This is a genomic window from Herbaspirillum sp. AP02 (assembly GCF_015767275.1).
Taxonomy (GTDB): Bacteria; Pseudomonadota; Gammaproteobacteria; order Burkholderiales; family Burkholderiaceae_D; genus Herbaspirillum.
In genome coordinates this window covers 57,672-115,342 of the sequence record NZ_JADWMY010000003.1, presented here as the reverse complement: position 1 = coordinate 115,342, position 57,671 = coordinate 57,672, and the positions used below count along the sequence as shown (strand labels likewise).

At 64.7% G+C, this 57,671-nt stretch carries 41 protein-coding genes and 3 pseudogenes (2 of these 44 cut by a window edge); 13 read left to right on the top strand and 31 right to left on the bottom strand.

All coding sequences use genetic code 11. The features are described 5' to 3' along the window. The 3 genes from I5R65_RS09010 to I5R65_RS09000 all read right to left on the bottom strand — a co-directional run. Positions 1-940, bottom strand: partial view of a Rieske 2Fe-2S domain-containing protein gene (locus tag I5R65_RS09010; protein ID WP_180670127.1) — the 5' portion only. The gene continues 449 nt to the left of window position 1, outside the view; 940 of the gene's 1,389 nt are visible here — the first part of the coding sequence; the start codon lies at positions 938-940; the stop codon falls past the left edge of the window. 97 nt (positions 941-1,037) lie between these two features. Next, entirely contained in the window at positions 1,038-1,973 is a 936-nt protein-coding gene (gene catA, locus I5R65_RS09005; RefSeq protein ID WP_180670125.1) for a catechol 1,2-dioxygenase, read from the bottom strand. A gap of 50 nt (positions 1,974-2,023) precedes the next feature. Further along, on the bottom strand, positions 2,024-3,229 hold the full coding sequence (locus I5R65_RS09000) for a muconate/chloromuconate family cycloisomerase (RefSeq protein ID WP_180670123.1): 1,206 nt from the start codon (positions 3,227-3,229) through the stop codon (positions 2,024-2,026). Positions 3,230-3,373: 144 nt separating this feature from the next. Between I5R65_RS09000 and I5R65_RS08995 the strand changes: the two genes are divergently transcribed. From I5R65_RS08995 to pcaD, 3 genes are all read left to right on the top strand, one after another. Then, positions 3,374-4,327, top strand: a complete 954-nt coding sequence (locus I5R65_RS08995; protein ID WP_180670121.1) for a LysR family transcriptional regulator — start codon at positions 3,374-3,376, stop codon at positions 4,325-4,327. A gap of 204 nt (positions 4,328-4,531) precedes the next feature. Further along, positions 4,532-4,819 (top strand): muconolactone Delta-isomerase, encoded by a 288-nt coding sequence (gene catC, locus I5R65_RS08990; RefSeq protein WP_006465079.1) that lies wholly within the window; start codon positions 4,532-4,534, stop codon positions 4,817-4,819. A 71-nt stretch (positions 4,820-4,890) separates the two neighbouring features. Continuing rightward, positions 4,891-5,670 (top strand): 3-oxoadipate enol-lactonase, encoded by a 780-nt coding sequence (gene pcaD / locus I5R65_RS08985; RefSeq protein WP_180670119.1) that lies wholly within the window; start codon positions 4,891-4,893, stop codon positions 5,668-5,670. A gap of 37 nt (positions 5,671-5,707) precedes the next feature. Here the strand turns inward: pcaD and I5R65_RS08980 are convergent, their stop codons facing one another. The 6 genes from I5R65_RS08980 to I5R65_RS08955 are packed head-to-tail and all read right to left on the bottom strand — an operon-like array spanning position 5,708 to position 11,814. Continuing rightward, the gene (locus tag I5R65_RS08980; RefSeq protein WP_231395123.1) at positions 5,708-7,285 is read right to left on the bottom strand and encodes a response regulator; all 1,578 of its coding nucleotides are present in this window, start codon (positions 7,283-7,285) and stop codon (positions 5,708-5,710) included. 22 nt (positions 7,286-7,307) lie between these two features. Beyond that, complete coding sequence (locus I5R65_RS08975) at positions 7,308-9,113, bottom strand: ATP-binding protein (protein ID WP_180670117.1); 1,806 nt, start codon at positions 9,111-9,113, stop codon at positions 7,308-7,310. After that, positions 9,110-10,159 (bottom strand): ATP-binding protein, encoded by a 1,050-nt coding sequence (locus I5R65_RS08970; RefSeq protein ID WP_180670115.1) that lies wholly within the window; start codon positions 10,157-10,159, stop codon positions 9,110-9,112. Before I5R65_RS08970 ends, I5R65_RS08975 begins: the two co-directional genes overlap by 4 nt. Continuing rightward, on the bottom strand, positions 10,144-10,554 hold the full coding sequence (locus I5R65_RS08965; RefSeq protein ID WP_180670113.1) for an ATP-binding protein: 411 nt from the start codon (positions 10,552-10,554) through the stop codon (positions 10,144-10,146). Before I5R65_RS08965 ends, I5R65_RS08970 begins: the two co-directional genes overlap by 16 nt. Before the next feature lie 33 nt (positions 10,555-10,587). Next, positions 10,588-10,944 (bottom strand): STAS domain-containing protein, encoded by a 357-nt coding sequence (locus I5R65_RS08960; protein ID WP_180670111.1) that lies wholly within the window; start codon positions 10,942-10,944, stop codon positions 10,588-10,590. A 3-nt stretch (positions 10,945-10,947) separates the two neighbouring features. Continuing rightward, on the bottom strand, positions 10,948-11,814 hold the full coding sequence (locus I5R65_RS08955) for an STAS domain-containing protein (RefSeq protein ID WP_180670110.1): 867 nt from the start codon (positions 11,812-11,814) through the stop codon (positions 10,948-10,950). Positions 11,815-12,144: 330 nt separating this feature from the next. On the opposite strand from I5R65_RS08955, the gene I5R65_RS08950 reads away from it, so the two are divergent. Continuing rightward, positions 12,145-12,435 (top strand): hypothetical protein, encoded by a 291-nt coding sequence (locus tag I5R65_RS08950; protein ID WP_180670108.1) that lies wholly within the window; start codon positions 12,145-12,147, stop codon positions 12,433-12,435. A 32-nt stretch (positions 12,436-12,467) separates the two neighbouring features. Here the strand turns inward: I5R65_RS08950 and I5R65_RS08945 are convergent, their stop codons facing one another. The 17 genes and pseudogenes from I5R65_RS08945 to I5R65_RS08865 all read right to left on the bottom strand — a co-directional run bounded on the left by I5R65_RS08945 (position 12,468) and on the right by I5R65_RS08865 (position 39,882). After that, on the bottom strand, positions 12,468-13,694 hold the full coding sequence (locus tag I5R65_RS08945) for a DUF2399 domain-containing protein (protein WP_180670106.1): 1,227 nt from the start codon (positions 13,692-13,694) through the stop codon (positions 12,468-12,470). Between the two features lie 11 nt (positions 13,695-13,705). Continuing rightward, positions 13,706-16,519 carry an ATP-binding protein gene (locus I5R65_RS08940; RefSeq protein WP_180670104.1) on the bottom strand — a complete coding sequence of 938 codons (2,814 nt, stop codon included), beginning with the start codon at positions 16,517-16,519 and terminating at the stop codon, positions 13,706-13,708. Then, positions 16,519-17,328: a hypothetical protein gene (locus I5R65_RS08935; RefSeq protein WP_231395122.1), complete on the bottom strand. Its 810-nt coding sequence runs from the start codon at positions 17,326-17,328 to the stop codon at positions 16,519-16,521. Before I5R65_RS08935 ends, I5R65_RS08940 begins: the two co-directional genes overlap by 1 nt. After that, positions 17,321-18,691: a hypothetical protein gene (locus tag I5R65_RS08930; protein WP_180670102.1), complete on the bottom strand. Its 1,371-nt coding sequence runs from the start codon at positions 18,689-18,691 to the stop codon at positions 17,321-17,323. The genes I5R65_RS08935 and I5R65_RS08930 overlap by 8 nt, the downstream gene beginning before the upstream one ends. Before the next feature lie 404 nt (positions 18,692-19,095). Then, the gene (locus tag I5R65_RS08925) at positions 19,096-20,274 is read right to left on the bottom strand and encodes a cell division protein FtsQ (RefSeq protein ID WP_180670100.1); all 1,179 of its coding nucleotides are present in this window, start codon (positions 20,272-20,274) and stop codon (positions 19,096-19,098) included. A 15-nt stretch (positions 20,275-20,289) separates the two neighbouring features. Beyond that, entirely contained in the window at positions 20,290-21,705 is a 1,416-nt protein-coding gene (locus tag I5R65_RS08920; RefSeq protein ID WP_180670098.1) for an MBOAT family protein, read from the bottom strand. A gap of 25 nt (positions 21,706-21,730) precedes the next feature. Further along, entirely contained in the window at positions 21,731-22,399 is a 669-nt protein-coding gene (locus I5R65_RS08915; protein ID WP_180670096.1) for an alginate O-acetyltransferase AlgF, read from the bottom strand. Further along, positions 22,396-23,067, bottom strand: a complete 672-nt coding sequence (locus I5R65_RS08910; protein ID WP_180670094.1) for an SGNH/GDSL hydrolase family protein — start codon at positions 23,065-23,067, stop codon at positions 22,396-22,398. The genes I5R65_RS08915 and I5R65_RS08910 overlap by 4 nt, the downstream gene beginning before the upstream one ends. Before the next feature lie 21 nt (positions 23,068-23,088). Beyond that, positions 23,089-27,162: a cellulose biosynthesis protein BcsC gene (locus tag I5R65_RS24415; protein ID WP_180670092.1), complete on the bottom strand. Its 4,074-nt coding sequence runs from the start codon at positions 27,160-27,162 to the stop codon at positions 23,089-23,091. Next, the gene (gene bcsZ, locus I5R65_RS08900) at positions 27,138-28,385 is read right to left on the bottom strand and encodes a cellulose synthase complex periplasmic endoglucanase BcsZ (RefSeq protein ID WP_180670090.1); all 1,248 of its coding nucleotides are present in this window, start codon (positions 28,383-28,385) and stop codon (positions 27,138-27,140) included. Before bcsZ ends, I5R65_RS24415 begins: the two co-directional genes overlap by 25 nt. Beyond that, entirely contained in the window at positions 28,378-30,669 is a 2,292-nt protein-coding gene (gene bcsB / locus I5R65_RS08895) for a cellulose biosynthesis cyclic di-GMP-binding regulatory protein BcsB (RefSeq protein WP_180670088.1), read from the bottom strand. Before bcsB ends, bcsZ begins: the two co-directional genes overlap by 8 nt. Beyond that, a complete protein-coding gene (bcsA, locus tag I5R65_RS08890; protein ID WP_180670086.1) occupies positions 30,666-33,083 on the bottom strand; it encodes a UDP-forming cellulose synthase catalytic subunit in 2,418 nt (805 codons plus the stop codon). The genes bcsB and bcsA overlap by 4 nt, the downstream gene beginning before the upstream one ends. Further along, a complete protein-coding gene (gene bcsQ / locus I5R65_RS08885) occupies positions 33,080-34,585 on the bottom strand; it encodes a cellulose biosynthesis protein BcsQ (protein WP_180670084.1) in 1,506 nt (501 codons plus the stop codon). Before bcsQ ends, bcsA begins: the two co-directional genes overlap by 4 nt. Before the next feature lie 762 nt (positions 34,586-35,347). Continuing rightward, positions 35,348-36,562, bottom strand: a pseudogene (locus I5R65_RS08880) (ATP-dependent DNA helicase); the annotation flags it as partial. Between the two features lie 272 nt (positions 36,563-36,834). After that, positions 36,835-37,599 (bottom strand): annotated as a pseudogene (locus I5R65_RS08875) (DEAD/DEAH box helicase); the annotation flags it as partial. 266 nt (positions 37,600-37,865) lie between these two features. Beyond that, positions 37,866-38,110: pseudogene (locus I5R65_RS08870) on the bottom strand (ATP-dependent DNA helicase); the annotation flags it as partial. 98 nt (positions 38,111-38,208) lie between these two features. Beyond that, positions 38,209-39,882 (bottom strand): VRR-NUC domain-containing protein, encoded by a 1,674-nt coding sequence (locus tag I5R65_RS08865; protein WP_180670082.1) that lies wholly within the window; start codon positions 39,880-39,882, stop codon positions 38,209-38,211. Positions 39,883-40,143: 261 nt separating this feature from the next. Between I5R65_RS08865 and I5R65_RS08860 the strand changes: the two genes are divergently transcribed. Next, positions 40,144-41,691: a lyase family protein gene (locus I5R65_RS08860; protein WP_180670080.1), complete on the top strand. Its 1,548-nt coding sequence runs from the start codon at positions 40,144-40,146 to the stop codon at positions 41,689-41,691. Between the two features lie 39 nt (positions 41,692-41,730). Here the strand turns inward: I5R65_RS08860 and copD are convergent, their stop codons facing one another. From copD to I5R65_RS08845, 3 genes are all read right to left on the bottom strand, one after another. Then, entirely contained in the window at positions 41,731-42,624 is an 894-nt protein-coding gene (gene copD, locus I5R65_RS08855) for a copper homeostasis membrane protein CopD (RefSeq protein ID WP_180670078.1), read from the bottom strand. Then, positions 42,621-42,995 (bottom strand): copper homeostasis periplasmic binding protein CopC, encoded by a 375-nt coding sequence (gene copC / locus I5R65_RS08850; protein WP_180670076.1) that lies wholly within the window; start codon positions 42,993-42,995, stop codon positions 42,621-42,623. The genes copD and copC overlap by 4 nt, the downstream gene beginning before the upstream one ends. A gap of 125 nt (positions 42,996-43,120) precedes the next feature. Beyond that, positions 43,121-44,110, bottom strand: coding sequence for a LysR family transcriptional regulator (locus I5R65_RS08845; protein ID WP_370460993.1), 990 nt, complete (start codon positions 44,108-44,110; stop codon positions 43,121-43,123). An 802-nt stretch (positions 44,111-44,912) separates the two neighbouring features. On the opposite strand from I5R65_RS08845, the gene I5R65_RS08840 reads away from it, so the two are divergent. Then, positions 44,913-46,634: a methyl-accepting chemotaxis protein gene (locus I5R65_RS08840; protein ID WP_180670074.1), complete on the top strand. Its 1,722-nt coding sequence runs from the start codon at positions 44,913-44,915 to the stop codon at positions 46,632-46,634. Between the two features lie 65 nt (positions 46,635-46,699). Here I5R65_RS08840 and I5R65_RS08835 read toward each other — a convergent pair whose 3' ends face one another. Then, positions 46,700-47,623 carry a LysR family transcriptional regulator gene (locus I5R65_RS08835; protein ID WP_180670072.1) on the bottom strand — a complete coding sequence of 308 codons (924 nt, stop codon included), beginning with the start codon at positions 47,621-47,623 and terminating at the stop codon, positions 46,700-46,702. Between the two features lie 184 nt (positions 47,624-47,807). Between I5R65_RS08835 and I5R65_RS08830 the strand changes: the two genes are divergently transcribed. From I5R65_RS08830 to I5R65_RS08800, 7 genes are all read left to right on the top strand, one after another. Next, a complete protein-coding gene (locus I5R65_RS08830) occupies positions 47,808-49,136 on the top strand; it encodes an amidohydrolase family protein (RefSeq protein ID WP_180670070.1) in 1,329 nt (442 codons plus the stop codon). Positions 49,137-49,226: 90 nt separating this feature from the next. After that, entirely contained in the window at positions 49,227-50,426 is a 1,200-nt protein-coding gene (locus tag I5R65_RS08825; RefSeq protein WP_180670068.1) for an arabinose transporter, read from the top strand. Positions 50,427-50,483: 57 nt separating this feature from the next. Beyond that, on the top strand, positions 50,484-51,254 hold the full coding sequence (locus I5R65_RS08820; protein WP_180670066.1) for an SDR family NAD(P)-dependent oxidoreductase: 771 nt from the start codon (positions 50,484-50,486) through the stop codon (positions 51,252-51,254). A gap of 430 nt (positions 51,255-51,684) precedes the next feature. Then, positions 51,685-52,431, top strand: a complete 747-nt coding sequence (locus tag I5R65_RS08815) for a glucose 1-dehydrogenase (protein WP_180670064.1) — start codon at positions 51,685-51,687, stop codon at positions 52,429-52,431. Positions 52,432-52,812: 381 nt separating this feature from the next. Beyond that, the gene (locus tag I5R65_RS08810; protein WP_006464992.1) at positions 52,813-53,658 is read left to right on the top strand and encodes an ureidoglycolate lyase; all 846 of its coding nucleotides are present in this window, start codon (positions 52,813-52,815) and stop codon (positions 53,656-53,658) included. Positions 53,659-53,805: 147 nt separating this feature from the next. Further along, the gene (locus tag I5R65_RS08805) at positions 53,806-54,558 is read left to right on the top strand and encodes an SDR family NAD(P)-dependent oxidoreductase (RefSeq protein ID WP_180670062.1); all 753 of its coding nucleotides are present in this window, start codon (positions 53,806-53,808) and stop codon (positions 54,556-54,558) included. Positions 54,559-54,743: 185 nt separating this feature from the next. After that, complete coding sequence (locus I5R65_RS08800; RefSeq protein ID WP_180670060.1) at positions 54,744-56,063, top strand: MFS transporter; 1,320 nt, start codon at positions 54,744-54,746, stop codon at positions 56,061-56,063. 116 nt (positions 56,064-56,179) lie between these two features. Here I5R65_RS08800 and I5R65_RS08795 read toward each other — a convergent pair whose 3' ends face one another. After that, positions 56,180-57,671 carry the 3' portion of a methyl-accepting chemotaxis protein gene (locus I5R65_RS08795; protein ID WP_180670058.1) on the bottom strand. 134 nt of this gene lie beyond the right edge of the window, so 1,492 of the gene's 1,626 nt are visible here — the last part of the coding sequence; the start codon falls outside the window, past its right edge; the stop codon is at positions 56,180-56,182.

The window sequence follows — 57,671 nt, the reverse complement described above, 5'->3', positions numbered from 1 at the left end:
TGGGATACAGGCACAGGTTGCGGGTCTGGGCCACGATGGTGTCGGCGCGGGCCTGGCCGACGCGGGCGGCCAGCTCTTCGCGCTGGTTCCAGATCGGGCGCACTTCCGGGTTGAGGGTATTGGTCCACAACAGGATGTGGCCGTTCTCGAAGCCATAGACACCGGCCACGGCCTTGCTCCAGTTGTTGGCATCGGTGGCCTTGGTGCCACCTTCCTTGCGGCGGCCCATGGTGGCCGCGTAGTTCCAGTGCACGGTACTGACGTGATAACCGTCGCAGCCGTTTTCCATCTGCATCTTCCAGTTGCCATCGTAGATATAGCTGGAGTTGCCACGCAGGACTTCCAGTCCGTTGGGCGCCTGGTCGACGATCTGGTCGATGATCACGCGGGTCTCGCCCAGGTACTCTTCCAGCGGCAGCACGTCCTCCGACAGGCTGCCGAAGAGGAAGCCGCGATAGCTCTGGAAGCGCGCCACCCTGGTCAGGTCGTGCGAGCCGTCCTTGTTGAAGGAGACCGGGTATTCGGTGGTCTTCTCGTCCTTCACCTTGAGCAGCTTGCCGTTGTTGCTGAAGGTCCAGCCGTGGAAGGGGCAGGTGAAACTGCTCTTGTTGCCATGCTTGCGACGGCACAGCAGGGCCCCCTTGTGGGCGCAGGCATTGATGACGGCGGTCAACTGGCCGGTCTTGTCGCGGGTGATGACCACCGGCTGACGACCGATCCAGGTGGTGTAGTAGTCGTTGTTCTCGGGAATCTGGCTCTCGTGGGCCAGATAGACCCAGTTCGATTCGAACAGGTGCTTCATCTCCAGCTCGAACAACTCAGGGTTGGTGAAGATGTCACGACGGCAGCGGAAGAGGCCATTGGCCGGGTCTTCCTGCAGGGCGCTGTCGAGCAGGCTGTCGACGGCTTGGTACTTGTCAGCGGCGGCGAGGGTGTTCATGGTGCGGTTTCTCCAGGGTGCAAGCCGCCCCCCGCGATGGTGGCCATCGCGGCTTCACTGCGGCGGGGGGCGGGCGAGGTGGCGCCGAAGTGGCGCGTCAGGCGGCCAGACGCGGGCGGTCGACGATCTGGTTGTCGGCACCGTTGACCAGGGCGGTCAGCGAGATGTCGAAGACGATCTCGGCAAACGGTCCCTCCAGACCTTCGGCCTTGATGCTGGCGGCATCGGTACGCTCGACCAGCGGCGGCACCAGGCCTTCGCGGGTGGCGTAGGCGAAATCGTCATAGATCAGCGGATCGCCGTCGATATTGATCTGCGTGGTCAGCTTGCGATGACCTTCGGCGGTGACGAAGAAGTGGATGTGCGCCGGGCGGTTGCCGTGACGACCCAGTTCGTTGAGCAAGCCCTGGGTGGGACCGGCCGGCGGGCAGCCGTAGGCAGCCGGCATGATGCTGCGGAATTTGTAGCGGCCCTGGGCGTCGGTGATGATGGTGCGACGCATGTTGAACGGCTTTTGCTCGCCGGTCGGGTCGAAGTGCGAATAGAAGCCCTTGGTATTGGCATGCCAGACTTCGACCTGCACGCCCGGCATGGGCTTGCCGTCGGCACCGTAGACGGTACCGTGCATGATGATGGTCTGGCCGGCCTGGTCGCTGCCGTCATCCAGGCGGGCAAAGCCCTGCGTCACCGGTGCACCGGCCACGTAGAGCGGGCCTTCGATGGTGCGCGGGGTACCACCGGTGATGCCCAGGGCGGCGTCTTCGGCATCCATGCGCATGTCCAAGAAGCGGTCCAGACCCAGGCCCGGCGACAGCAGACCGGCCTCGCTGGCGGCGCCCAGGCGGTTGATGTAGGCCACGCCGGCCCAGTATTCGTCGGAGGTGATTTCCAGGTCTTCGATGGTCTTGAACAGGTCCGAGAGGATGCGATGCACGATCTGCTTGGTGCGCGGGCTGCCGCCTTCGGTGTCCAGGCCGCTGGCCAGACGCAGGAAATCTTGTACTTCGGGGGTGCTGAAAATCTTGGCTGCCATGGTTGAGTCTCCTATTAGATTTATCGATCGGGGAAAGTGATTTTTTTGTTTTATCCGACCAGAGCGGTCGGCCTCGCTGCTGTCACTGCGGTCACGGTGGCGCCTTGCCTGCGGTCGCGACGGAAGTATTGCACACGCTCTTCATCGAGCACGATGCCAAGGCCGGGGCCTTGCGGAATGGTCAGATGGAAGTCCTGGTACTGCAGGGGCGTGGCCAGGATTTCCTCGGTCAGCAACAGCGGCCCGAACAGTTCGGTCCCCCACTGCAGTTCGCGGAAGGTAGCGAAGGCGTGCGCCGAGGCAATGGTGCCGATGGCACCCTCCAGCATGGTGCCGCCGTAGAGTTCGATGCCGGCGGCGTCGCCAATGGCGGCCACCTGCTGGGCCGCGCGCAGACCACCGGATTGTTCGATCTTGATGGCAAAGACGTCGGCGCCGCCGATGCGCGCCAGGGCGAAGGCCGAGGCCGGGCCGGTCAGCGATTCATCGGCCATCACGGCGATGGCATGCTTGCCTTTCAGCCGGGCCAGCGCCTGCGGCGAGGCCACGGGCTGCTCCACCAGCTCGCAGCCGGCATCGACCAGGCCGGCCAGGCCGCGCTGGGCTTCCAGTTCGCTCCAGGCCATGTTCACGTCCACCCGCACCGTGCCACGGTCGCCCAGGGCCTTCTTGATGGCGGCCACGTGGGCGACGTCGGCGTCGACCTCGCGCCGGCCGATCTTGAGCTTGAAGATATTGTGACGACGCTGGGCCAGCATGCGCTCGGCTTCGTCGATGTCCTTGGCGGTGTCGCCCGAGGCCAGGGTCCAGGCCACCGGCAGGCTGTCGCGGGCTGGTCCGCCCAGCAACTGCGAGACCGGCAGGCCGGTGCGCTGGCCCAGGGCATCGAACAGCGCGGTCTCGATGGCGCACTTGGCGAAGCGGTTGTCCTGGATGGCCTTGTTCAGGCGTGCCATCAGGGCCGGGATGGCGCTGGCGTTGGCCCCCAGCAGCAGCGGCGCGAAATAGGTATCGATGGCCAGCTTCATGCCCTCGGGCGACTCCGCGCCGTAGGCCAGGCCACCGATGGTGGTGCCCTCGCCCACACCGACGCTGCCGTCGGAGCAATACAGGCGTACCAGCATCAGGGTCTGCCCGTTCATGGTCGCCATCGACAATTGATGGGGGCGGATGGTGGGCAGATCGACCAGGAAGGTCTCGACCCGCTCGATGCTCGCCGGGGCTGCCGCAGTGTGAAGGTGTTGTTGGGTATCCATGGCTTGCATTGAACACCCGAACGCCCTGCCATTGCCAACACCAAATACATCTAGTTTCATACCTTTTCTATATAGTTTTGCAGTGCACCCAAAGAAATCAAAGAATTAGACATCTTTTGTTCCCGTGCGATATGATTTTTAGCCATGGACATCAGACAACTGAAATACTTCGTCGCCGTCGCCAATACGCGCAACTTCACGCGGGCCTCGGAGCAGCTGCATATTGCGCAGCCCCCCTTGAGCCGCCAGATCCAGCTGCTGGAAGAAGAGCTGGGCGTGCAGCTGCTCCTGCGCAACAGCCGCCCGCTGCGCCTGACCGAGGCCGGCCGGGTGTTCTACGAGCAGGCGCTGCAGATCCTCAACCGCCTGGAGCAGTTGAAGAATGCCACCCAGCAGATCGGCCTGAACCAGCGCCAGACGCTGTCCATCGGCTTTGTCGCCTCGACCCTCTATGGCGGCCTGCCGGTGCTGGTGCGCAAGCTGCGCCAGCACTACCCGGAGGTGGATATCCAGTTGCTGGAACTGACCTCGATGCAGCAGTTCGCCGCCCTCAAGTCGGGCCGCATCGACATCGGCTTCGGCCGCATCCGCAGCAACGACGCCACGGTGGCGCGCATCGTCCTGCGTGAGGAAAAACTGGTGCTGGCGATCCCGCCCTCCTTCCCGCTGGCCGCCAGCCACCAGCGCGTGAGCCTGAAGGAAGTGCATGGGCAGAAGCTGATCGTCTATCCCAAGGAACCGCGCCCCAGCTTTGCCGACCACATCCTGAGTCTGCTCAACGACCAGGACATCCACCCCGCCGAAGTACATGAGGTGCGCGAAATCCAGACCGCGCTAGGCCTGGTGGCGGCGGAGTCGGGTCTGTGCCTGATCCCGGCCTCGGCGCGTTTGCGCAATGACCTGCATTACCGCCTGATCGACGATCCACGCGCCACCTCGCCCATCATCCTGACCCATCGCATCAACGACAACGCCTGGTACATCGAGGCCGTCAAGCAACTGGTGGCCGACATGTACGCCGAGCGCCCGGCCTGGCTGGATATCGAAACCAACTCCTTCCCGGCCACGGGTTTCCCGATTCCCGAGCGGCGCGACTGAGGACTGCGCTGGTGCCGCATTGGTGCAGCGCGCTACTGTCTCGCGCCATCTTCTCGCGCTGTCTTCTCGTGTTGACATCCTCACCGGCACGCGCCTAAACTCGGTTGTGCGAATAAAGGATTAATGTTCGTTAATCGAACATCACATCTGAAGCTTCAGGCCTCGCCCCCACCATAATCACAATGCGATAACGGAGAAAACATCATGCTGTTCATGGTCCAAATGCAAGTCAACATCCCCGCCACCCTGGACAAGGCGGTCGCCGACCAGTTGAAGAAGGACGAAAAGGAGATGGCGCAGAAGCTGCAGCGCGAAGGCAAGTGGCGCGACCTGTGGCGTGTGGTGGGTCAGTATGCGAATGTGAGCATCTTCAATGTCTCGGGCAATGACGAGCTGCACAACATCCTCTCGGCGCTGCCGCTGTATCCCTTCATGAGCATCTCGGTCACTCCGCTGACCCAGCACCCCTCGGCGATCGCACAGATCGGCTGAGCCCCCCTTCCCTGCTGACCACCATCGCGCGCCCCCGGTCTGATGCCGGCCGGCGCGACAAGGATCGATCCATGCCATTCGCAACACTGAACGGAATCAAGCTGCACTATCAACTCGACGGCGATGCCTCGCTGCCGGTGCTGGTGTTTTCCAATTCGCTGGGGACGTCGCTGGCGATGTGGGAGCCGCAGATGGCCGAACTAAGCCAGCACTTCCGCGTGCTGCGCTACGACACGCGCGGCCACGGCCAGTCGGAGGTCACGCCCGCCCCCTACAGCATCGCCCAGTTGGGCGGCGACGTCATCGCACTGCTCGACCATCTGCAGATCGCCCAGGCGCATTTCTGCGGGCTATCCATGGGGGGCAGCACCTTCATGTGGCTGGCGGTGCATCATCCGGAGCGGGTCAGGAAACTCATCCTCTGCAATACCGGAGCCAAGATCGGCACGCCCGAGGCATGGAACAGCCGTATCGAGACCGTGCAGCGCGAGGGCCTGTCCGCCATTGCGGCGGCAGTAGTGTCGCGCTGGCTGACGCCGGAGTATGCGGCCCAGCATCCACAACAGGTGCAAGCGCTGACCACGATGCTATTGGCCACCCCGGCCGAAGGCTATGCCGGCGCCTGCGCGGCGGTACGTGACAACGACCTGCGCGCCGCCATCGCCGGCATCACTGCCCCGACCCTGGTGATCGCCGGCACGGGCGATGTACCCACCCCACCGACCGATGGACAATTCATGCGCGCCACCATCCCCGGCGCCCTGTATGTGGAATTCGATGCCGCCCACATCTCCAACCAGCAACAGCCCAAGGCCTTCACCCAGGCCGTGCTGCAGTTCCTGACGCATTAAGCCGCCGCGCCGTCCCCGGCACCGCGACCCGCATGCTTCAGGCGCGGGCGCGTGGCGGCGGACGGCGCAACTCCAGTTGCGCCAGGGTATCGAGGTCGACCGGCTTGACCAGGTAGTCGTCAACGCCGGCATCGTAGGCTTCGCGCTTGTCTTCATCGCTGCTGAAGCCCGAGCAGGCCAGCAGATAGATTTCACGGGTGGCCGGTTCGGCACGCAGGGCGCGGATCAGGTCGTGACCGGTCATGTCCTTGAGTCCGATGTCCAGCAGCACCGCGTCGGGAACCCATTCCTTGGCACGGGCAATGGCGCGCGTGCCGCTATAGACCGCCTGCACATCGTGGCCCAGCAACTCCATCAATTCCTTCATGGTGTCGGCGATGTCGATGTTGTCGTCCACCACCAGCACGCGCATGCCGGCACGCGGTGCGCCGTCGGTTGACGCTGCTGCGTTTGTGGCATTCGTGGCAGTCGTCTCGGTCGTCGCATTTGCCAGGTCAGAACCGCTGGCGGTCTTGTCCGGCATGGTCCGCGGCAGTTCGATGCGGAACACGCTGCCCTGGCCGATGCCGGCACTCTGCACGGTCAATTCGCCCCCATGCAGCTGGACCAGGCTACGCGCCAGCGAGAGGCCGATTCCCAGCCCATCCTGACGATCATGACCCAGCGCATTGGCCTGGGCGAACATGCCGAAGATATCGTCCAGCCGCTCGGCGGCGATGCCGATGCCTTCATCCCGGACTGTCAAGACCACCTTGTCGGCCTCAGCCTGCGCCGCCAGGTAGATATGACCGCCCTCCGGGCTGAACTTGGCAGCATTGTGCAGCAGGTTGATCAGCACCTGGGCCAGCCGGACCTCGTCACCGTCCACCGCCAGGCTGGCATCGGCCATGTCCAGCTGCAGCTGTTGACGCTTGCGCTCCATCAGTTGCTGGGTCGATTCCAGCGCATTGTGGATGACCTCGGCCACCAGCGTGCGACGCAACTGCAGCGCCAGCTTGTTATGCGACAGGCGCGACACGTCCAGCAGGTCGTCCACCAGCCGCACCATGTGGTCAAGATGATTGGAAATGGTGTTGCGGGCGCGCAGTTCCCAGTCCGGCGCATCCGGCGCCCGGGTATTGAGAATGCCGATGGCATTGCGCATGGGGACCAGCGGATTGCGCAGTTCATGCGCCAGGATCGCCAGGAACTCGTCCTTGCGGCGGTCGATCTCGCGTAGCGCGTTCTCCACCTTGGCCAGGCGCAGCAGCGCATGCACGTTGGCCACCAGCTCGGCCGGTTCGATCGGTTCGAACAGGTAGTTGTCGGCGCCGCCTTCGAGGGCGCGGATCTTGTCGGCCAGACCGATGTAGGACGCCGAGGTCTGCAGCACCAGGCAGGAGGCGGTGGCCGGATCGGCCTTGAGGCGGGAGCAGACTTCCATGCCGTGGATGTCGGGCAGCTTCACGTCCAGCAGGATCAGCGCCGGCTTCAGTTCGCGTGCCAGCGCCAGTGCCTCGGTGCCGCTGGCAGCCTCCACCACGCGCAGCCCGGCCTTGGTCAGGATACGGGTACGCGCATAACGGGCGGCATCGGTATCGTCGACGTTGAGGATCAGTTGTTGAGGTTGGCTCATGGCAGGCATGGATAACATGGGTTTAGGCATTGACCTCGCCGACGGCGATTTCGTTTCGCAGCATGGGTGCGTTCACTGGTACCAGCGAACGCAAGGCCGCCAGTAATTCGTCGCGCCCCACCGGCTTGAGGAAATAGGCGTCCGCACCCAGTCCCATGGCCTTGCTCTTGTCGTCCACATCGGAGGCGATGATGACTGGCACATCGCAACGCGAGGGGTCGTTCTTGAGCTGCACCAGCCAGTGCCAGGAATCCTTGCCGTCCAGCAGGATGTCCAGCACCACGGCGCAAGGCTCGCCGTTGCGCCACAGGGCTTCGGCCTCGGCCACCGAAGAGGCCGGCACCACGCGGAACTCCGACTGGTGCAGGTAGCGCTGGTACAGCAGGCGCAATTCAGGCCGGTCTTCCACCACCAGCACCGGCAGGCTGGCAGCCGATGGCTCGGGTCGCTCGTGCAAGGCCAGCGGCTGCCCATCGAGCCTGCCCTCGGTACCAGCATGGATGACCGGGATCACCGCGCTGAAGGTGGAGCCCTGGCCCTGCTGGCTGCTCACTGCCACTTCGCCGCCCAGCAGCATGGCCAGCTGGCGGCACAGCGGCAGGCCCAGGCCGGTGCCCTTGACGTGGCGTTGCAGGTGGTTTTCCACCTGCGAGAATTCCTCGAAGATGATGCCCAGATGTTGGGGCGGGATGCCGATGCCGGTATCAGTCACCGAGAAGCGGACCGTACCGTCGCGCAGCGGCTCGGCGGTCACCGTGATGCTGCCCTGCTCGGTGAACTTGATGGCGTTGGAGATGAAGTTGCGCAGGATCTGCGAAAGCTTGCCTTCATCGGTGAACATCTCGCACTCGTCCGGGGCGACGAAACTCAGGCGCAACCGGTCTGACACCAGCAAGGGACGCAACATACCGCGCAGGGCGCTGAAGAGTTCGGCCACCTGGAAGCGGCTGGGCTGGATCTCGACCTTGCCGGCCTCGATCTTGGCCAGGTCCAGCAGGTCGTTGACCAGTTCCGACAAGGCCCCGGCGCTGTCCAGGATGTACCGTACCTGGCGTTCCTGCTCGGTGCCGAGTTCGCCATCGACGCGGTCCAGCAGCAGCTTGGCCAGCGCCCGGATGGAGGACAGCGGAGTGCGGAATTCATGGCTCATGTTGGAGAGGAAGCGCGACTTGGCCTCGTCGGCGCGGCGCAGGTGGTCAGCCTTTTCATCCAGCTCGGCATAGAGCGCCACCACGCCCCGGTTGGTGTCTTCCAGCTCGCGGGTCAGTTGCAGCAATTCTTCCTGGCGCCCCTTGAGCTCGGCCAGGGTGGTGAGCAATTCCTGGTTCTGCTGCTGGGTTTCGAACAGGGCCAAGCCGGCCGGCGCAGCCGCCAGCGCGCTGCCGATCTCACCGGCCACGCGCGGCGTGATCAGGCGCGCCGCCGCCGGCAGCAGCTTGCGCATCCACACGGTCGTGCCCTTTCCAGGAGCGGTCTCGATAGCGAAGGCATCCATCAGCTTGCGCGCGCCCATCAGCCCCAGGCCCATGCCGGTGCTGGAACGATAACGTCCGGACAGCACCAGTTCCAGGTCGGCAATGCCAGGTCCCTGATCGCGCACGCACACGAGCAAGGTCTGCGGGGCGGTGCTGCCTTCGATGGAAAATTCCACCTGACCGCGCCCGGCGTAGCGGAAGGCATTGCGCGCCAGTTCCGAAATGCTGGTGGCGATGCGCACCTGGTCCTGCTGGGCGAAGCCGCACAATTCAGCGATCTGGCGCGCCCGCTGGCGGGCGCCGACCACATCGATTTCATTGCCGATGGCCACGGTGAGCAAACGCAAGGTCATCCCGCCTCTCCCTGACGCAGGACCATGACGCTGACATCGTCACGACCCCGATAGAAATCACGATAGAGCACTGCTGCAATCACGGCCGCATGCGTGTGCTCCAGGCCCGGATAACCGTCCAGCGACCAGCGGCTGGTCAGCCCGTCCGAATGCAGGATCAGCACCATGCCATCCTGCCAGGGCGTCTCGAACTGCTGTACCTTGCGCAGGTTGTGGCCGACGATGCCATTGACCGACACCAGGTGACGGCGTTGGCCGTCCAGGCTGGTACAGCAGGCGATATTGCCGACCCCGGCAAAGCGCACCTTGTCGGCCTGCACATCGATGCTGGCGATGGCCACCGCTGCGCCCCGCGTCTTCTGCAAGGCGGCATGCATCTGCTGGACCAGCTCGGCGGGTGGTCGCACACGGCTGACCGCCGCCATGTCGGCCAGCACCTGCACGGCGCCATCGGCGGCATCGGCAGCGGCATCGCCGTGGCCCAGGCCATCGGCCAGCATCAGCAACAGGCCATCATCGACGGCAGCCGCCCAGCCAGCGTCGCCGCATCGTTGCTCGCCCGCCAGGGGCAGGCAGACCAGACCACATTGCCACGGCTGCCGCGCGCCCGGCGCCTCCCACAGCACGGCGCGCAGGATCGTGCCGCGCTCGGGCCAGGAATAGAGGTCGAACTCATCGGACTGGCGCCGGATCGCGCCCAGTCCCACGCCATAGGTGCCGGCCGTCGAATTGCCATCGGCCATGGCGGCATGGGCATCGTGCATGCCAGGGCCACTGTCGATGGCCAGCATCTCGATGCCACGTACCACGGCGCCCGCTGCGGTATTGCCCATGACCGAGCGCAACACGATTTCTCCATGCCCGGCATGCTTGAGGATATTGGTCGCCGCTTCGGTCAGCACCAGCGCCAGCCGGGCCGCCGGTTCCTGGGCAAAATCCAGTCGCCGCGCCAGGTCGACCGCCGCCCGTCGCGCTGCTGCGACATCGACGGTTTCATTGACGGCGACGCATTCCTCGCTGCGCGAGGCCGTCAGAACAGTTTCCATTTGATGATGCTTACCTGGGTTCCCGCGCCCGGCGCGGTATCGATCTCAAATTCATCGGCCAGCCGCTTGGCGCCGGACAGTCCCAGCCCGAGGCCGCCGCCGGTGGTGTAGCCATCGGTGAGTGCCAGCCCGATATCGGCGATGCCCGGTCCCTGGTCGGCAAATACCAGCCGCAGGCCACGTTTGCTGCCGTTATTGAGCTCGTCCACGCGGGCCTCGCCGCCACCGCCGTAGCGCAGGGTATTGCGTGCCAGTTCGCTGGCCGCCGTCACCATCTTGGTCTGTTCCACCAGCGAAAATCCCAGTCGCACCAGATGGTCGCGCACCAGCTTGCGCAGGCGCACTACGTCTTCGTCGGTCTGCAGGGCTTGGGTCAGGAGTTGCTGTTCATCCACCGTGTACCTCGCACGGCATGTGGGGCGCGCCCATCAGTCTCGCTCCGACTCAAGCAGCTTGACGCCGCGTTCCACATTGAGCGCGGTGCGCACGCCATCCAGCGTCAGGCCCAGCTCAACCAGGGTGATCGCCACGGCCGGCTGCATGCCCACCACGACGGTGCGGGCGTCCAGCACCCGCGCCATGGAGGCGGTATTGCTGATCATGCGACCGATGAAGGAATCCACCACGTCCAGCGCGGAAATGTCGATGAGCACGCCGCGCGCGCGGTCCTTGACGATGCGCTCGGTCAGGTCGTCCTGCAGCGCCATGGCCAGGCGATCATGCATGTCGACCTGGATGGTCACCAGCAACAACCGCCCCATGCGCAGGATAGGGATGCGTTCCATGGATTACTGCTCCGTATTCTGGACGGTAACCCGCGAGCCGGTCTTCTTGAGCGCGATCATGAACGCGTCGGCCAGGGTGGCCTTGGTGGTCACGTCTTCCAGGTTCACGCCCAGGTGCACGATGGTCTGCGCAATCTGCGGGCGGATGCCGCTGATGATGCAGTCCGCGCCCATCAGGCGCGCAGCGGCGATGGTCTTGAGCAGATGCTGGGCCACCAGGGTATCGACGGTGGGTACGCCGGTGATGTCGATGATGGCGATCATGGCGCCGGTCTCGACGATCTTCTGCAGCAGGCTCTCCATCACCACCTGGGTGCGTGCACTGTCGAGGGTGCCGATCAGCGGCAGCGCCAGCACGTTCTGCCACAGCTGCACCACCGGGGTGGACAGCTCCAGCAGTTCCTGTTGCTGGCGCAGGATCACCTGCTCGCGCGCCTTCTGGTGGACTTCGATGGTGTACAGGCCCAGCTTGTCGAACAGCGAACTGGTGGCCGCAATCTCCTGCGCCAGCTGGGCCGGCTGCTCGCCCAGGGTGCTGCGCAGATGGTCGAACAGCGGCTCCTTCAAGGCGAACACGAAGCTGGCGGTATCCAGCGAGGAAAAGCCCTGCAGCGCACGCGTACGCGACACCTCGCCCAGCAGGTGGCGTGCATCGGCCCAGTCGTTGCCGTCGGTATCGCTGCCGGCGCCGGTTTCCAGGGTACGTGCCAGGATGCCGATGAATTGCTCGGCCTGGCGGCGGATTTCGAATTCACCGCTTTTTTCCTTGCGGCCCAGTTTGGACGTCAAGGTCTTGAGCCAGTGTTCCAGCAGGCTTTGCTGGTGGTTGTTGAGGATCAGGGTCAGTTGCTGGGTGTGGGCGGAAGTCATCTTCTTTTTGTATCCTGGACGAGGCTGCCGTCCGCTTCGCGTGGCTGGGCGGAAGGCGAAATGGAAAGGTACCGCGCGCCTGCAGTCCCCCTGGACGCACGGTCTGACCATTCTAGGTGACGCGGCTTTGAAGCTATGCAAGACAACGCCCACAAGCCTCGTAGGAATCCATTACCCATCCGCCCTTTCCCCGCCCTTCCCCCGCCATTTTCCTGGCCGTTGGAAATGGTCGCGTTTGCGCTCACGCCCTGCCCTTTGGCAAGCTCGCCCGACGCTGTTTATAATGCGGCCGAAACCATAGGAGGGAAGCAGTTGGGTCAACGTGCAAACATGATCTCTTGTTACGAAGTGACGGGACATTCTTCGCCGTTCATGTTCAGGGTCTGGTGCGCCAACCGCGCCGACACCTGGTTCGTCAGCGGTGTGGAAATCCGCCACCGGTCGCTCGGGCAGCTCTTTCCCAAGCGCTCGCTGCCGGGCCTGTATGACTCCAAGCCCCTGGCGCTGGCCCGCGGCATCCACTGGTGCGAATGCGTGGCCCACCAATTGCTGGAGGCCGAGGTACCGGAAGTACCGTCGGGACTCTTGCCGCCTTCCAGGATAGTGCGCGAGCTGCGCTGACGCCTGCCACCGCGGCCGCGCCCGCCCTCACCTTACAACCAGGCTTCCTGCTCGGCCTTGCGTCCCTCGGTGTGCATCGCCTCGCACAGGGCGCGTAGCGCAGCCGGCAGTGAGGGCCGTCCCAGCAACCCGTCCAACAAGCGGCGATCATGCGCATTCAAAGGCCAGCGCTGGGTAGTGGCCTGCCATTGGGCGAGCCCCATCTGGTAGGGCTCCCAGGCCAAACCAGCCTGTTCCCATCGACAGCCGACCGTGCAGGCAATGTCGACACCGGCCGGGTCGGCATCGGCGCTGATCCATGCCGGCGCGGGGGCCAGTCGCAGCAAGTGCGACACCATCGTCAGCCAGGACGACGAGGGACGTCCGGGCATCCACAGCAGTGCCACGTCGGCTTTGCGCTGACGTGCCTGCAGTTCGAAGCTGGTACGGTTTTCGATCAACCACCATTGCTGCGGTGACGTGATGGCATCGGCGCCCAGCAAATCGTCCAGCGGCAGGCCGAGGCAATGCAGCGGCGCCAGTTCCAGCCGGCGTCCTTGCCAGGACAGGACCAGATCACCCGAGAGCCATCCCACCTGGGCAAAACTGGCGATGCCCAATCGTTCGAGATCGAATAACGCGTCCAGCCAGCGCCACTCACTCGCGCTGAGCGACTTGGTCAGGTCACGTGCATGGAGCGCAAAATTGCGCCGCAATCCCTGCTGGCCACTGTCGTGCCAACTGGCCAGCGCGCGCAGCAAACCCAGGCGAGCGTCCAGCACGTCGGTGCGCAGGGCCTTGTCCTCTTCCAGCGCCTTGAGAGCGAGCGTGAATTCATCCAGCAGGTCGGGGTCCAGCAGCGCCTGCCGGGCATTGCTGCGTTCGTGCAGCCACTGCCAGGCCTGCTCCAGAGCGGCTTGTCGCGCCTGCTGTCGTTGTTCGGCGTGGATGATGCCCAACAAACCCTGCAGGCGGCGCAGATCGCGCCAAGCGATGGTCTTCCACAGCCAATTGCCGCCCTTGAACTCCTCGCGCCGGCTGATCCAGCCCTCTTGCAGCAGACGCTGACACAGGCGTTCGGCACGTTCGATGCCCAGCCCCACGGCGTGCGCTTCCTTGAGCATGGCGTCGCGGCCGCGGGAGCCGGCCTCGCCTCGCGCCCAGCGTTCCAGGGCGGCGCGCTCTTCCTTATCCAGCAGCGGCAAGGTGTCGGGCACCTCAATGGCGGCGACCAGCTCGTGGAGATTGCGGCCACGTGGTGTCTCCAGCAGCGCACTCATGGTCCGGTGCCTCAGGCATCCAGCCGCAGCCGCCGCTGCAACACCCCGATGGGCGGTGCCCAGCGGGCTTCACGCGGCTTCTTCGAGGTCACCAGCGTAATGTCGGCCGGCTCAAAGACTTCGACGTTGTGCGTGATCGGCGTGGTCAGCACGTACTGGGCGCGGGTCGACTTGAGGAAGTTGCCGACCAGCTGGATGTTGCGCACATCCAGGTGGGCAAAGGGTTCGTCGATGAAGACGAAGCCGCCCGGCATGTCGTCGTCCTTCAACAAACCCACCAGCAGGATCAGCGACTTGATGACCTGCTGCCCGCCCGAGGCTTCGCCGTCGTTCAGGCCGATCTCACCCTTGCCATCGAAGTTGAAGCTGACCTTCAGCTCGGCCTGACGCAGCACGGTGTCGTCATTGTCCAGGTGCGGCAGGTCGGCACTGACGATCACGCCGGCCAGTGCACCGAGATCGACGATGTTCTTGCGATAGCGCCGCACGGTGGCGCGCAGCACGTCGATATAGCGCTCGCGGGCATTGCCCACCGCTTCCTCTGCCTGGGCATTGCTGACCTTGCGCGAGTCCAGTTCGTTGCGCTGGTTGCCCACCGTGCCTTGCATGATGAGGTGCTTGTCTTCGACGGTGCCGTCCTTTTCCCACTGCCCCGTTTCCAGGTCGTTCTCCACCGCCGCCATGCGCAGTTCGGCCTGCTTGGCGTTGCTGTATTTCTCGTACAGCACCTGCACGGCATCAGCGGCGATCCAGCGTTGCGGGAAGCGCGCCTTCTGCGCCCGCGAGGCCAGCGCGCGGGCGCGCTGTTCGTCGTGGCGGGCGCGCCAGTCGCGCTCCTGGCCGGCCAGGTCGCCTTCGGTGTCGCGCAGGCGGCGCTGCAGGCCCTGGTATTTGCCATCGATGATGGTGCGCTGTTCGATGGCGTCGGCATGCTGAGCATCCAGTTGCGTCCAGCGTTCGCTGGCGGCTACGCGGGCCACGCGCAGCGACGGCAACTGCCGTCTTGCCTGCTCGAATTCTTCACTGCGACGCGCCAGTTCCTCGGCAGCCAGGTGGCCTTCCGTGGCTTTCTTGGCGGCCTCCAGCTGGCGTTTGACCTCGCTTTGCTTGAGCACCACATCGGTGAGCTGATCGTCCAGCGTGGCCAGGCGCTTCTGGATCGAGGCCTGGCGCGAGGCCATGGCGGCGGCGCCGAACTGATAATCCCCCGGATCGCGCCAGACGCTGCGCCCGCCCCGGCCATCGCGCCAGTAGGCTTGCGGCGTGATCCATTCGCCGCCCAGGCGCGCGCCCTCGACGGTATCGTCCACGCGACGGATCTGCGCCAGCTGGCGCAGCAGCCAGGACGGTGCCTTGGCCGAGAAACGCAGCACCGCCAGCAGGCTGTCGGCGGCCGGCTGGGCCGGCGCGGTGGCGGCGTCCGACACCACGTAGTGGCGATAGCGCTCGCGCTCGGCCAGGGCCATGGCGGCGGCTTCATCCTTGGGGTCGTCCAGCACCACTACCCAGCAGGAGGCACGCAACACGCCTTCGGCCGCGGCGCGCCAATGGTCGTCGCCGATCTCGATGACATCGGCCAGGATGTGGTGCGCAATACCGGCCTGACGCAGGCTGCGGCTGAACTGCTGCACGTCGCCCGGCTTGGGGGCCTGGCGCTGTCCGCTCAGGCGTTCCAGGGCGTCCTGGGCGTCCTTGCGCTGCTGCTCCAGGTCACGCCAGCGGTCGTTCAACGTGCCCTTCTGCTGCTCCAGTTCTTCCACTCGCGAGAGCAGTTGCACAGCATCGCCTTCCACCGCCGACAGGGCCAGCAGTTCATCGGCCTGCTTGACCAGTTCTTCGACCGGCTTTTCGGCATCGCGGGCCTTTTGCTGGGCCTGCTGGGCTTCGGCCTTGTCGCGCTCCAGCGTGGTCACCTTCTCACGGGCGGCCTGCTGTTGCGTCAGCAACGCCGACAATTGCAGGGCGTCGCTGCTGCGCTGGCGACGTTGCTCGTTGTGATGCAGGCGCTGGCGGTGCAGCTCGCGCAGGCGACCAGCCGTGGTCTGGCGTTCTTCATGCCAGCGCAGCACGGGGATCACTTCGGTAGCCAGGATTTCGCGCTCGCGCAGCTTGCCCTGGTATTGGCGATACAGGGTCACGCGGCTGTCGAGCTGGGCCAGTTGCGCCTCGCTATAGGCCAGTTCCTGCTCGGCCAGCGTCACTTCTGCAGCGAGGTCGCGCTGGTGGCGGCGGGCTTCTTCGTAGCGGTCCAGCACTTCCTGGTCGCCGAAGACCTCGAACACCAGCCGCAACAATTCCTTGGGCGAGAATTCGCACAGGCGATCGGTCTGGCCCTGCTCCAGCGCCAGCACGCGGGCGATCGCGCGCGACAGGCCGGCGCCTTCCAGACGACGGCGCCAATGGTCCAGGCCCAGCCAGTCCTTCTCCGGCAACTGCGCCAGGGTTTCGATGGCGACATCGCCATCGCTCATGCAGTAGCGTCGCTGCCAGTCGCCGCCATTGCGCTCGATGCGACACGCCAGCGTGACCTGATCGGCATAGAGCAGGTTGCGGGCAAACGGACGGGTCGAGGTCTGGCGGCCATGCGGACGGTTGTCCACCGTGGCGCGCAGCCAGGTGGTGTCGGCGTTGGCGTGCCGGGCATAGGTCTTGTAGCTGCGCCCGCCCGAACACTCCAGCCCGAGCAGGGTGCGCATGGCGTCCAGCAGCGTGGTCTTGCCGGAGCCGTTGGGGCCGGCGATGGTGATGATGGAACCGTCCAGGGGCAGCGTCAGGCGCTGGCAATAGTCCCACTGCAGCAGTTCCAGCGATTGCAGGTGGAACATCAGAACTCTCCTTCTTCTGCCGGTGGTGCGGATGATTGTGCGGGTGATGGTGCGGATGATTGTGCGGATGATTGTGCGGATGATTGTGCGGATGATGGTGCGGGCGATGCTGCAATCTGGTCGGCGTCGGCCGATGCGGCTTCTGCAGCTTCGGCGGCATCTTCGCGGGCGTTGGCACGGGCCAGGACTTCGCCCAGCGCGCCATCGAGAATGCGCGGCGCCAGCGCATCGTAATCCAGCAGCAGGTCCAGCAATGGGCCTTCGGCGATATCGTCACCACGTCGCACGATGAATCCATGGGCTTCCAGGCGGCGCAGGTTGCCGTCCATGCGCATCTTCTTGCCCAGCTGCGTGCCGAAGTCGGCCAGCAGCGATCGATAGGACACCACCGGGCTGACCTCGGCGGCGCTGGGCATGGGCTTGTCGGTCTGGAACATCTCTTCCTGCTGCTCGCCGGCGTCACCGGCGGCGCGCGCCGACTGGCGCTCGCGCTTGGGCAGCACGATCAGCGACCACAGCACCACCAGCAGCGAGATCGCATCGCGTGGCAGATCGATGTTGTTGTTGGCATTCATGCCGGCTTCGCCGAAGACGGCGTACTCGGCCGGGCGCACCAGCGCCACGCTGATGTGGTCGGCGTGGATGTTGTCTACCAGGCGCAGGCCGACTTGCGCCAGCCGGTCCTGCAGCGCCTGCCACAGGTCGGCGTCGATCAGGGCGCGGCGCACGCGGGGATGCTTGCGCGGCAGCCAGCGGCGGGCCAGCAGTTCGGCGGCCAACAGGCCGGCCTCGTCTAGGGTCTCACTCATTCGGTCTTTCCGGGGATGGGTCTGGATGGACGGCGCCGGCACTGATGGCGGCGACATCCGGGTCATCGATTTTCTCGACCAACGGCAGGAAGCCGGCCTGCCACGGCAGGCGTGCCAGGTCGCCGGTCTGGCCCTGCAGGGTCTGCGCCTGGCGGTCGCCCAGCAGCGGCAGCAATTGCAGGCGGTAGGCGGCCTTGCCGAAGCTGCCGCCCAGCACCACGGTTGGCAGCGGCAAAGGCTGAAGCTGCGGCTGGCCCTCAGCCCCCTCTTGCGGCAGGGCGCCCAGCTGGCTCAACTGCGCGATCAGCTCGCCCAGCTCGACCGGCATGCGCAGCGCTTCGATCTTGCCCTCCACAGCCTGGGCGGGTGGCGGCAGTCCTTGCGAGCGTTGCGCGTCGGGGCGGTCGCGTTCCAGCTCGCCCTCGGCCACGTCCAGCAATTCATGGCCACTGACGAAGACCGGCTTCACACCCATGGACAGCGCCTCGCCCATCAGGGATGACAGGTCGGGATGGCTCTGCAGCCAGCGCCGCACGTCCGAACTGGTCACGCCGGTGCTGCCCAGGGTCACGCGTTGGCGGTCGGCCTGCTGCAGGGCGCGGGTGAACTGGCTGGCCATGGTCAACAGACGGGCCTGGCCATTGCCCAGGGCGCGGGCTTCGCGCTCCAGACGGGCGTCGGCGTGTTCGCTGCGGATCAGGGCGGTGAGAGCCTCACCGGCGCGGTTGACCAGCTTCAGGGCGCGGTCGAAACGCGGCTGGGCTTCGCGCAGCAGGGCTTCGGAGCCGCTTTCGATGGCATCGGCGAACTGGTCGTGCAGGCGCGCCAGCTGGGCATGCAGGTGGCGGATCTGGCTGGCATCGGACAGGCCCAGCGCCTGGGCGCCGGCCACCTGCGAGAGCAGCGCGGCCATCTCGTCGTCCTCGCCGACGGCGCGCGTGAGCGGTGCCAGCAGGGCTTGCACCTGCTGGGCGATGGACGAGAGCTGGTAATCCTGGTCGGTGGCATCCCAGACCAGCAGGCCCAGATCGCGCAGGCGCTTGAGCGCGGCGTCCATGGCCTCGGGCTTCAGGGCGTAGAACAGCTGGTTCAGGTCCTCGCGCTGCAGCCGCCCTTGCGGCTGGGCCGCCAGTTCCAGGAACACCCAGATGCGCAGGCGCGCCGCCGCCTGGCCGCCGGAGACCAGGCCGCGCAGGGCGTCCAGCACATCCAGCCGCTGGCCCAGGCCCCAGGCCAGGGGCGCTTCGGCGGCCTGGGTGGGATCGCGGAAATAGCTCTCGAAGGAGCCTGATTCATGCTCGTCCGCGAGGGGAGCGGGGTCGAATTCTTCTGTCAATTTGTCGTGGAGGTTGGCCAGGATCATGCCTGGAGCCCGCCCTGCACAGTGGGCGGATCGGCAAGTTTAGCAGGCCCGGGGGTTGGCCTCCAGCAAAGCGGGTGGCAGAACGCTGGGAGCGGGGAAGAGACTAGGGCCTGTTCACATTCAATCTGTGAGATGCGTTGCCCCCAGAAGGCGGGGTGGCAAGGCGCGCGTCAGGGCTGGTGGTGGTGCCACCAGCCCTGACGTGCAACGCGGCCAGCGCGCCTTCTGGGGGCAACCCTCCGGGAGAGGCCGCCAAGCGTCGCCTGCCGTTGTTGCAGCTCCTTGCCGTGGCACCACCACGGCGCGTCGCCGCGCCTAGGCAGACAACGCTTGGCGACCTCTCGCACTCACAGATTGAATGTGAACAGGCCCTATTGCCTACAAACAACAAATCACCTTGTTATTCACCGCGCCAGCCTGATCGCCTCGTAGGGCGTCTGCAGATCGCGCTCGGGGATTTCCCACACCACCAGCTTGGGCGGTGTCTGGCTGAAGGCAGGGTTGGAGAAATACTCATTGGCGCTGCCGGAGAACTTGCCGCCGTCCTTGGCGAAGCTGCCGATCTTCGCGCCCAGCGCCCTCTGCAGGAAGCCCACAAAGTTGGAATTGCGCGAGAACGAGGTGCCGATCAAGGCCACATTGGGCAACTGCTGGTCACCCAGCAGGTCGTCCAGATCATCGCCCCCCTTGGCGGCATCAGCCGGTGCAGTCGGTGCAGTCGCTGCCGCTGCCACTTCCTTGAATTCGGTGGCGGCCACTTCTTCCGGCTGGGGTTGCCAGCGCAATGGCAGCCAGTCCAGGCCGGCCAGGTGGACCAGGTCGCCAGGGCGGCGCGCCAGCGGGCCCGGCTGGGCCTGATAGGCTTGCGCCGGCGTGGGCTGCAGGCCGGCAGCGCGCACCTGGGCGGCAATCACCGCAGCCGCGGCCTGCGCACCGGTTTCGTTCCAGTGGGTATCGGTGCGCAGCCAGGCCGAGGCACCGAGCGGCGCCAGCGTGGGGGCCAGGTCGATGGTGCGTACGCCCGCCTGCTGCAGCCCGGCGATCCACTGGGCGGCACGCGCCTCCAGTTGGGCCGGGCGCGTCAGACCGCACAACTGCGTGGCGGCGATGCGGCTCTTGTCGGGCACCACCGCCACCAGCAGGGCGATGTTGCGCTGGGCCAGCTTCTGGCGCAGGGCGACGACGGCCTGCAGCTTGGCCTGGGCGTTGGCCTGGGCGTCGCGATGGACCTGCAATTCCTCGGTCAGGAACAGCCAGCCAGGGCAACCGCTGCGCACCCGGGGGCCGGTGTCATGCAGCAGCAGCCAGCTGCCGGCGCGTTCCAGCCGGGCAGCCTGTTCCGGCAGCCAGGCATTGGACAACTGCTTGGCGATGCGGTGGGTCAGCTCGCCATGCAGGGCATCGTCACGGGTCCAGCTGGCGGGCAGCCATTCGATCTTGCTGGCATAGACCAGCCAGCCACAGCCCAGCAGGCCGGCTGCCAACACCACGGCCAAAACCAGGCCGGCCCAACGGCTGGCGCGCCGGGCCAGGGCGCTGGGGGCGGCCGGCGTGGCGGGAGCGGAGACGGGAGGCGTGCTCATGGCGGACTCGCGGGATCAGAACTGGAAGTAAAGGAAAGGCACCGTCTCGCGGCTGGCAATCAGCGCGAAGGACAGCAGGAAGCCGGCCACCGGCCACAGCCGGAGGAACCAGAGATACACCACGCTATCGGCCCAGCGCGCCTGGCTGGCCTCCTGCCACAGGGGCGCGACGATCCAGAACAGGCCCAGCAGCACGGCCAGCGCCTGCACCGGGCGCAATACCACGGCCAACGCGTCGCTCAGGCCCATCCCGTGCAGCCCGAACTGGCCGGCATACATGGTGATGGCAGTGGCGAAGTCGGGCGAACGGAACAGGGTCCAGGCCAGGCAGACGAACAGCAGCGTCAGCACATGGGCCAGCCAGCCGGGGATGGCCGGCAGGGTCGAGCGCGACCAGGCGCGATCCAGGCACAGGGCCAGCCCGTGGGCCGAGCCCCAGAGCAGGTAGTTCCAGCTGTCGCCGCCATGCCAGAGACCGGCGATGGCCATGGTCAGGAACAGGTTGCGGTAGGTCTTCCACACCCCATGGCGGTTGCCGCCCAGGCCGATGTAGAGATAGTCGCGCAGCCAGCTGGACAGCGAGATGTGCCAGCGCCGCCAGAAATCCTGGATGCTGCCGACCAGGTAGGGATGGTTGAAGTTTTCCGGGAAGTGGAAACCCAGCATCAGCCCCAGACCGATGGCCATGGCGCTGTAGCCGGAAAAGTCGAAGAACAGCTGCAGCGAATAGGCCAGGCAGCCGATCCAGGCGTCCACGAAGCTGGGCTGCTGCAGGTGGAAGGCGGCATCCACCACCGGCGAGAGGGTGTCGGCCACCAATACCTTCATGGCCATGCCGACCATGAAGCGGCGCGCGCCCAGGGAAAAATTCTCCAGGTTGAACCAGCGCTGGGTCAGTTCGCGCTGCACCCAGTCGTAACGGATGATGGGGCCGGCGATCGAATGGCCGAACATGGAAATGTAGGTGGCGTAGTTGATGAAGCTGCGCTCCACCGCCACCGTGCGCCGGTGCACGTCCACCAGATAGGAGATCGCCTGCAGCACGATGAAGGACAGGCCCGCCGGCAGCGCCACCTTCTGCCAGGCCAGCGGCATGGCGCCGTACTGGACCATCAGGTCGCTGATGGTGGCAGCGACGATGTTGGCGTACTTGTACCAGACCAGCACGGCGGTATTGAAGACCACCAGTGCCGTGAGCAGGCGCACGCGCCCTCGCCCGTCCTCGCGCGAGCGGTCCACCAGCAGACCGCCGACCCAGGCCACGATGGTCAGCACCACGTGCAGCGACAGGAACAGCGGGCTCAGCCAGCCGTAGAACAGCCAGCTGCCCAGCAGCAGCACGAGGTTGCGCCCGCGCTGCGGCACCACCGCATAGACCAGCAGGAACAGCGGCAGGAACAGCGTCAGGAATTCAAGCGAGGCAAAGACCATGGCGGCAGCGCAGTCGGGCGATGGTTCAGTTGGCCAGCTTGTCGGTCGCCGCCAGCAGGCGCGGACCCTTGTCCGACGGCAGCAACAGCACGCTGTAGCGCTCGCCCGCCTTCAGTTCGCCCAGGTCCAGCACCGGACCGCTGTTGGCCCCGCCGCACACCAGTTGCACCGACAGCTTGACCGGGTTGATCGAGCGCCGTTGCAGGCTGCCCTGCTTGACGTCCTTGAACAGATCGGCGTTACGCCCGGCCGGGCGCAGTGCCGCCGCCTTGCAGGAGGCATCCAGGTTGAAGAAGGCCAACGAGGCCTTCAGGCCATTGAAGTCGTCCGGGTTATCCTGCACCGTCACCTGGCTGATGCCCTTGGCACCGGGCAGCACCACCACCGTGGCGAATTCGCCCGGCTTGGCCTGCACGCCCAGCTCCAGGCTCCTGGCGCCGACCGTGAGGGTACCCTTGATGGTCGACTTGGCCGTCACCGGGAAGAAGGACGAGACCGGCTTGGCCGCTTCCAGCTTCAGCGGCGGCTGGCCCTTCTGCGCCAGCACCTGCAAGGGCTCGGCAGTGCCGTTGACGAAGCGGATGAAGGCCGCATCCTCGGCCGGGCCGGTGGGATAGAGCGGGATGTCGGCGGCCAGCGCGCTGGCACCGCACAGCAGGGCCGCAGCAGCGGCCAGTGCCTGCATCACCCTCATTTTTTGGCTCCCTTGCTGCTCACCGCATCGGCTGGCAGCTTGGCCAGCGCGTCGCCGATGGCATTGCCCCAGGACTTGTAGCCGGCCACGGTGAAGTGCTGGCCATCGGTGGTGACCCACTGGCCGGGCTTGGACATGGTCAGCGAATCGATATAGGTGCAGGGCGCCACGTTGGAGGCCAGGAAGCGCGACATCAGCTGGGTGCGTGCATCGTTCTTGCCATACATGCCGCCGGCCTTGCCCCAGGCCGGGCCGACCCAGGCGCACTTGGTGCCGGTGGCGGCAATCGCCTTGGTCAGACCGGTCACGCTCTGCCAGGCCCAGGCCTTGGGGAAGTCCGGCTTGTCGTAGGAGGCCATGGTGTCGCCGATGACCAGCACCACCAGGTCGGGCTTGTCCTTGGCGATGAGCTGACCGATCGGGGTGGTGGTGGCTTCGCGGCCCTTGATCTGGATCTTGCCGTTGTCGACCTGGTCGGCGCCGCAATCGACCTTCTTGCTGGTCAGCCAGTCGCCGGCACTGGCGCCGCAGGCGCCGATGGAATGGACCTTGGCGCCGAGCTGGGTCAGCTTGGCGTTGAGGGGTTCGGTGAGGTGGTCGGCCAGACTCATGTGGCTCTCGCCGAGTACCAGGATAGTCAGACCTGCCAGAACGGATGCAGTAGCCATAGCGATATGTCGATAAAGGAATCAGTTGGAATAAGGAGAACGGTACGGGCTCACCGGCAGGGTCAGGAAGCTGCCCTGCATGTCCTCCAGCGTGTAACGCAGATACATGGCGACGTTGAGTTCGCGGAAGTCGCTCGAATTGTTCAGACGCAGCGCGCCACCGACGAACAGGCGGGGCGCGAAGCGGTATTCGCCGTTGCCTTCCAGGCTGTAGCCCAGGCCGGTCTTGGTCTGCTGCGCATACTGGCGGCCGCTGGCGGCCTGCAGCGCGGCATCGGTGGGGAAGTAGTCAGCCGCATCCTGGCGGAAATACTGCATCCCCACCGAGCCCTTGAGCTGGAAGGTGAACTTGTCGGAACGCTTGGCCCAGGTGACGGGCACGCCCAGTCCCAGATAGGCCTGCGGACTGAAGTAACCGCCATGGCCGTAGGTGTAGTAGTTCTGGTTGTTGGCGTAGCTGATGATGGTGGCCGACACCCCGGCGGTCATCTTTTCGTCCTCGGCATTGGTGAGGTACTGATAGGCGCCACCCCCCAGTTCCACGCGGGTGTTGGATTCCACGTTGTTGCCGCGCAGGCTGTGCAGCGCGCCATAGGCGTAGACGCCGGTCTGTGCGTCGTCCGAACTCATCTCGGCCCGGCCACCATTGGCGGTCACGCCACCCCAGGAGCGGCCGATGCGGGGATCGGTACTGCCGGCGAAGGAGGTGATGCTGTCGTTGACCGCGCGCCGCGAGACGTTCACCGCAAAGCGGTTGGTGCTGCTGCCCGGGAAGGACTGTTCCACGCTCACCCCACCGACGATATTGGGGTACTTGAAGCCACGCGGCGTGGTGCCGATGTCGGCCTTGGCGCCATCCTCGGGACGCTCGTAGGCCACTGCCACACCGACGCCGCTGGCGCTCTGCTTGCCCAGGCCGGTGGCGCTGCTGCCGCCACCGCCGAAGCGGCTGGCCGGCTCGTCGGTAAGGCTGCCGGCATCCAGCGAGACCGGCGTGATGCGCACGGCCACGCGGTCGTTACCGACGGGCATGTTCACTTCCAGCGGGGCCTCGATGTCGTTCATGCGGCTCAGGCCCGATTCGCTGGCATTGCCGCGTACCACCACGCCTTGCGTGACGTAGGCACTGCGCGACTGCAGGATGTCGTTCAGGGCGCGCTGGGCCGGGCTCAGGTTGTCCACCGCCACGCCATTGGCGGACGGCGCCTGCAGCCCCAGCAAGGCGCGCTGGGTGGCCGTGGCGGCGCCGGGCAATGCGGTGGTGGGGGCATTGGTAGTGGCATTGGCCGTTCTGGCGGCCGCCACGCGCGCGCCCGGCTGGGCGTATGCCCCGCCCTGCACCGGCGCCGCAGCCACGGGAGTGGCGGTGCTGAACACCGGCCCCAGTGGGGTGGCGTAGGCCGGTGCCTGCTGAGCTTGCTGGGCTTGCTGCAGTTGTTGCGCCTGCAACTGGCGCTGCGCCATGGCAGGTGCGGGCAGAATATCGACCGCGGCCGGCGCGGCCATGGCCACCGGACGCAGCGTGGTCTCGGCCGGTGGCGGAATGGCGGCCATGTCGTCGCTGCCCGGCAGACGACGCTGGGTACGGAAGGGATTGATGGCCGGATCGAAACCGTTGCCCTGTGCCGCCAGCGTGCGCTGGCGCGCACCGTTTTCAATCGCCACGGCCTTGCGCAGCAGGCCGGTGGCCTCACCGGTCTTGCCCAGGGCGCGGTAGATGCGCGCGGCCTCGGTCAGGGTGGTGGGGTCGCTGCTGTCGAGCTTGCCGAACTGGTCCAGCAGCTTCAGGGCATAGGCATTCTCGTGGGCCTGCACGGCGGTGTCGGCCGCGCCCAGCAGGACGTTGGCGTCGCGCGGATTGCGTTGCGCCAGTTGCTGGTACAGGGCCAGTGCGCGCAGGTTGTCACCGGCGGCATTGAACATGCGCGCCAGCGCGGCGATGGCGTCGGTATCGGTGGGGCGTTGTGCCAGTGCCGGGGCCAGGGTGTCATAGGCAGCGGCCAGGTCACCGCCCTGGCGCAGGCGTTCGGCCTGGCGCACGCGGTAGAGGAAACGCAGGTCGTCGTATTGCTTGCGGGTGGCCGCGTTCATGCTCTGGTTCTGCAAGGCGGTGAGCAGGCCGTAGACCTGCGCATCCTCGCCGGCACGCAGCAGGATGGAGGCGTATTGCAGGCGCGTATTGACCGAGGGCGTGGCCGGTGGCGTGACCAGCGGCTGCATCATCGCCATGGCGCGCGGCGTGTCGCCGGCATCGACATAGGCCGAGGCCAGGGTGCCGGTGCGTTCCGGGTTGCCGGCGGCCTGTGGCTGCACGCGATCCAGCAGCACCAGAGCCTCCTGGCGCTGACCGGTCCTGACAAGTTCAGCGGCGTGATTGACCTGGATGGTCAGTGTCACCTGGCTGGCCAGCTCGTTCATGGCGGCGGTACGGCGCTGGTCGGGGATGCGGCGCAGCGTGTCCAGGGCATCCTGCCACTGCTCCATTTCCACCGACAGCAAGGCGCTGGCATACAGGGCTTCGACGTTGTCGCGATGGGCGCGGGTGAAGTCGTCGATGGTGGTGCGCGCCTGCTTGGATTGGCCAGCCTTGACGTACAGGCGGGCCAGGTCGAAGGTGGTCCAGACGTTGTCGGGGTCGTTCTTGACGGCTTCGCGCATGGCGGCCAGGGCGCCGTCGATGTCGTTGCGCTGCTCGGCCAGGCTGGCCTGCTGGCGCGCACGCAAGGCGCGCAGGCGACCCTGGTCGCCGAATTCGGCCTGCTGCGCCGGAGTCAGTTGGTCCAGCAGGCGCAGTGCTTCATCAGCATGGCCGGTCTGCGCCAGCACATTGACCAGGCCACGGATGGCCGGTACCTGCTTGGGCTGCACGGCCAGCACCTGGCGGTAATTGGCGGTGGCAGCCTCGTATTGGCCGGCACTGGCCTGGATGTCGGCGATGGCTACGCGACCATCGAGGCTCTTGGGATCCAGGCGCAGGGCCTGGGCCAGGGCGTCCTGCGCCTGCGCGGTCTGGCCGCCTGCCTGCAGGTCACGGCCACGCTGGATCAGCAGCCAGTAGCGCACGCTGTCCAGGGCCTTCTTCCAGGACGAGCCGCCCTTGGCGACCGAGCGCGCGAGCAAGGGCTCGGCTTCGGCCAGGCGGTTCTGCTGCTGACGGATGACGCCCATGCCACCCAGGGCATCGACGTCGTCGGGATGTGAGGAGAGGCGCTCCTGGAAGGCCTTCTCGGCTTCCTGCAGGTCGCCCTTTTCCAGGGCCTGCAGGCCGCGTCCGACCACCGTCGGCTGCTGGCCGACGACCACCTGCTGGCGGCCCTTGGCCAGCAAGTCGCGAATCTGCTGGTCGTCGGGATGACTCTTGAGGAAGTCGTCGAACAGCGAAACCTGTGCCGGCGACGGCGGCCCCTGCCAGATCAGGGCCAGGCGCCAGCTCTCGTCGGCGTCACCGCCGATGTCGGTCTTCCTGGACAGGCGCGCCAGCTGGCGGATGCCTTCCAGGCGGCTATCCTCGTGGCGTGCCAGCTGCTTGGCGTAGAACAGGGCCAGGATGCTGTCGTCCGGGGTTTCGCGCAGCAGGCGTTCCATGCCCTTGCGCGCTTCGGGCCAGGCGGCCTCGTTGAAGGCCAGGTTGTTGTAGTACTCGCGCCCTATCGTGCCTTGCGGCGTGAGCCCGTTGAACATCTTGCGGAAGGTGTCGGTGGCGCGATCACGCTCACCCGCATCGACCAGGCGGCGGGCTTCGGCCAGGAGGGCCTTGTTTTCCGGTTTGGCCAGGGCGATATCCTGCGCCAGCTGGTTGGCCTGCCAAGGTTGCGGCGACAGCGCCTGCAGGCGGTCCAGGTACTGCTTGGCCTGCTGCGGCTTGTTCTGCTTCACGCCGATCAGGCCCATGCCGTAGAGGGCGTTGACCTGATTGGCATCCAGTTGCAAGACTTTCTGCCACACCTCGGCGGCCCGCTGCGCGTTGTCGCGCGCCTGCCAGTACTGGCCCTGTTCGATCAGTTGAGCCGCCAGCTCCGGCTCGGCCGCATGGGCGGCCACGCCGAGCCACGCGCTCAGGACTCCGATGGCTAGCGTTGAACGGCGCGCGCGCATGACTTCTCCCAGGACAGATTAAGCGTTCCGTCATCGCGGAACTGATAGCGTTTCTCGGCCCATCCGACTCCGAACAGGCCCAGCATGACGTTGTAATACAGGATTTCGGGGCGCGGGTCAGGCTGCGCCAGTCCGTTCTCCAGTTGTTGCGTGACGGCGCGCTGCAGTTGCGCCGCCATGGTGGTTTCGCCCTTGGCGACCAGATAGGGTAACAGCGCGGCGCCAAAGCCGAACGGTGCCTGTCCTTCGGTCGCTCCCGTGGTCACCTGGACCTTTTCGGGCGGCACGCCGGTCGCAGCCAGGGTCTGGCGCATGCCATCGAGTGCCGCCAGCAGCGGCGCGGCCGCCGGATCGCGCGGCGAGGTCATGCCGGCCCACAGATAGACGCGGATGGCGTCATAGCTGCCCAGGTCGCCCTTGGCGGGATCGACCTGGAACTGGCCGGACTGCACCGTCAGCATGCGGTAGGCCACCCAGTCGGCCACGTAGCCACGTGGCGCCGAGCCCTGGATCATGCGCACGGTATTGTCGGCCACCTGTTGCCAGGGACCCTTCGGTCTTTCCTTGTGCAGCCGACGCAGCAGCGGCAACGGCAGGTAGCTGGGATTGAGCGTCCACAGCACATTGCGCTGGATGAAGCCCTGCGGTCCCGGCAGCAGCATCTTGCCCAGGCCAGGGAGGTCCACCACCAGCTTGGCTTCGATATTGTCCAGCAGGTCCAGCGCCTGCTTGCGGTATTGCGGTCGTTGCCACAGACGCGCCGCTTCCAGCAGGGTATAGACGATCCAGAGATCGGCGTCGGAGGCCGAATTGGCATCCTGCATCTGCCATTTGCCGTCACTGCCCTGCCCCCACAGCCAGCCCGGCAGGATCTTGCCGGGGTCGTTGCCGAGCATGTTGTGCAGGGTCCAGTTCCAGACCTTGGCAAAGCGCGTGGCATCGTTGGCGATGAGCGCCAGCAGCATGTGGTAGGACTGGCCTTCGGACGTGGTGTGATTGGGCAGCAGGCTGGAGTGCAGCACCCGGCCATCGTCCTGTACATGCGCCTCAGCCCAGGATTGCCATGCTGGCCAGTCCTGGGCTGTGCAGTTCTGCTGGGCCGCAGCCAGTGCCGGCAGCCACGGTGTGGCCGCCAAGCCCCCCAGCGCGCCCAGCAGGCCGACCACCCGGCGCCGGCGCGGGGAGGTGGCCCTGTTCACTACCGAATGCCCGGCCTTACGCATTGAGCCGCTTTCTCGCCTTGGCGCGCAGGGTCAGGTAAGCCAGGCCGCCCAGCAGCAGGATGCCCAGTGCCACCATCAGGAACATGCTCAGCACGTGCTGCGAGAGCCACCAGCGCAGCATGCGCAGCGGCGACATGCTGCCCACGAAATACTGTTGCTCGGCCAGCAGCGGTTCGATGCTCTCGCCGCGCACCGCGACCAGGCTACCCTGGACGGCGCCAGATTCGGCTTCCTTGCTGGCCAGGGCCGACATGATCTGCGACAGGCCCAGCTTGTCGCCACCGGCCAGCACCACCACGCTGCGGCTGCCGTCCAGCGGCGACTCGAAGCCGGTCAGGTAGGAGGTCGGATCGCCGCCCGAGAAGGCCATCTGCAGGCGGGTGCGACGCTGCGCAGCCTTCGGGTCCAGGCCCAGCCAGCCACCCACGCGCAGTGCCAGGTCCGACAGGTCGAAGCGCTGCTTGTCGCCGGTCACCAGGGTGGGCAGGTGGTCGGCCCATTGCTTGAGCAGGGGCTGGTTCTGGCCCGAGGCCATCACCAGCAGGTCCTTGTCGGCATACTTGGCGACCTGCGCGGCCTGGGTCACCGCCACGCCCGTGGCCGGGTAGCCGGTGGCACTGCCGAAGCGGCCCAGCACGTTCAGGTAGGCAGCGAGGTCGGCATCGCTGGCGTTGTCCGGCATGACCACGGCAGTCTCGGAGAGATCGGCCATGCGCGTGAAGGGGAAGCCGGCGTCCTTGAACACGCCCAGGTTGGGCATGGCCATGAAGTGGTCGTAGCCGCGCAGATCGATGGTGGATTCAGGGTCGATGCTGCCGCGCACGTTGTCGATGATGATGTCGGCACACTCGCCCTGCTTGACGTAGTCGTACATGTAGCGCAATTGCAGGCGCGACTGCAGGGCCGCGGTGTCCAGCGGCAGGCGCACGTTCATCTCGCGCTCCAGGGCATCGCTCTTGATGGCGGCCAGCAGGCCCTGGTCCAGCTTGTCGCGGGGCAGCAGCACGTCGGACTTGATCAGCCCGTCGTTGAAGCTGACGATCAGCGAGGAATTGCTCGAACGCGGCTGCGGTGTATAGCGATAGTGCAGATCCAGCTTGGCGCCATCCTGGCGCCAGCTCGACAGCGCCGGCGGGAAGTTCAACGGAATGGTGATGTCGCCCGGGTTGTAGCCGGACACATTGAGGCGCTTGGCATCGATCAGTTCGGACAGCTTCACCGGACGGTCGGTGGGCAGCCAGTTGGGCGCATCGTAGGGCTTGCGCGGCGCCACCGGCTGCAGCTTGTCGATCACCACCGAATTGCCGGCCACCGCCTTGTTGCCCAGGGCAGCAGCAGCAGCGGCACGCTTGACCTCTTCGGCATTGCGTCCGGTCACCAGCAGCAGCTTGCCATTGGGATCGTTGGGGTTGGTCACCATGGTCAGGGTCGGACCCTTGGGGGCGGCGATTTCCAGTGCGCCGATCTGGCTGGCGCCTTCGCTGCTGACCAGCACCACGCCATTGCCCTTGGCCGGCAAGGCGTTGAGTTGCACCGGGAAGCGCGAACCACGATAGCTGGCCAGCGCACCGAACCAGGACGACAGCGTGCCGGCGGCTTCCAGGGTGCCATTGTCGGGGGCGGCGGCGAACACGAAGGGCAGGTTCAGCATGCGCATGTCGCGGCGGTCGAAGAACGGCAGCGGCATCACCGCCAGGTCATCCTTCAAGGGCAGCGGCGTGGTCTGCAGGGCCAGTACCGATTCGTTGCTCACGCGCGCCCACAGGCTGGAATGCAGCGGGTTCTCGCAACCCATGGTGTAGTGGCCGATGAACTGCAGGCTCAGGCGATTGAATTCGGTGATCAGCTTGGCCGGAATCTCGACCTTGCTGGTCTGCAGGGCACCGGCATTTTCCTTGGGCAGCGGGATGCTGCCGGCCACCACGTCGTTGACCATCACGTTGATCTGCGACAGGTCCGGCAGCAGCGCTGGTGAATAGGTGTATTGCAGGGTCACGTTGGCGCCGGTCACCACCTGGTTGGCCGGCACGTCGAAGCCGACACTGTCGGTGGCGTCCACGCCGTGCAGCGTGATCGGATAACCACGACCCAGTTGCGTCAGGCTGAAGTTGTAGGGGTCGCCGGCCATCGGCGAGGTCGCGGCGGCACCGCCAGCGGCAGGCGTCGCTGCTGCGGCCAGGGCGGGGATCGGCAGACTGCCCGAGGTCACCACGCCGGCCATGAGCAGACAGATGGAGCGCCGACGGAAAGTCGTGTTCTTCCCTTGAGACTGCTTGTTTTTCATTGTTTTTCCATTGATTTGTCGAATGCCTGAACCACCAGATCGGCCTGGGCCGTTTCTGCCACCGTATTCCCTGCTGCCACCGCTGCTACCGCTGCTACCGCAGCCACCGGGGCTGCCGGTGCGGCCTCCATCATCGGATCAGCCTTGGCCGCCGACAGGCGACGCGTATCGCGCCACAGGCGCAGCTGGATCAGGGTGGCCCGAATGAGTTCCTTGACGCCGCTCACACCAATGAGCGAGACCTCGCGCAATGCCTTCAACGGCGTATCGCGACGACTCTTGCCCCAGTTGTTGGCCCAGATGTCGGCACGGGAGAAGGTCAGCCGGACCAGTTCGCTGTTCTGGCGCAGGGTCAGCTCATGGAACTGGGCACCCACCATTTCGCCACGGCTGAACACCACCACGGCCGGGAATATCTTTTCTTGCTGGTTGCGGAACAGCGTCACCTGGATGTGCTGACCACGGGCGATCGTCGCCCCCTTGGGCAGCCGCAGGCCGATGCCCTTCTGCGAGAAGTCCAGCGTGGTACCGCTGACTTCATTGCCATCGGCCATCTTGATGCGTACCGGCAGCTCGGCCGCCACACGCGGCTCGCTGCGCACCTGGCGGGTTTCGGAGGCGACCGCCATGGCGGCGCTGCTGATGATGACGTTGTACAGCGTCCAGGCCATGTTGATGAGGATGGTGGTCATCGCATTGGGGTCGCCCATCACCAGTTGCCAGACGCCGAAGACCATGCCCAGCAGGTTCAGCAGCAGCAGCACGATGTAGGGACGCGCCAGCTTCCAGTCGAAGTGCTTGTCGAGGATGATGCCGCCCTTGTCGGTGACGTTGAAGCCGCCCAGCTTGGGGTTCACCAGCGCCAGCAGCACCGGGCCGAGGATGTACCAGGCCAGCACGGTCTCGTAGACCTCGTTCCAGAACGAATGGCGGAAACGCCCCTGGATGCGCGAGTTGGTCAGGCTGGCGTGCAGCACGTGCGGCAGCACGTAGGCCGTGATCATCAGCGCCGAGGCGTGGAAGATGTGGGCACCGAAGAACAGGTAGGTCAGCGGCGCGGTCAGGAAGATCAGACGCGGCAGGCCATAGAAGAAGTGCAGCATGGCGTTGAGGTAGCAGAACCGCTGCCCCAGCTTCAGGCCCTTGCCGCGCAGAGGGTTGTCGACCCGGAAGATCTGCGCCATGCCACGCGCCCAGCGCACCCGCTGACGGATGTGGCGCGCCAGGTTTTCGGTGGCCAGACCGGCCGCCTGGGGGATGGCCAGATAGGCGGTGTTGTAGCCGGCGCGGTTCATCTTCAACGCGGTGTGGGCATCCTCGGTCAGGGTCTCGACGGCGATGCCGCCGATTTCCATGAGCGCGGTACGGCGCATGACGGCGCAGGAGCCGCAGAAGAAGGCGGCGTTCCAGAGGTCGTTGCCATCCTGCACCAGGCCGTAGAAGAGTTCACCTTCATTGGGTACGGAACGGAAGGTATTGAGGTTCTTCTCGAAGGGATCGGGCGAGAAGAAGAAGTGCGGCGTCTGCAGCATCGCCAGCTTGGGGTCCTTGTAGAACCAGCCCATGCAGATCTGCAGGAAGGAACGGGTCGGCACGTGGTCGGCATCGAAGATGGCCACGAATTCGCCATCGGTGACCTTGAGGGCTTCGTTGAGGTTGCCGGCCTTGGCGTGCTTGTTGTCCGAGCGCACCAGGTAGTTCACGCCGATGTTGTTGCAGAATTCGCGGAAGTCTTCGCGACGGCCGTCGTCCAGCACGTGCACGCGCAGCTTCTCCTGCGGCCAGTCGATGGCCTGGGCGGCGAAGATGGTCAGGGAAACGATGTCCAGCGACTCGTTGTAGGACGGGATGAAGACGTCCACCGTCGGCCATTCCGAGGGCGGCATGGTCAGCATCTGCGGCTTGCGACGCAAGGGCCAGGCGGTCTGCAGGTAACCCAGCGTGAGCACGATGAGCGAATAGATTTCGGCGGCCAGCAGGCCGTAGCCGAAGACGATGTCGAGCCAGTCTTCGAAAGCCAGGGTGGAGGTGATGCGCCAGTACATGTAGCGCATCGAGACGATCAGCGACAGCGTGATCAGCACCAGCACCGGGAAGCGGCCGGACTGCTTGCGCAGCACCAGCGCCGCCACGAAGCAGCCGACGGCGAAGACGCACTGGGTATAGAACTCCAGCGGCACCGACACCAGCAGCAGCGCCAGTAGCACCGCGACCAGCAGCAGACCCAGCTGCAGCCAGCGACGCGGCCGCCGGGGCAGCGCTTCGAGGCGCTCGCCCCAGGTCTGGATCCAGGTCTGCAGACGGTTGGAGGTCGGCGCAGCCGGATCAGCGGCGCTAGCGGCTGCCTTGGCAGCGTTGGTGGCCTGGGCGGCCTTGGAGGAACGGGCTTGCGACTGCACTTGCGGTTCAGTCATGATGCGCGTCCACCTGCAAGGGCGGATTTGGCGACCTCGGCATGCAATTGTTCACTGATGGTCCGGAGCTGCTCATAGGCCGGCGAATGCCCCACCTTGGCCAGCGGATTGAAGCCGTAGGCCAATCCTTCGCTGATGGCGTGATCCAGCGCGATCACGCCCGCCAGGCGCGGCCCCATCCAGCGCTTGAGGACTTCCAGCATGTCCTGGCTGAAGGTGCGCGCGGCATTGTATTTGTTGACGATGTAGTGACAGTTGTTGCGGCCATGCAGGGCCTGGCGCATGTGCTCCAGCGCCAGGAAGGAACCGGCATCGGGCGTCACCACCGCCACCACCTGGTCAGCCGCTTGCAGTGCCTGGTCGAGGTAGGCGGTCTGGCCGGCCGGCAGGTCCAGCATGACCACGTCGCCCGCTTGCAGGTCCATGGCCTGCAACTGGCGCGTCAGCCACTGCGGGTCTTGTGCCATCTGCCGGGCAATCTCGGGCTCGCCCTGGCGAGCGACCACGGCATGGGTGACCAACAGGGTACCGGCGCTGCCTTCGCGCCAGGCGGCACGCCAGTGCGGCAGGTCCGCGTGGATCGGCGCGTCAGCCGACGCGGACGCGCCGGGTTCCGGCACGGCGCTCACGCCCAGGTGGTATTGCAGGGCATTCTGGGGATCAAGGTCGATGGCGACGACCCGGCCATGCCGGGTCAGCGCGCAGGCCAGGGCCGAGCACAAGGTGGTCTTGCCCACCCCGCCCTTGGGCGAGACCACGGCAATGACCCGGGCTGGCGTGGAAGGCGGCAGACTGGCGAGCGCATCGTTGCTGCCTGCTTCGTCAGCGCCGGCGCCTTGCCTGGACTGCCGTTGCTGCACGACTTCGCCAAGCAGGGAACGCAGCATCGATGGCAGTGCGGCATCGGCCACCCCGGTCGGCATCACGGCCGGAGCGGAGGTCGCCAGCAGCGTGGCGCCACGGGCAGCGGGAACGGCCACGGGGGCGCTGCGCCTCACCAGCGCGGCGTCAGCGGCTTGCAGATCTGCGGCTTGCGAGTCGGCAGATTCGACCTGGGCCTTGGAGTGGGATTGGGGTGAGTACTGGGGCTGCGGGCGGACCGCTTCAGGCACAGCACTTTTCGATGCCGGCAGGGTGGCCGATACCGAGGCCGCGATGGCGGTCGGATGCGGCAACGGTGCGGGCGCGGTGACAGGTGCAACGACCGCGTCCACCACAGGCTCCATCACCGGTTCGATGCGCTGCTGGGGGGCCACCGACTTGGCCACGACCACCGGCGGCGGTACGCTCCTGGCCACGGTCGCAGGGGCCTGGGCCGCCAACGCTGCCTGCTCGGCCACCAGCGCAGCGCGCTGCTGGACGGCGGGCGCAGCCTCGACCACCACTTTCGGCACTGCCGCCTTGCGTACCGGCTCCTTGTAGTCGATCGCGGCCTCGATCTCGAGGTAGCCATCCACCGTCGCCCCGAACTTGCTCAGCAAGTTAGAGATATCGTTTCCCATTTCTTTGCTCCCTGCTCAGGATCACGGGTGCCGGCTTTTGACCAGAGGCATCGGACCTGCCCTAAACCTTGTTAAAAATCGCTAACCTTCTCAATTTTCGCCATTGGTTGGCTATATGCATCGTTCCGCTCTGTCGGCGGTCAGTTTCCCCGCGTGCGGCGAAGAAGTCCCCATGGGCCAGGATGAAGAAATGTTATAAAAAAGACCACATTTCAGAGTTGTCATTAAAACAAACAAATCCTGATATCGCAACCTTCAATTGAACGAAACTTGAAAAGTTTCGAAAAGAAGCTGTTCAGTTCCTGGTAGGAAATACTGAAGAACAAGGTCAGCATCTTATCTTTTTCGCAACGCCTTTGTCGCCTATTAGTGACACATTGCAATTAAATCCGTCGCAGATTTGGCACATCTGCCCGCACACCACTCACAAATTTCTGACTGAAGATGAACAACATTTCACTGAGCGCCTGCCTGCCTGCTCTGGCGACCGATGTGCTTGTGACTCGTCCCTGGCAGCGAAAAACGCAACGCTATCGTATGCGATCTCAAAAACTTGTCACTCGGGAAAACCCTGATAGTGGCTGAGAGAGCACAGGCTGAATTGTCGCGGTGACATGCTGCGCCGTTGTGACCTAAAGCTATTGCGTGACAATCAAGCAACATCACGCCCAATCAAGCAACAAGCGGACCATGGAGGAGACGGGAGAGGAAGCTGAAGAAGATGAAGAAGTTGAAGACGAAGCAGGGGAGAAAGCAACTGCGCTAACCCTGCTCCACCTGCCACCAGCCTGGCAACAGGGCCTGGACTTCCGGGCGGGCAAAGCGCTGATCGATCAGCCAGACCGTCCCCTGATCGGTTTCGGTGCGGATGACGCGCCCTGCCGCCTGCACCACTTTCTGCAGTCCGGGATAGAGATAGGTGTAGTCATATCCAGCGCCGAACAGGGTCTGCATGCGTTCGCGCAGTTGTTCATTGACCGGATTGAACTGGGGTAAGCCGAGCGTGGCGACGAAGGCGCCGATGAGGCGCTCGCCCGGCAGGTCCACGCCCTCGCCGAAGGAACCACCCAGCACGGCAAAGCCGATGCCCTGCCCGCCGCAGGTAAAACGCGCCAGGAAGGCGTCGCGCTCGGCTTCGGCCATGCGCGGCGACTGTTGCCAGGTGGGAATGTCGGGATACTGGCGGCTCAGCGCATCGCGGGCCTGCTGCAGATAGTCGAAGCTGGAAAAGAAGGCCAGGTAGTTGCCCGGCTGCTGCCGGTACTGGCGCGCCATCAGGGCAGAGATCGGATCGATGGACGCGGCACGACGCTGCCAGGTGGTGGAAATCTCGCGCGCCACGCGTACCTGCAACTGGCTGGCGTGAAAGGGAGAGTCGACATCGATCCAGGCGGTCGACGACGGCATGCCCAGCAGGTCGGCGAAATAATGCCAGGGTGCCAGCGTGGCCGAAAACAGCGTGGTCGACTGCGCAAAGGCGAAGCGTGGCCCCAGGAACGGCGCCGGCACCACGTTGCGGATGCACAGCAGGCTGTCGCGCTGGTCGTGGCGCGTCAGATCGAACAGGGAATGCGGGCCGAAGGACTCGGCCAGCCGGACAAAGGCCATGGCATCGAAATGGAAGTCGCGCAGGGCCGGTTCCAGCGGTACCGCCACCTGGGCCAGATAGTCGTTGAGGGTGGCGATGCAGTTGCTCAGGGCATCGACCAGGCGCGCCGGTGGCGCCTCCAGCACCTGATAGGGCAGGTCGGCGCCCTTGGTCGCCGTGGTCCAGGCACGCGCCAGCTGCTGCAGCGGCCGTGCCACGGCGGGGGGTGCCACCGCCCGTGCCGCGCGCAGGCCGGCGCGACTCAACTGGGCGCTGTACATGCTGCGGGCGCGGGCCACCAGGTTATGCGCCTCATCGGCCAGCACGCTGACGCGCCATTCATGGGCCTGCGCCATCGCGTGCAGTATGGCGCCGCCGTCGAACCGGTAGAACTCATTTCATCAATAGGCGTGAGATGCGTTCTGCCCAGAAAGGGCGCTGGCAAGGCGCGCGACGCGTCGTGTGGCGGTACCACACGCAAGGAGCGCAACGCGGCCAGCGCCCTTTCTGGGCAGAACCCGGCGGGAGCGGCCCGTTTGGGCGAATTGCTGCGTTACGAATTTGGGTCAAGACGCCCAGTCTTGACCCAAATTCGCGCCTTGCACTTCATCCCAAACGGACTCGCTCGCACTCACGCCTATTGATGAAATGAGTTCTGTTTGTAGTCGCCGACGATCAGGTCGCTCCAGCGCGTCATTTCGCTGCCCAGGTAGTAGGGGCAGACCTGGTGCGCCAGCGCGATCTCCTGCAGGCGCTGGCGGTCCAGCAAGGGGGCCTCCAGGCAGGCCGCGCGCGCTGCCGGCAGGCGGTCGTAGAAGCCCTGCGCCAGCGGACAGGAGTCGCCCCGGCACAGGCGGTCCGGATACTGGCAGGCCTTGTCGCGGGCGCATAGCTCCAGCACCCGCAGTGGCAGGCCTTGGCCATCCCTGCCCTTGAGGGTGGCGGCGGCGTCCAGCGCCAGTTGCCGGCCGGGCGTCTTGGCGGCGAGGAAGAGGATCTTGTCCAGTCGCTGCTCCGGTGCTGCCTTGAGTGCCGGGAACAGGGTGCCCAGGGTCTTGCCGATGCCGGTCGGTGCCTGCGCCAGCAGGCAGCGGCGGCTGCGATGGGCGCGAAACACGGCCTCCGCCAGTTGCCGTTGACCGGGCCGGAAATCCCCATGCGGAAACGCCAGGGTCTGCAGGGCAGTATCGCGGGCGTCACGATGCGCCAGTTCCTGCGCGGCCCAGCGGGCGAAGCCTTGGCACTGGCTGGCGAAGAGGCTGGCCAGCTCTTCGCGGGGCCGGGTCTCCTCGAAGCGGGTTTCCTGCTGGCTGCCGATCTCGAAGTACACCAGCGCCAGCCTGATCTGCGGCAGGTCCAGCTTCTCGCACATGAGGTGACCATAGACGCGCAACTGCGCCCAGTGCAACTGCCGATGGTTCTCGGGCTGGTCAGGGCCTGTTCACATGCAATCTACGAGTGCGAGAGGTCGCCAAGCGTTGACTGCCTAGGCGCAGCGACGCGCCGTAGTGGTGCTACGGCAAGGAGCTGCAACAACGGCAGGCGACGCTTGGCGGCCTCTCCCGGAGGGTTGGCCCCAGAAGGCGCGCTGGCGGCGTTGCACGTCAGGGCTGGTGGCACCACCACCAGCCCTGACGCGCGCCTTGCCACCCCACCTTCTGGGGCCAACGCATCTCGCAGATTGCATGTGAACAGGCCCTAGAGAGCTGGCCGCGATAGGTCTTGACCTCTTCCAGCAGGTGCTGCTGCGGGTCGTATCCGTCGGCACGACCGCGCACCAGCAACGCGCCATGTTCGGCCGCCAGCGCCACCTCGGTCTGGTAGTGCTCGCCACGCCGGGCGGCGACGATGGCGTGTCCGGCGATGCCTTCCTGCGCGGTGGGGGTGGGCGTGAAGCGCAGGTCCAGATCGCCGACCTTGGCGGTGAATTCGCACAAGGCACGTACGGAGACGCGGTAGCGCGGCGCCTCGTCCGTGGCAGGCGCCACCGTGGACACGGTGGGCGCGGTGAGCACAATGGGAGCGGTGGCTGTGCTCATGCGGCCAGCGCCTCCCACTGCAGGTAGCACACCGAGACCGGCATGCCGTGGCGGGCGCAATAGTCCAGCCAGCGCAACTGGTTGTCCTGCAGCTTGTCGCCGGGGCCTTTGACCTCGATCATGCGGTAGCTGCGCTGCTGCGGCCAGAACTGGATCAGATCGGGGAAGCCGCTGCGGTTCTCGCGCACGTCCTCCAGGATGCGCAGGCACCACAAGCGCAGGTGCGCCGGCGGGATGCAGTCCAGCGCCAGTTCCAGCAGTTCGCGCTTGAGCCCACCCCAAGTCACGAAGGGCGACTGCACGCCGGCCTTGGCGTCATGGGCGGCCAGGATGGCGGCGCGATGGCTGCCGTCCTCCAGCCGTGCCAGGCAACGCTCGAACTGCGCACGCCGGCGCCCATGGAAATCGGCGCTGAAGAGATCGGCCGGCTCGCGCTGGAAGGGATGGAAGAAGGCACCGGGAATGGCGGCGAAGACGGCCTCCCAGCACAGCAGGCCGAACAGGGCATTGGCCAGCACATTCTCGACGTAGAACACCGCTGCCTCTGGCTGCTGCCGTTGCAGGTAATCGCCCACCGCCAGTTCGACCCGTGCAGCGCCCTGCCGGGGCAGGTTCAGGTCCACGCGATCAACGACGACGGCCCGGCACCGCGCCGGTGCCGGCTGCCCCAGCTGACGCGCCAGTCGCGGCGCGATGCGCGCCAGATGCTGGCGCTCCGTATCGCTTTCGGGCGACTGTTGCGCGGCACGCAGCAAGCTGTGGGCGGCGCCGAAACGGCCCAGTTTTTCCAGCACGCGGATGGCACGCGCCCGGGCACCCGGATAGGCGCAGCCTGCATAGACGGCGTGGGCCTGGGACAGGTCCTGCGCCTTCTCGAACAACTGGCCGATGCTAAACATCAATCGCTGGCGCCGGCTGTCCAGCCAGGGATTGTCGAACGCGCCGTGGGGCAGCATGGGCAACAGGCTGCCCGCAGCGGTGCCGGCCTCGTAGGCCTGGCGGCAAGCGTGCAGCTGCAGGTAGAGATCGATGTCGCCACGGCTGCGAAAACCCCTGGCCTCCGGCCCCAGCGCGACCCGCTCATAACGCAGGGTGCCGATATCGGCCAGCACGAATTCGCTCCAGTCCTGGCGCAGGTTACCGAAGAACATCAGCCGCAGGCGCTCGCACAGGGGCCGGTTCAGCAAGCGCACGGCCTGGTCGCTGCCCTTGTGCTGCCATTGCGAAAAGGGCCGTGGATGGCTGTGGGCGGCATCCTCGGCCAGCAGGGACAACAAGGCGTCCTTGCGCAGGGCCTTGCACGCGGGCGAGCGCAAGGCCGGCGAATCGAACTGCACCAGCAGCTCGGCCCGAGTCGATAGCTGGGCAAACTGCTGCAGGCTCAGCGCAGGGTCGTGTTCGATCCAGGCCCCTGGCAGGCCACGCAAAGCCTGCAATGAACAATCGATCTCCGGATAGCCCAGTTTACTGACGCGAAAGAGTCCACCTTTACGCATCATCATGCGCACGAACAGCGCGCGCGAAGCCAGCGGCAAGCCGGGGAAGGCAGTGATGAAGTCGCGTTCTTCCGCGTTCAGCAGATCGCCATAGCGCTGCGCCAGCCAGTCCAGAACCTGCTGGAAGTTGCCGAGGTAGTAAAAACGGTGGGAGGGGTCCGGAACGGCGGCCATGGGATGCGTCTGGGGCGTTTAACTGTATATAAGCACAGTATAACGCGTCTATCCTTCCGACTGCCCACAAGGACCACCGCCTGGGCGATTACAGACGCGGGGCCAGCGCCTGGGCGAAGAACTCCGTCACCGCACGCGCCCGGGCCGGGATGAAGCGGCGGCTCAACAAACGGAATCGCCATTGCCGGATAAGATTGGCACCCGGCAAACCCGATTTGCCCTCCCAACAACGATCATCGCCAAAGACCCACGGAGACCCCGGTGTACAAACTTTCCACGATTGCCCTTGCCAGCGCCCTGCTGGCCCTGACGGCCCCGCTGCATGCCCAGCAACCGCAGCAACAGCAGCCACCGCAGCCACAACAGCAGCAGCAACGCCACGACGAATTCTTCTGGCTGGGCGAAATCAACAAGGCCACCGCCGTCATCAATACCGACGAAGGCCTGCTGGAAAAATCGATGACCCCGCTCATCGTCAAGGGCATCCGCAAGGTATTGGCCGATGCCGAACAGCCGGGCGCCAAGCGCCCTACCCTGGTCATCACCTTCGAGCCGCTGCTGATCCAGGCGGCCGGCCCGCAGATCACCTTGCTGCATGCCGGCCGCTCCAGCCAGGACATGCTGGCCACCATGCGCTCGGCCATCCTGCGCGACGACATGCTGGCCCTGGCGACCCAGCTCAATGCCACCACCGCGGCCCTGGTGAAGCTGGCGGCGCGCCAGCGCGACACCATCGTGCCCAACTACACCAACGGCGTAGCGGCCCAGCCCAACAGCTATGGCCACTACCTGCTGGGATTTGCCGCCGCACTGGATCGCGATGCCCAGCGCATCCGCGAGGCCTATGTCCGCATCGACCGTTCCTCGATGGGAACCACCGTGCTCAACGGTACCAGCTGGCCACTGAACCGCCAGCGCATGGCCGACTATCTGGGCTTTGGTGCCATCGTCGACAACGCCTATGACGCCTCGCAACTGTCGGCGGTGGATGAGCCGGTGGAAGCCGGCGCGGTGGTCTCGTCCATCGCCCTGCATGCCGGCACCTTCATCCAGGACGTGATGACGCAGTATGCCCAGCCCCGTCCCTGGATACTGCTGCAGGAAGGCGGCGACAACACCTACGTCTCCTCGGCCATGCCGCAGAAGCGCAATCCGGGCCTGCTCAACAGCACCCGTCGCGATGCCACCACGGTACTCACCGAAGGCATGGGCGCGGCCCTGCAGGCGCACAACATCCCGCCCGGCATGAGCGACCCCAAGGACGTGAAGGCCAACAAGGCCATGGTCCTCAATGCGGCCAAGGTCCTGAAGAACTGGGAGAGCATTCTCAACGCGCTGGTCATCAATCCCCAGCGCGCGCTGGAAGAACTCAACAGCGACTGGACCGCCTCCCAGGAACTGGCCGACGTGCTGATGCGCAAGTACAAGCTGCCATTCCGGGTGGGCCATCATTTTGCGTCGGAGGTAGTGGAATATGCCAAGGCCAACGACATCCGTCCGCTGGACTTCCCCTATGCCCAGGCGCAGCGCATCTACACGCAGGCGGTGCTCGATTCCGAATTCCCGCAGGTGTTGCCGATGTCGGAGCAGGAGTTCCGCAGCACCCTGGACCCGGTTGCCATCGTGCGCAATCGTGCCACCGTGGGCGGCCCGCAACCGGCCGAGATGGACCGCATGCTGCGCGAGGCCAATGAACGGGTGAGCCGCCAGGACGCCTGGATCAAGGCGCGCCAGCAGCATATCCGGACCTCGCTGGAGAAACTGGATGGGGACTTCGATCGGCTGGGGGCGGCGGCTGGGGTGAGATAACGCCCGCATCCGTGCCGTCGATGTGAACGTGCTGCAGCCTCAGTCCGGCTGCAGCATCCCCAACCAGGCCAGCAGTACCATGACCAGCAGCGACAGCAGGATCTCCAGCCAGGTCAGGCGTGCCAGCAGGGCCAAGGCGCGCGGTTGGCGGCGTAGTGCCGGCACCAGTCCATAGCGATTGAACAGCGCCACCAGCACCATCACGCCCACCAGCACGCACTTCAGTGCCAGCAGGCGCTGGTAGGCAAACGACCAGTCCAGTGGCAAGCCGCCGAGGATGAACCAGGTATTGACCAGGCCGGTGAACCACACCAGCGCAACCACGCCATGCCCGGCGGTGGAAAAGCGGCGCAGGATGGTCACCGCCTGTGCTGCCTCTGGCGCTTGCGCGCCGCGCTGCAGGCGCGGCAATACCAGCAGCACCACCGGCAAGGCGCCGACCCAGGCACCCACCGCCCAGACATGCAGCACGTCATTGGCCTGGTGAAGCAAGCCGGGCCAGCCCTGATGCATGGCTGCGTGGCCGGTCAGGGAGAGTCCCGCCAGGAGGATGGCACCGGCCAGCAGGCTGGCGCGCTGGGCCAGGGTAACCCGGAACAGGCCGGCCGCCAGCAGCAAGACCAACGCACTCAGCTGACACCACCATGCCGTACCGATCGAGGTGCCATTGGCTACCGCCACCAGCATCTGCGCTCGCAGTGCGTCAGGCCAGCCCTCGCCGAGGATAGCGGCCTGCAGTGGCAGGGTACCGGCCACGGCCAGCAGGATCAGGGCGCAGAGGACACGGCGGCACAGCGCCAGACGCTGCCACAACGCATCGCGCAAGGGCTGCGGCACCAGTGCCAGCAGCATCAGCGTCATTCCCCACAAAAACAGCGCCGCACCATCCAGCAGCAGACGGCACAGCCCCAGCAGCGCTACCGCCCCACTCAAGGGGCGACGGTGAAGTGGTAGCTTCCCTCGGTCTTGTGACCGTCAACCGAGAGCACATGCCATTGGACGGTGTAGCTGCCTGCGCCCAGATGCGACGGCACCGGGACCATCAGCGACTTGCCCTCGTCCATCAGCATGGCCTGGCCCAGCTTGATTTCCTGTTGATCAGGACCCAGCAGCTTGAGGCCACTGAAATTCAGGTTCAGGCCTTCGGTAAACCCCAACGTCAGATCGGTCGGAGCGGCCGACGCGGCCACCACCGCCTGGTCGGCGGGTACTGCGGTCTTGAGGTGGGCGTGCGCCCAGGCTGATGAAGTGAAGGCGAGACTGGCCAACAGGGCCAGGGGGAGGAGATGGCGGAGTTTTTTCATGTTGTGGGTCTGGCTGCAGATGACTGAATGACGAAATGAAGCAATGCCTGTGGATGAGGCAGGGTCAACAGCTTACTCCGCTGGCGCAAGCACGCCCGCGACAAATTGTCGCAGCCATACGCGGCTCAGCCGGAACCCGCAGAACAGGCGGACATGGCGTGCAGCGGGAGGATCGATGCAAAGTAATGCTCGATATGATCCAGGCATTGCCTTACCTTGGCCGGCATGTTGTCGCGATGACGCACGGTCACGAAAATATCGAAACCGCCCAGCGACCATTGCGGGAGCACCTGGCGCAGCCGTCCGCTCTGGAGATCCTCGTCGATCTTGTTCAGCAGCAAGCGCGCAATGCCATGACCATCGAGTGCCAAAAAACGCAGGGAGCGGGCATGATTGGCGCTGATGCGCGGTTGCAGGCGCACGCGTACGGTGCCTGAGGCATCGTTGGAAAATTCCAGGAAACAGGATTCGCCATGAGGGTTGAAGAGCAGGAAATCATGCTGCAACAGATCCACCGGCGAATGGATAGGCGGCCGGCTCTCGAGGTATTCCGGTGAGGCGCACAAGACATCGGCGAAGCGTCCCAGGAAAATGTCGCCCGGCTGACGATTGCGTCCTGCACGCAGCGCAAGATCGATGCGGTGATCGATCAGGTCGATGTTGTGATCGGCCACTTCGAAGCGCAACTTGATCTTGGGATTGTGCTTGATGAAATCGTGCAGTGCCGGAATCAGGTATCGGGTGGACATGAAACTCGATACGGCAATGCGCAACTCTCCCACCATCTCGTTGTTGAGTACCGCAACACTTTGCTCAGCCTCGCTGGCGGCGGTAACGATGTGCGCGCAGTGCTTGTAGAACAGCGCACCCGCCTCGGTCAGACTGAGCTTGCGGGTGGAGCGATTGAGCAGCGTCGCCTGCAATGACAACTCAAGCATCCTGACATGCTGGCTGACCGAAGAGGTGGTCAGGCCCAGGGCTTTGGCGGCGCGCGAAAAGGCACCCAGTTCCACCACGCGCGCAAATGTGGCCATTCGCGCGAGATCGTCTATTCCAAGTTTTCTCATTGATTGACTGTGCTGATGCGACCACGCCCGAATCCGGCTGCGGTGCAATGCGAGTATTTTCTATCGCAACATGATATGGATGAACTTATTCCTTCAAATGACGGATTGTACGGAATAGCAATTCTTCTCTAGATGTGAGTCGGCCATATTGCCGGTGGAAAAGGCAGGCCGTACAAGGACCAGGACATCGCCTGGGCCGGCTCGGGTGACAAGACGGCATCAAGGCCGACAGGATTGCGTCGGCAGCACGCGATCCGGATGGCGGATCGACCAGCTCGGCAGCAAAGCTGCATCAACTGCGGAATGTAATACAGGAGGGGGGGATTGATTAGGGCGCAAAAATTAAACAAATAATTAATTTAACTTGATAGTTTCCACACGGATACGGCAGCGTGCCGTCGCGCCACGAAGTCACGGCAAGCCTTGCTCCCGGCCACTTCGGACGGCCGAGCGCCGGGAGGCGAGTCATTGCGCCAAGCAAGCAGGCGCGCCGGAATGCATTCACGGACCAGTTGAACCGGGCCTCACGGCCCTGCATTCCACAGTTTTTACAAACAGTCTTTCAGGCTGCAGGGGACTAAACGGGGATGCTCATCTGTAATACAGTCCGCTGGCCAGACACGAGAAGAACCAAGGATCGCACGTCGACGGTGAATCTCGGATCACGCCTGGCCTGGAAATTCCCTCCCATCCTCCGCAGTACCTCCCTACCCCTCTGGCCGAGGCAAGTCCGATCTCCTGTCCTGAACAGCGATTGACAGGTTCCCACGCACCTACGCAACCTGGCCCAGACCACATGCACGCGACCGACTGCGATGCCATGCAACTCAATTTGAAATAAGGGGCAGCAATGAACTGGTTCACCAATCTGAAAGTCAGCCACAAACTCCTCGGTGGTTTCATGGCCGTGGCCACGATCGGCGCCATCATCGGTACCCTCGGCATCATCAAGGCCGGGCAGATCAATGACCTGGCCTCCGAGATGTACGAGATGCAGGTGATCGGTCTGCGCCATTCGGCCCAGGCCACGCTGGACCTGAGTTCTTCCAACCGGGCCATTCGCGCCGCCATGCTGGCGGAGACGCCCGAGGAACGCGCCAACAGCCTGGATGAACTCGGCAAGCGCCTGGACAATACCGCCAAGGCATTGGACGCGGCCGAACAACGCTTCACCACGCCTGAGGGCCGGACCCTGGTGACCAAGACCCGGCAAGCCTTCGAGGCCTATCGGAGTGCCGTCACGGCGACCGCCGAAGTGTTGCGCAAGGAGTCGCTGGCCGATAGCCGCCAGTCCACCAACCAGTTGTTCTCCACCGTGCGTCCGCTGGCCAACGAGGCCGAAAAGATGATGCTGCAGATGATGGCGGTCAAGAAGGACAACGCCGACAAGCTCAACGACGAGACCGATCTCATCTATGCCCACATCCGCAGCCTGCTCATCGTGCTGACCTGCGGCGGCGTGCTCTTCGGCGTGGCGCTGGGCCTGTTCATCTCGCGCAACCTGACGCGCCAGCTCGGCGGTGAACCGCGCGACGTGGCAGCCGCCGCCGACGCCATTGCCTCGGGCGACCTGAGCACCCATATCGATACCAGCCATGCGGCCCAGGGCAGCGTGGTCAACGCCATGCACATGATGCAGGCCTCCTTGCGCAAGGTGGTGCAGACGGTGCGCACCAGCAGCGAAAGCATCGCCACCGGCTCGCGCCAGATCGCCACCGGCAACCTGGACCTGTCGGCACGCACCGAACAACAGGCCAGCGCTCTGGAGGAAACGGCGTCCTCGATGGAGGAACTGACGTCCACCGTCAAGCACAACGCCAACAATGCCCAGGACGCCAAGCAGATGGCCTCCACCGCCTCCACCGTCGCACTGGAAGGCGGCGAGGTCGTGGCCAAGGTGGTCGATACCATGAGCGCCATCAATGACTCCTCGCGGAAGGTGGTGGACATCATCAGCGTGATCGACGGCATTGCCTTCCAGACCAACATCCTGGCCCTCAACGCCGCCGTCGAGGCGGCACGGGCCGGCGAACAGGGACGTGGTTTCGCGGTGGTCGCCAGCGAAGTGCGCAATCTGGCGCAGCGTTCGGCGGCCGCTGCCAAGGAGATCAAGGCGCTCATCGAAGATTCGGTGGAAAAGGTCACCGTCGGCGCGCGCCTGGCCGACCAGGCCGGTACCACCATGAGCGGCATCGTGGAGAATTCGCGCAAGGTGACGTCCATCATCGGCGAGATCTCGGCGGCCAGCGTGGAACAGACCGCCGGCATCGAGCAGATCAACCAGGCCATCATGCAGATGGACGATGTGACCCAGCAGAATGCCTCGCTGGTGGAAGAAGCCGCCGCCGCCTCGCGCGCGCTGCAGGACCAGGCCGATGCTCTGGCCCAGATCGTGAGCATCTTCAACCTGGGACAGAACGCTATCGGCTATCAGGATGCGCCACGCCCGGCTGCGCCGCCGGTCATCACCGCTACCACGGCCAGCCAGGCGGTGGGCCATGCCGCGCCCAGGCGCCTGAACCATCAGAGTGCCACGCAGGCGGCGAAGGAAGAGGACTGGGCGACCTTCTGAGCAGGGCATGCTCCGGGTGGCCGCGCAGTATTGCTTACGGCGCGCCGCATACCCTGGCGTGAGACTCAACGGTCAGGGCGCTTGCGCTCTGACCTGGATATCTCTACACAAAAGTCGATGAAGGCCTGGACCGCCGCCGGTGGCAAGCGGCGCGAGGGCCGGATCAGATACAGCGGGAAGGTCTCGCCCGGCCAATCGGGAAAGAGCTCAAGGAGTGCCCCGCTCTCCAACAAAGGGGCCATTCCCAGCGCCAGTACCTGTGCAATGCCGGCACCGGCGAGGCAGGCGCCGACCATGGTATTGGGATCGGTCAATGTGAGCCGGCCCCGGGTCTGGATCTGCCTTACCTCCTTGCCACGATGAAACTCCCAGTTGAACGGTCTGCCGCGTCGGGGATCGATGAACTGCATACAATCGTGTTTCACCAGTTCATCAGGATGGCGTGGTGTGCCGTGCTTGTTCAGGTAGCCGGGAGCGGCCACGGTCAGGACCCGGGTCTCCATCAGCTTCAGCGACGTCATGGCCGATGAGGGTTGCGGACCAAATCGCACCGCCACATCAATCCCCTCGCTCACCAGATCGGCGTTATCGGGAAAAGCCACGCTGACCAGTTCAATCTCAGGATAGCGCTCGGTGAATTCAGCGATGCGTGGTGCCAGCACGTGACCAGAAAACAGCGGATTCAACCCCACCCGCAGAATGCCGCGGGCACTGGTGGCCGAACGGGAGACGGCATTGGCTGCCTCTTCGATACCCGACAGATGGGGCGCGGCCAACTGATACAGGCGCCCACCATCGTCGGTCAGATGCAGGGCGCGCGTGCTGCGATCCAGAAGCCGGATACCGATGCGCTCCTCCAGGCGGGTGACGGCACGGCTGACACCGGAGGCCGACAGCCCCAGTACTTCGGCGGCCCGGGTAAAGCTCCCGGTTTCCACCACTGCCGCCAATACTGTCATTCCCGACAATAGTCGCCCATCGAAACCCATACCTGCTCCTTTGACTTTTAGCAAAGATGATTTGCTTTTCCCCATCTTAATCAAAGATGGCTCGCCGCGTAAAGTGCCTCCAACGACGCGCCAGGCAGGATCTGGCCGCCGCACCGGAGAAGCAAGGGGCTCTTGATGCCCTTGCGATTCCGGTCGATCTCAATCCAACCCCGTGGAGCACATCATGAGCCATTCGCAACGTATCCTCTTCAAAGGCGGCACCGTCGTCACCATGGACCCCGAGGTCCCAAATCTTGTCACCGGCGATGTTCTGGTAGAGGGTGGGCGCATCGTCGCCGTCGGCCCGCAGTTGGCTGTCGATGACGCCGAAGTGATCGACGCCAGCGGCCATATCGTCATGCCGGGCCTGATTGATGCTCACCATCATGCCTGGCTGGGCGTGATGCGCCGTCTGCTGCCGGATGTCGATGACCTGTTCGCCTACATCGATGTGGTCGCCGAAAAACTGGGAGCCCACTATCGTCCGCTGGACATGTTCCTGAGCACGAGGCTGACCGCCGTGGCATCGCTGGACGCCGGAATCACCACCCTCATCGATGCCTGCCACAGCTCCCGCAGCCCCGAACACACGGACGCTGCGCTGGATGCGCTGGAAGGCAGCGGCATTCGCGCCCTGCACATGGTCGGTCCAGCCATGGACAAGCAGGCCAGCTCGACGCATCTGCCGGGAGACCTGCAGCGCCTGGCCGACAACTGGAACCATGCCGGCAATCTGGTCAAGGTCGGCCTGTTCGGCCAGCTCAATCTGGACTGGTGGCGCGTGGCGCGCGAACTGGACATGCGCATCCTGACCGAGTTCATCGGCGATCTGGCCAAGCTGGGGCCGGAGTTCGCGCAAGCCGGCGTGCTGGGTAGCGACAATATCTTCAACCACTGCACCCGCGTACCGCCGGAAACCTGGAAGCTGCTGGCCGATGCCGGGGTCAACATCACCGTCAATCCCCGTTCGGATGCCCTGTTCGGCTTCGACGATGACAGCTTCGCCTACCAGATCGCCATCGACCATGGTCTCACCCCGGCCCTGGGCATCGATCTGGATACGGCATTCGGCAGCGACATGTTCGGCGAAATGCATGCCCTGTTCGGCCAGCAACGCTCGGCCATGCGCTATCGCCGTTTCCGTGGCGAGGCGGATGCGCCGGCCCCGATCTCGGTGGAAGCGGTCCTGCAGGCGGCCACCGTCAATGGTGCCCGCGCCGCCGGGCTGGAAGGCCAGGTCGGAACACTGACCCCGGGCAAGCAGGCCGACATCATCATGGTGCGTACCACCGGCGTGGCAGTATGGCCTGTCACCCATGCCATCGGCACCATCGTCCAGGCGGTGGAACGCGCCGATGTCGATACCGTCATGGTAGCGGGCACCCTGCGCAAGCGTGGCGGCCGCCTGATCGATGTCGACCAGGCCAAGCTCAATGCCGAGATCACTGCCTCGCGCGACTTCCTGATCCAGGCCAGCGGCTATCGCACCGATCTGTTCAAGACCCGGGCCTGATCGCCGGCGTTGACGCGGCGCGCTGCGGCGATCCGCGTCGCCCTGCGCACCGGGTCCCCATTCATCACCGCATTCATTCAAGGGGCAATCATGCGAACCCTCGTTTCCAAACCCGTGCCGGAGGCCGCTCTGGCCCCGGCTCATCGGCCCCGCCCGGCACGGGGCGTCATTGCCGCGCTGTTCTGCGGCTATCTGGCAGTCGGCCTGCCGCTACCGGTCATCCCACTGTTCGTACACCAGCGACTGGGCTTCGGCGATCTGCTGGTCGGCCTGGTGATCGGCATCCAGTTCCTGGCGACGGTGCTCACGCGCGGCTACGCCGGGCGCCTGACCGACCAGCTTGGCGGCAAACGCTCGGCCTTGCAAGGTGCCGTGGTGTCGGCCGTCGCAGGCCTGCTCTATCTGGTGGCGGCCTGGCCCGGCATGTCCAGCAGTGCCAGCCTGATCATCATCATCGCAGGTCGCCTGGCGGCCGGTCTTGGCGAAAGCCAGTTCGTCACAGGTTGCGTGTCCTGGTCAATCGCCTCGGTCGGCCCCCAGCGTGCCGGCATGTCCATGTCCTGGACCGGGATCGCCATGTTTGCCGCCCTGTCCATCGGCGCTCCGATCGGTATGGCGCTTTATCTGCACTATGGATTGACGACTGCCATGATGGCCTGCATCCTGGCACCGGTCCTGGCCGCGCTGATCGTCCTGGGATCGACCTCCTACCTGTCGGCCGGTGGCGATCGCCTGCCTTTCCATCTGGTACTGGGCCGCATCTGGCGCGAGGGTCTGGGACTGATGCTACAGGGAGTGGGCTTGTCGGGATTGACGGCATTCGCTTCGCTCTATTTCGCTGCACGTCAGTGGGATAACGCGGGCCTGGTCATGACCGCCTTCGGCATCGGCTTTATCCTCGTACGACTGGCGCTGGGCCATCTCCCGGACCAGGTGGGCGGTTACCGCGTGGCGCTCTGCTCCTTGCTGATCGAAGCCGTGGGCCAACTCCTGCTGTGGGCGGCCCCCACCGCCTGGCTGGCATTGGGCGGCGCGCTGGTGACCGGCCTGGGATGCGCCCTGATCTTTCCGGCGCTGGGCGTGGAAGCACTCAAGCGGGTGCCGCCGGCCAATCGCGGCAGCGCCATGGCTGCCTTCGTCGCCTTCCTGGATATCGCCTATGGCATCGCGGGACCGGTCGCAGGCGTCATCGCAACGCATTTCGGCTACGCTGCGGTCTATCTCTTCGGAACGGCCTGCGCACTTGCGGGGGCCATTCTGATCGCTGGACCCATTCGTTCCCGGTCCTAAGTATCGTCATTCCGGGCCCGCCGTTGGCGGGCCCCCTCATTCATACAGGAGCAATTCATGTCACGCATCTTCATCTCCGGTTCTTCCACTGGCCTGGGCCTGATGGCGGGCCAGCTGTTGATCCAGCAAGGGCACAGCGTGGTTCTGCATGCACGCAACGCAGCTCGCGCTGCCGAAACCCGACGTGCCAGTCCCAAGGCCGAGGCCATTATCACGGGCGACGTGGAAACCATCGCCGGCAGCATTGCGCTGGCCGCCCAGGTCAATGCCCTGGGGCAGTTCGATGCCGTCATCCACAATGCCGCCGTGGGCTACCGCGAAGCGCATCGGCTGACCGTCGACGGACTGCCCCATGTGTTTGCGATCAATACCTTGTCGGCCTATCTGCTCACCGCCCTGATCCAGCGCCCTTCCCGCCTGGTCTACCTGAGCTCGGGGATGCATCATCATGTGCGCCCCCACCTGGAGGACCTGCTGTGGGAGCAACGTCGATGGAATGGCGCGGACGCCTATGCAGAGAGCAAACTGCACGATGCCATGCTGGCCATGGCGATCGCCCGACGCTGGCCGATGGTGAAATCCAATGCTCTGGAGCCAGGATGGGTACCTACGAAGATGGGCGGACCTGGTGCGCCGGACGACATGCAACAGGCCCATCTCACGCAAGCCTGGCTGGCCGCCTCCGGTGACGCGAAGGCACAGGTGACGGGCAAGTATTTCTATCACCTCAAAAAGATGGACCCGAATCCTGTCGCTCTCGATGTGATTCAGCAGGATCGCCTGATCGACCTCTGCGCGAAACTCTCCGGGATCGATATTCCCGGGTGATTCGAAGGGAGGTGCGTTACCGGCGGCGCAATTTGGCGCGATTTGACGCGATTTGACGCGATTTTCATGCACCTGAGCATGAACAAGCCCAGATGCAGCGCTGACCATCGACGAACTCAAGCGCTTGCATGAAGGCATGCTGGCGCGCTATGGCTTGCGGGCAGGGTGTTGGCTGACTGCTGACCCAATGAGGGGACTTGGTCGGAGGAGGATCGTGTTCGGTGATGGTCGTCCTGATCACCGAGGCATTTCATGGTGGAAATTTCATTGTTGCATTTATTTATGACAAAAATAATTAATTGAATGAATTGTATTTATTTTGCGAACAGTGAAGTCGGAAAAGGCGGCTTTATCCACCGAAATATGCTGCTTATAGTGCAACCAAGGTGTCGTCTCCGACATTCTTCCTCCACCAACAGCAAGGAGCATCATGAGCAAACTTCAAAGCAAAGTCGCCGTCGTCACAGGTGCATCGAAAGGAATCGGCGCTGCCATCGCCAAGGCGCTGGCAGCCAGCGGTGCCGCCGTCGTCGTCAACTACGCGACCAGCCGCGCCGGCGCCGACAAGGTCGTCGGGGAGATCGTCGCCGCGGGTGGCCGTGCAGTGGCCGTGGGCGGCGACGTGTCCAATGCAACGCATGCGGCAGGCATCATCGACGCCGCCATCAAGGAATATGGTCGCCTCGACATTCTGGTCAACAATTCGGGCGTATACGACATGGCGCCGCTGGAAGCCATCACCGAAGAGCACTTTCATAAACAGTTCAACGTCAACGTGCTGGGCCTGCTGCTGGTAACCCAAGCCGCCGCCAAGCATCTGCAGGAAGGCGCCAGCGTCATCAACATCGGCTCTGTCGTCAGCAGCATCACGCCGCCCAGCAGCGCCGTCTACACTGCCACCAAGGGCGCCGTCGATGCCATCACAGGCGTGCTGTCGAAGGAACTGGGGCCGCGCAAGATCCGCGTCAACAGCGTCAATCCGGGCATGGTCGAGACTGAAGGTACACACAGTGCCGGCTTTATCGGTTCGGATTTGGAGACCTGGGCCGTGAGCACCACGCCGCTGGGCCGCATTGGCCAGCCCAATGATATTGCCGACGTGGTCACATTCCTGGCGTCGGATGATGCACGCTGGTTGACTGGCGAGAAGATTCTGGCCGGCGGCGGCAGCCGCTAAGAAACCCTCCTACAGGAGGGCGGCCTAGAAATAAAAAAAGGGATTAGGTAGTCGACCCGAGTATTTATTTCAAGAATAGATGAAAAGGGGTGAGGCGCTTTTGCCTCACCCCTTTTCGCCTTTTTTCGCCACTGTTTCGTCAGAAGACTCTCCTAGTGTCGATTTGCATTGACTGACCCAGTGGGTCAATTTTGCGAGCAAATCAGCAGACACACGCAAGTCAATTTGTCCTTCCCTCACAAAATTGGCCTATTGGTCTTACCAATAAACTGGTAATATCCAACTTCCAAAACGACAGGTGTTCCCATTCGCTTGCGCGCCAATGCGCCGCCAGCGGGCGACGACGCCGATCCGAGACAACTCTTTCTTCAAGGAAACCAGATGAAATTACTGCGTTACGGCCCGGTTGGGCAGGAAAAGCCCGGCATCCTCGATCAGTCCGGCAAGATCCGCGACCTGTCGGCCCATATCAAGGACGTCAACGGCGCCGCCCTGGACGATGCTTCGCTGGACAAGATCCGCAAGCTCGACATCGCCAGCCTGCCGGTGGTCGAAGGCTCGCCGCGCATCGGCGCCTGCGTGGGCAATATCGGCAAGTTCATCTGCATCGGCCTGAACTATGCGGACCATGCCGCCGAATCCAACCTGCCCATCCCCGCCGAACCGGTGGTGTTCAACAAGTGGACCTCGGCCGTGGTCGGCCCCAATGACGACGTCAAGATCCCCCGCGGCTCCAAGAAGACCGACTGGGAAGTGGAACTGGGCGTGGTCATCGGCAAGGGTGGCACCTATATCGACGAGAAGGATGCCATGTCCCATGTGGCCGGCTATTGCGTGGTCAACGACGTCTCCGAGCGCGAATACCAGATCGAACGCGGCGGCACCTGGGACAAGGGCAAGGGCTGCGATACCTTCGGCCCCATCGGCCCCTGGCTAGTCACCCGTGACGAAGTGGCTGATCCGCAGAAGCTGGGCATGTGGCTGGAAGTGGATGGCAAGCGCTACCAGAACGGCAACACCAGCACCATGATCTTCGGCGTGGCGCACATCGTGTCCTACCTGTCGCGCTTCATGAGCCTGCAGGCGGGCGATGTCATCTCCACCGGCACGCCGCCGGGCGTGGGCATGGGCGTCAAGCCGGAAGCGGTGTTCCTGCGCGCTGGCCAGACCATGCGTCTGGGCATCGACGGCCTGGGCGAGCAACAGCAGAAGACCATCGACGCCTGATCGCTGCATCATCGCTGCATCATCGCCGCGTCAGCGCTGCGCCGCCATCCGGTGGCGCAGCCAAATCCAATTCAATAACAAGAAAAAATGTTGCGCAGGCTCGTGCGGCCTGCGTTACCCAATGACCGAATCAGGGAAGGAGAAACAATGAATCACTACGATTTCCAGGGCCGCAGCGCCATCATCACCGGCGGTGCGCAGGGCTTCGGCTATGCCGTGGCTGAACGTCTGTTGCAGGGCAAGGCCAAGGTCGTGCTGTGGGACATGGATGAAAAGGCACTGGCCGACGCCCGTAGCAAGCTGGAAGCGCTGGGCAATGTGGAGACCGTGAAGGTCGACATCTCCAGCGAAGCCGACGTCAAGAAAGCCATCGAAACCACCGAGAAGCTGACCCAGTCCATCGACATCCTGGTGCACAGCGCCGGTATCGCCGGCCAGAACAATCCGGTGGCGGACTATTCACCGGAAGAATGGCGTCGCGTCATCGACATCGATCTCAACGGTGCCTTCTACGTCAACCAGGTGGTGGTCCAGCGCATGATCGCGCAGAATTACGGCCGCATCGTCAACATCGCTTCCATCGCCGGCAAGGAAGGCAATCCCACCGCCTCGGCCTACAGCGCCGCCAAGGCCGGCATGATCGCCCTGACCAAGAGCCTGGGCAAGGAAACCGCGACCAAGAACATCGCCGTCAATGCCATCACCCCGGCGGCGGCACAGACCCGCATCCTGGAGCAATGCACGCCGGCGCACATCGAGTACATGCTCTCGAAGATCCCGCGTGCGCGCTTCGTGAAGGTGGAAGAACTGGCGGCCATGGTGGCCTGGCTGGTGTCGGAAGAGAACTCCTTCACCACCGCATCCGTGTTCGACCTGTCGGGCGGCCGCGCTACCTACTGATCCTCCGGCGCCGGCGACCGCCGGCGTGGATCGCGTGAACGGCCATGGCGCACGGAGTCCTTCCGCGCGCCACCCCTCACACCACAACAAGACAACACCACAACAAGACGACCTCCCGCACTGCGCGGAGGCGATGGACTTTTTGCGCCTTCATTTTTTTGAAAAAGCTAGAGGAGAGACCCCGCATGACTACCACCACCATTCCGGCCAGCGCGTCGGAACAACTGGAATCGCAGCTCTATCGCCGCATCACCTGGCGTTTCGTGCCGCTGCTGATGATCTGCTTCGTATTCGCCTACCTGGATCGCGTCAATATCAGCTTTGCCAAGCTGCAGATGCAAAGCGATCTCGGCTTCTCGGACGCTGTCTATGGCCTGGGCGCCAGTATCTTCTTCGTCGGTTACTTCCTCTTCGAAGTACCCAGCAACATGATCCTGCACAAGGTCGGCCCCAAGCGCTGGATCGCCCGCATCATGGTCACCTGGGGCATCGCTTCGGCGGCGATGATGTTCGTCAGCAGCGAGACCAGCTTCTACGTGCTGCGTTTTTTGATCGGCAGCCTGGAAGCGGGCTTCGTGCCGGGCGCGCTGTACTTCTTCACCAACTGGTTCCCGTCGGCGCGACGTGGTCGCATCAATTCGCTGTTCATGGCGGCCATTGCAGTGTGCGGCATCATCGGCGGCCCGATCTCGGGCGGCATCATGAAGTTCACCCACGGCGTGAGCGCGCTGCATGGCTGGCAATGGCTGTTCCTGCTGGAAGGTATTCCTTCGATCCTGCTTGGCGTGGTGTGCTATCTGGTCATCGATGACCGCATCGACGATGCACGCTGGTTGAAGCCGGAAGAAAAGCGCCTGCTGATCGACCGCATCGCGGCCGAACCCAAGAGCGAGGCGGCCCACTCCTTCGGCGAAGCGATCCGGCAACCGGCCACCATCGTCATGTCGCTGATCTACCTGATGCTGGCCTCGGGCATCTATGGCCTGGTGTTCTGGATGCCGCAGCTGATCAAGTCGGCCGGCACCGATGACACTTTCATCATCGGCCTGATCTCGATGGTGCCCTACCTGTGCGCCGGCCTGGGCATGATCCTGATCGGCCGCAACTCCGACCGTACCGGCGAGCGTCGCTGGCACCTGGCCGCGTGTGCATTGATGGGCGCCATCGGCTACGCCGCCAGCGCCTGGTTCGGCAGCAACACCGTGATCCTGGTGGTGGCGCTGTCGGCGGCAGCCACCGGCATCATCGCCGGCATCGGCCTGTTCTGGATCCTGCCGCCGCGCGTGCTCAGTGGCGCCGCGGCGGCCGCCGGCATTGCACTGATCAACTCGGTGGGCCAGTTGGGCGGGATCATCACGCCCTACATGGTCGGCAAGATTCGTGACATCACGGGTAGCGCCGCACTGGGCCTCTACGTGGTGGCGCTGGAATGCCTGGTGGGTGCGGCACTGCTGTTGTGGGCCTTGCCGCGTCGGGTGTATTTCAAGGAACCGGCGCAGCAATGAGGCCGGCGGCGGAAATGATATAAACGATTTCCGTCATGACCGGAAGCATCATGCCAGCATCAGCAAGCTTGCAGAACCCGCCACCATGGCGGGTTCTTTTTTTTGGGAGGGCTGCCTCAGCGCAGGGCCGGCAGGGCGGACCTGATATCGATGCTGGCGGAGTGAGCGTAAGCCGCCTGGTCCTGGGCCAGTAAACGGAACTGGCTGACCACCTCCGACAGGCGTGCCGCCTGTTCCTGCATCGCTTCGGCCGCCGCTGCAGCCTGCTCGACCAGGGCCGCATTCTGCTGGGTGGTCTGGTCCATGTCGTTGATGGCCAGGTTGACCTGGCTGATCCCGTCGCTCTGCTCGCTGCTGGCGGCGGTGATCTCGGCCACGATCTGGGCCACCTGCTGCACGCTGGAAACGACTTCGTCCATGGTGGTACCGGCCCGCACCACCAGTTCGCTGCCGGAACCGACCTTGCTGACAGAATCATCGATGAGGGTCTTGATTTCCTTGGCGGCGGAGGCCGAGCGCTGGGCCAGCGAACGCACCTCGGAAGCCACCACCGCAAAGCCGCGCCCCTGCTCGCCGGCGCGGGCCGCTTCCACTGCGGCGTTCAGGGCCAGGATGTTGGTCTGGAAGGCGATGCCATCGATCACGCTGATGATGTCGACGATCTTTCGTGAGGATTCGTTGATGGAGCCCATGGTCGAGATCACCTGCGACACCACCTCCCCTCCCTGCTGCGCCACGGACGAGGCCGACGCTGCCAGCTGGTTGGCCTGGCGCGCATTATCGGCGTTCTGTGACACAGTGGAAGTCAGTTCTTCCATGGCTGAGGCGGTTTCTTCGAGGGCGCCGGCCTGGCGCTCGGTACGCGACGACAGATCGAGGTTGCCGGTGGCGATCTCGCGCGAGGCTGTGGCAATGGCATCGGTGCCGCCGCGTACCTGGCCGACGATGCGCGCCAGGTTGCCCGTCATGGCCTGCAGGGCGTGCATGAGCTTGCCGGTCTCGTCGCGCCGCGCTGCCAGGGTTTCGTCAACGCGCATGGTGAGGTCTCCGGCGGCCACGGCTTCAGCCACATCCACCGCCTGTTTCAGGGGGCCGGTGATACCCAGGGCCAGGCTGCGGGCGAACAGCCAGCCCAGCAACACCTGCAGCACGGCCAGCGCCAGCATCAGGTTGCGGCTCTGGAGATAGGTGTCCTGGATGTGGACGGCGACCTGATCAATGTTGGCGCGCTGCAGGTTGAGCAATTGCTGCAGCAGGTCAAGATACCCCTTGGCCGCTACGTCATAGGGACCGGCCAGGATCTTGGCGGCCTCTTCGGTCTGGCCATCGGCCTTGGCCTTGGAGATGGCATCGCGGTATTTGATGTAATCCTTGCGCACGGCCGAGAGCTTGGCGAAGACCTCTTTTTCCTGATCGGTATCCAACAGCGCCTCGATGGCCTTCTGTTGCTCGCTGGACATACGGCTGGCAGCGGCGGCGTCGTCGGCGAAAAAGGCCGCCAGGCTGGGATCGGCACTCTTGGCGATGGCCGTGGTGCGACGCACGCTGGTATGGATGGTGCGATACCAGTCCGAGACCAGTCGCTCCTTGGTCAGGGGTTCATGCATC

Excerpts from the sequence above, each read along its gene's own strand:
- catA (WP_180670125.1), bottom strand. The coding sequence starts at position 1,973 with ATGGCAGCCAAGATTTTCAGCACCCCCGAAGTACAAGATTTCCTGCGT.
- I5R65_RS09000 (WP_180670123.1), bottom strand. The coding sequence starts at position 3,229 with ATGGATACCCAACAACACCTTCACACTGCGGCAGCCCCGGCGAGCATC.
- I5R65_RS08995 (WP_180670121.1), top strand. The coding sequence starts at position 3,374 with ATGGACATCAGACAACTGAAATACTTCGTCGCCGTCGCCAATACGCGC.
- catC (WP_006465079.1), top strand. The coding sequence starts at position 4,532 with ATGCTGTTCATGGTCCAAATGCAAGTCAACATCCCCGCCACCCTGGAC.
- pcaD (WP_180670119.1), top strand. The coding sequence starts at position 4,891 with ATGCCATTCGCAACACTGAACGGAATCAAGCTGCACTATCAACTCGAC.
- I5R65_RS08980 (WP_231395123.1), bottom strand. The coding sequence starts at position 7,285 with ATGAGCCAACCTCAACAACTGATCCTCAACGTCGACGATACCGATGCC.
- I5R65_RS08975 (WP_180670117.1), bottom strand. The coding sequence starts at position 9,113 with ATGACCTTGCGTTTGCTCACCGTGGCCATCGGCAATGAAATCGATGTG.
- I5R65_RS08970 (WP_180670115.1), bottom strand. The coding sequence starts at position 10,159 with ATGGAAACTGTTCTGACGGCCTCGCGCAGCGAGGAATGCGTCGCCGTC.
- I5R65_RS08960 (WP_180670111.1), bottom strand. The coding sequence starts at position 10,944 with ATGGAACGCATCCCTATCCTGCGCATGGGGCGGTTGTTGCTGGTGACC.
- I5R65_RS08955 (WP_180670110.1), bottom strand. The coding sequence starts at position 11,814 with ATGACTTCCGCCCACACCCAGCAACTGACCCTGATCCTCAACAACCAC.
- I5R65_RS08950 (WP_180670108.1), top strand. The coding sequence starts at position 12,145 with ATGATCTCTTGTTACGAAGTGACGGGACATTCTTCGCCGTTCATGTTC.
- I5R65_RS08945 (WP_180670106.1), bottom strand. The coding sequence starts at position 13,694 with ATGAGTGCGCTGCTGGAGACACCACGTGGCCGCAATCTCCACGAGCTG.
- I5R65_RS08940 (WP_180670104.1), bottom strand. The coding sequence starts at position 16,519 with ATGTTCCACCTGCAATCGCTGGAACTGCTGCAGTGGGACTATTGCCAG.
- I5R65_RS08935 (WP_231395122.1), bottom strand. The coding sequence starts at position 17,328 with ATGAGTGAGACCCTAGACGAGGCCGGCCTGTTGGCCGCCGAACTGCTG.
- I5R65_RS08930 (WP_180670102.1), bottom strand. The coding sequence starts at position 18,691 with ATGATCCTGGCCAACCTCCACGACAAATTGACAGAAGAATTCGACCCC.
- I5R65_RS08925 (WP_180670100.1), bottom strand. The coding sequence starts at position 20,274 with ATGAGCACGCCTCCCGTCTCCGCTCCCGCCACGCCGGCCGCCCCCAGC.
- I5R65_RS08920 (WP_180670098.1), bottom strand. The coding sequence starts at position 21,705 with ATGGTCTTTGCCTCGCTTGAATTCCTGACGCTGTTCCTGCCGCTGTTC.
- I5R65_RS08915 (WP_180670096.1), bottom strand. The coding sequence starts at position 22,399 with ATGAGGGTGATGCAGGCACTGGCCGCTGCTGCGGCCCTGCTGTGCGGT.
- I5R65_RS08910 (WP_180670094.1), bottom strand. The coding sequence starts at position 23,067 with ATGGCTACTGCATCCGTTCTGGCAGGTCTGACTATCCTGGTACTCGGC.
- I5R65_RS24415 (WP_180670092.1), bottom strand. The coding sequence starts at position 27,162 with ATGCGCGCGCGCCGTTCAACGCTAGCCATCGGAGTCCTGAGCGCGTGG.
- bcsZ (WP_180670090.1), bottom strand. The coding sequence starts at position 28,385 with ATGCGTAAGGCCGGGCATTCGGTAGTGAACAGGGCCACCTCCCCGCGC.
- bcsB (WP_180670088.1), bottom strand. The coding sequence starts at position 30,669 with ATGAAAAACAAGCAGTCTCAAGGGAAGAACACGACTTTCCGTCGGCGC.
- bcsA (WP_180670086.1), bottom strand. The coding sequence starts at position 33,083 with ATGACTGAACCGCAAGTGCAGTCGCAAGCCCGTTCCTCCAAGGCCGCC.
- bcsQ (WP_180670084.1), bottom strand. The coding sequence starts at position 34,585 with ATGGGAAACGATATCTCTAACTTGCTGAGCAAGTTCGGGGCGACGGTG.
- I5R65_RS08865 (WP_180670082.1), bottom strand. The coding sequence starts at position 39,882 with ATGGCCGCCGTTCCGGACCCCTCCCACCGTTTTTACTACCTCGGCAAC.
- copC (WP_180670076.1), bottom strand. The coding sequence starts at position 42,995 with ATGAAAAAACTCCGCCATCTCCTCCCCCTGGCCCTGTTGGCCAGTCTC.
- I5R65_RS08840 (WP_180670074.1), top strand. The coding sequence starts at position 44,913 with ATGAACTGGTTCACCAATCTGAAAGTCAGCCACAAACTCCTCGGTGGT.
- I5R65_RS08835 (WP_180670072.1), bottom strand. The coding sequence starts at position 47,623 with ATGGGTTTCGATGGGCGACTATTGTCGGGAATGACAGTATTGGCGGCA.
- I5R65_RS08830 (WP_180670070.1), top strand. The coding sequence starts at position 47,808 with ATGAGCCATTCGCAACGTATCCTCTTCAAAGGCGGCACCGTCGTCACC.
- I5R65_RS08825 (WP_180670068.1), top strand. The coding sequence starts at position 49,227 with ATGCGAACCCTCGTTTCCAAACCCGTGCCGGAGGCCGCTCTGGCCCCG.
- I5R65_RS08820 (WP_180670066.1), top strand. The coding sequence starts at position 50,484 with ATGTCACGCATCTTCATCTCCGGTTCTTCCACTGGCCTGGGCCTGATG.
- I5R65_RS08815 (WP_180670064.1), top strand. The coding sequence starts at position 51,685 with ATGAGCAAACTTCAAAGCAAAGTCGCCGTCGTCACAGGTGCATCGAAA.
- I5R65_RS08810 (WP_006464992.1), top strand. The coding sequence starts at position 52,813 with ATGAAATTACTGCGTTACGGCCCGGTTGGGCAGGAAAAGCCCGGCATC.
- I5R65_RS08805 (WP_180670062.1), top strand. The coding sequence starts at position 53,806 with ATGAATCACTACGATTTCCAGGGCCGCAGCGCCATCATCACCGGCGGT.
- I5R65_RS08800 (WP_180670060.1), top strand. The coding sequence starts at position 54,744 with ATGACTACCACCACCATTCCGGCCAGCGCGTCGGAACAACTGGAATCG.